Annotated in this window: 46 protein-coding genes (1 of these 46 running past the window's edge); 37 read left to right on the top strand and 9 right to left on the bottom strand. The window is 73.4% G+C overall.

Annotated features, from left to right (window positions below; genetic code table 11):
- Together ABTZ17_RS04480 and ABTZ17_RS04475 are read left to right on the top strand one after the other, a co-directional pair.
- Positions 1 to 107 carry the 3' portion of a sensor histidine kinase gene (locus ABTZ17_RS04480; protein ID WP_352193989.1) on the top strand. Its footprint begins 1,330 nt before the window's first position, so 107 of the gene's 1,437 nt are visible here — the last part of the coding sequence; its start codon lies beyond the left edge, outside the window; it ends in the stop codon at positions 105 to 107.
- Between the two features lie 49 nt (positions 108 to 156).
- Complete coding sequence (locus ABTZ17_RS04475; RefSeq protein WP_352193988.1) at positions 157 to 1,152, top strand: ROK family protein; 996 nt, start codon at positions 157 to 159, stop codon at positions 1,150 to 1,152.
- 114 nt (positions 1,153 to 1,266) lie between these two features.
- Here the strand turns inward: ABTZ17_RS04475 and ABTZ17_RS04470 are convergent, their stop codons facing one another.
- Complete coding sequence (locus tag ABTZ17_RS04470; protein ID WP_352193987.1) at positions 1,267 to 2,262, bottom strand: TAXI family TRAP transporter solute-binding subunit; 996 nt, start codon at positions 2,260 to 2,262, stop codon at positions 1,267 to 1,269.
- 126 nt (positions 2,263 to 2,388) lie between these two features.
- Here ABTZ17_RS04470 and miaB point away from each other — a divergent pair, with 126 nt between their 5' ends.
- Together miaB and ABTZ17_RS04460 are read left to right on the top strand one after the other, a co-directional pair.
- Positions 2,389 to 3,870, top strand: coding sequence for a tRNA (N6-isopentenyl adenosine(37)-C2)-methylthiotransferase MiaB (miaB, locus tag ABTZ17_RS04465; RefSeq protein ID WP_352193986.1), 1,482 nt, complete (start codon positions 2,389 to 2,391; stop codon positions 3,868 to 3,870).
- Positions 3,871 to 3,992: 122 nt separating this feature from the next.
- The gene (locus ABTZ17_RS04460) at positions 3,993 to 4,733 is read left to right on the top strand and encodes a class III extradiol ring-cleavage dioxygenase family protein (protein WP_352193985.1); all 741 of its coding nucleotides are present in this window, start codon (positions 3,993 to 3,995) and stop codon (positions 4,731 to 4,733) included.
- A 121-nt stretch (positions 4,734 to 4,854) separates the two neighbouring features.
- Here the strand turns inward: ABTZ17_RS04460 and ABTZ17_RS04455 are convergent, their stop codons facing one another.
- Positions 4,855 to 5,145, bottom strand: coding sequence for an antitoxin (locus tag ABTZ17_RS04455; protein ID WP_352193984.1), 291 nt, complete (start codon positions 5,143 to 5,145; stop codon positions 4,855 to 4,857).
- A 24-nt stretch (positions 5,146 to 5,169) separates the two neighbouring features.
- The gene (locus ABTZ17_RS04450) at positions 5,170 to 5,388 is read right to left on the bottom strand and encodes a gliding motility protein (RefSeq protein ID WP_352193983.1); all 219 of its coding nucleotides are present in this window, start codon (positions 5,386 to 5,388) and stop codon (positions 5,170 to 5,172) included.
- A gap of 163 nt (positions 5,389 to 5,551) precedes the next feature.
- Between ABTZ17_RS04450 and miaA the strand changes: the two genes are divergently transcribed.
- The 6 genes from miaA (at position 5,552) to hflX (ending at position 13,500) form a co-directional block, all read left to right on the top strand.
- Positions 5,552 to 6,490 carry a tRNA (adenosine(37)-N6)-dimethylallyltransferase MiaA gene (gene miaA / locus ABTZ17_RS04445; RefSeq protein ID WP_352193982.1) on the top strand — a complete coding sequence of 313 codons (939 nt, stop codon included), beginning with the start codon at positions 5,552 to 5,554 and terminating at the stop codon, positions 6,488 to 6,490.
- A 129-nt stretch (positions 6,491 to 6,619) separates the two neighbouring features.
- Positions 6,620 to 7,108 (top strand): hypothetical protein, encoded by a 489-nt coding sequence (locus ABTZ17_RS04440; protein ID WP_352194018.1) that lies wholly within the window; start codon positions 6,620 to 6,622, stop codon positions 7,106 to 7,108.
- Positions 7,109 to 7,172: 64 nt separating this feature from the next.
- Positions 7,173 to 8,048 (top strand): diaminopimelate epimerase, encoded by an 876-nt coding sequence (gene dapF / locus ABTZ17_RS04435; RefSeq protein WP_352193981.1) that lies wholly within the window; start codon positions 7,173 to 7,175, stop codon positions 8,046 to 8,048.
- Between the two features lie 140 nt (positions 8,049 to 8,188).
- Positions 8,189 to 10,300: a RelA/SpoT family protein gene (locus ABTZ17_RS04430; protein ID WP_352193980.1), complete on the top strand. Its 2,112-nt coding sequence runs from the start codon at positions 8,189 to 8,191 to the stop codon at positions 10,298 to 10,300.
- A gap of 104 nt (positions 10,301 to 10,404) precedes the next feature.
- Positions 10,405 to 11,847: a M1 family metallopeptidase gene (locus tag ABTZ17_RS04425; protein WP_352193979.1), complete on the top strand. Its 1,443-nt coding sequence runs from the start codon at positions 10,405 to 10,407 to the stop codon at positions 11,845 to 11,847.
- 165 nt (positions 11,848 to 12,012) lie between these two features.
- The gene (gene hflX, locus ABTZ17_RS04420; protein ID WP_352193978.1) at positions 12,013 to 13,500 is read left to right on the top strand and encodes a GTPase HflX; all 1,488 of its coding nucleotides are present in this window, start codon (positions 12,013 to 12,015) and stop codon (positions 13,498 to 13,500) included.
- A 135-nt stretch (positions 13,501 to 13,635) separates the two neighbouring features.
- Here hflX and ABTZ17_RS04415 read toward each other — a convergent pair whose 3' ends face one another.
- Positions 13,636 to 14,856, bottom strand: coding sequence for a trypsin-like serine peptidase (locus ABTZ17_RS04415; RefSeq protein ID WP_352193977.1), 1,221 nt, complete (start codon positions 14,854 to 14,856; stop codon positions 13,636 to 13,638).
- Between the two features lie 214 nt (positions 14,857 to 15,070).
- Between ABTZ17_RS04415 and ABTZ17_RS04410 the strand changes: the two genes are divergently transcribed.
- The 4 genes from ABTZ17_RS04410 (at position 15,071) to ABTZ17_RS04395 (ending at position 21,585) form a co-directional block, all read left to right on the top strand.
- Entirely contained in the window at positions 15,071 to 16,717 is a 1,647-nt protein-coding gene (locus ABTZ17_RS04410; protein ID WP_502994592.1) for an aminotransferase class III-fold pyridoxal phosphate-dependent enzyme, read from the top strand.
- A 45-nt stretch (positions 16,718 to 16,762) separates the two neighbouring features.
- Positions 16,763 to 18,640 (top strand): IucA/IucC family protein, encoded by a 1,878-nt coding sequence (locus ABTZ17_RS04405; protein ID WP_352193976.1) that lies wholly within the window; start codon positions 16,763 to 16,765, stop codon positions 18,638 to 18,640.
- Between the two features lie 13 nt (positions 18,641 to 18,653).
- Positions 18,654 to 19,430, top strand: coding sequence for a GNAT family N-acetyltransferase (locus tag ABTZ17_RS04400; protein WP_352193975.1), 777 nt, complete (start codon positions 18,654 to 18,656; stop codon positions 19,428 to 19,430).
- Between the two features lie 184 nt (positions 19,431 to 19,614).
- The gene (locus ABTZ17_RS04395) at positions 19,615 to 21,585 is read left to right on the top strand and encodes an ATP-dependent DNA helicase (protein ID WP_352193974.1); all 1,971 of its coding nucleotides are present in this window, start codon (positions 19,615 to 19,617) and stop codon (positions 21,583 to 21,585) included.
- 104 nt (positions 21,586 to 21,689) lie between these two features.
- Here ABTZ17_RS04395 and lexA read toward each other — a convergent pair whose 3' ends face one another.
- Positions 21,690 to 22,481: a transcriptional repressor LexA gene (gene lexA / locus ABTZ17_RS04390; protein ID WP_352193973.1), complete on the bottom strand. Its 792-nt coding sequence runs from the start codon at positions 22,479 to 22,481 to the stop codon at positions 21,690 to 21,692.
- Between the two features lie 488 nt (positions 22,482 to 22,969).
- Between lexA and nrdR the strand changes: the two genes are divergently transcribed.
- The 8 genes from nrdR (at position 22,970) to ABTZ17_RS04350 (ending at position 31,634) form a co-directional block, all read left to right on the top strand.
- Entirely contained in the window at positions 22,970 to 23,485 is a 516-nt protein-coding gene (nrdR, locus tag ABTZ17_RS04385) for a transcriptional regulator NrdR (RefSeq protein ID WP_352193972.1), read from the top strand.
- Positions 23,486 to 23,655: 170 nt separating this feature from the next.
- Complete coding sequence (locus ABTZ17_RS04380) at positions 23,656 to 26,550, top strand: vitamin B12-dependent ribonucleotide reductase (protein WP_352193971.1); 2,895 nt, start codon at positions 23,656 to 23,658, stop codon at positions 26,548 to 26,550.
- Positions 26,551 to 26,750: 200 nt separating this feature from the next.
- Positions 26,751 to 27,560 (top strand): arylamine N-acetyltransferase family protein, encoded by an 810-nt coding sequence (locus tag ABTZ17_RS04375; protein ID WP_352193970.1) that lies wholly within the window; start codon positions 26,751 to 26,753, stop codon positions 27,558 to 27,560.
- Between the two features lie 45 nt (positions 27,561 to 27,605).
- A complete protein-coding gene (locus ABTZ17_RS04370) occupies positions 27,606 to 28,211 on the top strand; it encodes a YdbC family protein (RefSeq protein ID WP_352193969.1) in 606 nt (201 codons plus the stop codon).
- A 141-nt stretch (positions 28,212 to 28,352) separates the two neighbouring features.
- On the top strand, positions 28,353 to 29,012 hold the full coding sequence (locus ABTZ17_RS04365; RefSeq protein WP_352193968.1) for a histidine phosphatase family protein: 660 nt from the start codon (positions 28,353 to 28,355) through the stop codon (positions 29,010 to 29,012).
- 10 nt (positions 29,013 to 29,022) lie between these two features.
- A complete protein-coding gene (locus tag ABTZ17_RS04360; protein WP_352193967.1) occupies positions 29,023 to 29,931 on the top strand; it encodes an ADP-ribosylglycohydrolase family protein in 909 nt (302 codons plus the stop codon).
- Positions 29,932 to 30,289: 358 nt separating this feature from the next.
- The gene (gene rnhB / locus ABTZ17_RS04355; protein ID WP_352193966.1) at positions 30,290 to 30,991 is read left to right on the top strand and encodes a ribonuclease HII; all 702 of its coding nucleotides are present in this window, start codon (positions 30,290 to 30,292) and stop codon (positions 30,989 to 30,991) included.
- Between the two features lie 55 nt (positions 30,992 to 31,046).
- Entirely contained in the window at positions 31,047 to 31,634 is a 588-nt protein-coding gene (locus tag ABTZ17_RS04350; RefSeq protein WP_352193965.1) for a hypothetical protein, read from the top strand.
- A gap of 58 nt (positions 31,635 to 31,692) precedes the next feature.
- On the opposite strand, the gene ABTZ17_RS04345 is transcribed toward ABTZ17_RS04350, so the two are convergent.
- Both ABTZ17_RS04345 and ABTZ17_RS04340 read right to left on the bottom strand, forming a co-directional pair.
- A complete protein-coding gene (locus tag ABTZ17_RS04345; protein ID WP_352193964.1) occupies positions 31,693 to 32,331 on the bottom strand; it encodes a hypothetical protein in 639 nt (212 codons plus the stop codon).
- Between the two features lie 217 nt (positions 32,332 to 32,548).
- Positions 32,549 to 34,708, bottom strand: coding sequence for a RecQ family ATP-dependent DNA helicase (locus tag ABTZ17_RS04340; RefSeq protein WP_352193963.1), 2,160 nt, complete (start codon positions 34,706 to 34,708; stop codon positions 32,549 to 32,551).
- Positions 34,709 to 34,819: 111 nt separating this feature from the next.
- Between ABTZ17_RS04340 and ABTZ17_RS04335 the strand changes: the two genes are divergently transcribed.
- The 13 genes from ABTZ17_RS04335 (at position 34,820) to qcrB (ending at position 52,094) form a co-directional block, all read left to right on the top strand.
- The gene (locus ABTZ17_RS04335) at positions 34,820 to 36,145 is read left to right on the top strand and encodes a DUF4192 domain-containing protein (protein WP_352193962.1); all 1,326 of its coding nucleotides are present in this window, start codon (positions 34,820 to 34,822) and stop codon (positions 36,143 to 36,145) included.
- Between the two features lie 102 nt (positions 36,146 to 36,247).
- On the top strand, positions 36,248 to 36,541 hold the full coding sequence (locus tag ABTZ17_RS04330) for a hypothetical protein (RefSeq protein WP_352193961.1): 294 nt from the start codon (positions 36,248 to 36,250) through the stop codon (positions 36,539 to 36,541).
- An 11-nt stretch (positions 36,542 to 36,552) separates the two neighbouring features.
- Positions 36,553 to 37,500: a UbiA family prenyltransferase gene (locus ABTZ17_RS04325; protein ID WP_352193960.1), complete on the top strand. Its 948-nt coding sequence runs from the start codon at positions 36,553 to 36,555 to the stop codon at positions 37,498 to 37,500.
- Between the two features lie 28 nt (positions 37,501 to 37,528).
- On the top strand, positions 37,529 to 39,145 hold the full coding sequence (locus ABTZ17_RS04320; RefSeq protein WP_352193959.1) for a class I adenylate-forming enzyme family protein: 1,617 nt from the start codon (positions 37,529 to 37,531) through the stop codon (positions 39,143 to 39,145).
- A gap of 71 nt (positions 39,146 to 39,216) precedes the next feature.
- Positions 39,217 to 40,479, top strand: a complete 1,263-nt coding sequence (locus tag ABTZ17_RS04315) for a nucleotide sugar dehydrogenase (RefSeq protein WP_352193958.1) — start codon at positions 39,217 to 39,219, stop codon at positions 40,477 to 40,479.
- The gene (locus tag ABTZ17_RS04310) at positions 40,476 to 41,462 is read left to right on the top strand and encodes an NAD-dependent epimerase/dehydratase family protein (protein ID WP_352193957.1); all 987 of its coding nucleotides are present in this window, start codon (positions 40,476 to 40,478) and stop codon (positions 41,460 to 41,462) included. Before ABTZ17_RS04315 ends, ABTZ17_RS04310 begins: the two co-directional genes overlap by 4 nt.
- Complete coding sequence (locus ABTZ17_RS04305; RefSeq protein ID WP_352193956.1) at positions 41,459 to 43,057, top strand: NAD(P)/FAD-dependent oxidoreductase; 1,599 nt, start codon at positions 41,459 to 41,461, stop codon at positions 43,055 to 43,057. The genes ABTZ17_RS04310 and ABTZ17_RS04305 overlap by 4 nt, the downstream gene beginning before the upstream one ends.
- Positions 43,054 to 44,055, top strand: coding sequence for an alpha/beta hydrolase (locus ABTZ17_RS04300; RefSeq protein ID WP_352193955.1), 1,002 nt, complete (start codon positions 43,054 to 43,056; stop codon positions 44,053 to 44,055). The genes ABTZ17_RS04305 and ABTZ17_RS04300 overlap by 4 nt, the downstream gene beginning before the upstream one ends.
- Before the next feature lie 102 nt (positions 44,056 to 44,157).
- The gene (locus tag ABTZ17_RS04295; protein ID WP_352193954.1) at positions 44,158 to 46,326 is read left to right on the top strand and encodes an MMPL family transporter; all 2,169 of its coding nucleotides are present in this window, start codon (positions 44,158 to 44,160) and stop codon (positions 46,324 to 46,326) included.
- Positions 46,327 to 46,428: 102 nt separating this feature from the next.
- A complete protein-coding gene (locus tag ABTZ17_RS04290; protein ID WP_352193953.1) occupies positions 46,429 to 48,048 on the top strand; it encodes a class I adenylate-forming enzyme family protein in 1,620 nt (539 codons plus the stop codon).
- Positions 48,049 to 48,109: 61 nt separating this feature from the next.
- Complete coding sequence (locus ABTZ17_RS04285) at positions 48,110 to 49,552, top strand: FAD-dependent oxidoreductase (protein ID WP_352193952.1); 1,443 nt, start codon at positions 48,110 to 48,112, stop codon at positions 49,550 to 49,552.
- Positions 49,553 to 49,800: 248 nt separating this feature from the next.
- On the top strand, positions 49,801 to 50,421 hold the full coding sequence (locus ABTZ17_RS04280) for a TetR-like C-terminal domain-containing protein (RefSeq protein ID WP_352193951.1): 621 nt from the start codon (positions 49,801 to 49,803) through the stop codon (positions 50,419 to 50,421).
- On the top strand, positions 50,421 to 52,094 hold the full coding sequence (gene qcrB, locus ABTZ17_RS04275) for a cytochrome bc1 complex cytochrome b subunit (RefSeq protein WP_352193950.1): 1,674 nt from the start codon (positions 50,421 to 50,423) through the stop codon (positions 52,092 to 52,094). The genes ABTZ17_RS04280 and qcrB overlap by 1 nt, the downstream gene beginning before the upstream one ends.
- A gap of 227 nt (positions 52,095 to 52,321) precedes the next feature.
- Here the strand turns inward: qcrB and ABTZ17_RS04270 are convergent, their stop codons facing one another.
- Together ABTZ17_RS04270 and ABTZ17_RS04265 are read right to left on the bottom strand one after the other, a co-directional pair.
- On the bottom strand, positions 52,322 to 53,773 hold the full coding sequence (locus ABTZ17_RS04270) for a nitrosuccinate lyase (protein ID WP_352193949.1): 1,452 nt from the start codon (positions 53,771 to 53,773) through the stop codon (positions 52,322 to 52,324).
- Entirely contained in the window at positions 53,773 to 55,734 is a 1,962-nt protein-coding gene (locus tag ABTZ17_RS04265; protein WP_352193948.1) for an FAD/NAD(P)-binding protein, read from the bottom strand. Before ABTZ17_RS04265 ends, ABTZ17_RS04270 begins: the two co-directional genes overlap by 1 nt.
- Before the next feature lie 336 nt (positions 55,735 to 56,070).
- On the opposite strand from ABTZ17_RS04265, the gene ABTZ17_RS04260 reads away from it, so the two are divergent.
- Positions 56,071 to 56,319 carry a DUF6059 family protein gene (locus tag ABTZ17_RS04260; RefSeq protein WP_352193947.1) on the top strand — a complete coding sequence of 83 codons (249 nt, stop codon included), beginning with the start codon at positions 56,071 to 56,073 and terminating at the stop codon, positions 56,317 to 56,319.
- Between the two features lie 195 nt (positions 56,320 to 56,514).
- Positions 56,515 to 57,671, top strand: a 1,157-nt coding sequence (metK, locus tag ABTZ17_RS04255; protein WP_352193946.1) for a methionine adenosyltransferase, incomplete at its 3' end; no start/stop codon positions are given.

Genomic DNA, 57,671 nt, shown 5'->3' with positions numbered 1-57,671 from the left:
GCTCCATCCGCTACGAGGCGAACCCGCCGCACGGACTGCGGGTCACCGTGGCCGTCCCGCGCTCGTGCCCGGGGACCTCCGGGGCCCGGGGCGACCGCCGGCCCTGACCGGGACGGCGCGCATACTGAACCACGACCGTCCCGTCAGGAGAGCCCCGTGACCACGCGCGCCACCCCCGTACCCGTTCCCGTGCCCCGTACGGCCGCCGGCCCCACGGAGGTCACCGCGGCCGTGGACATCGGCGGTACGAAGATCGCCGGTGCGCTGGTGCGGCCCGACGGGACGATGACGGCGGCCACCCGCCGCCCCACCCCGGCGGGCGCCGACGCCGAGACGGTCATGGCCGCGGTGGCCGAGGTCGTCGCCGACCTCGCCGCCGACCCGCTGTGGGAGCGGGTCCGCGCCTGCGGCATCGGCAGCGCGGGCCCGGTGGACACCGCACGCGGCACCGTCAGCCCCGTCAACATCACCGCGTGGCGCGACTTCCCCGTCCTGGACCGCACCCGCGAACTGCTGGCCGGCCACGGCGCCCCCGTGCCGGCCGTCCTCGCGGGAGACGGGGTGGCCGTCGCCGCCGCCGAGCACTGGCTGGGCGCCGCCCGCGGCCATTCCGACGCCCTGTGCATGGTCGTCTCCACCGGGGTCGGCGGCGGCCTCATCCTGAACGACCGGCTCCACACGGGCCCCACCGGCAACGCCGGTCACATCGGACACATCTCGGTGGCCTACGACGGGGACCCCTGCGCCTGCGGCGGCCACGGCTGCGTGGAATCCCTCGCCTCCGGCACCGCCATCGCCCGCTGGGCCCGGGACCAGGGCTGGACCGGCCCCGACCCCACCGCCGCCGGGGTGGCCGAGGCCGCCCGCGCCGGGGACCCCGTCGCCCTGGCGGCCTTCGACCGGGCGGGCCGCGCGCTGGCCGCGGCGATCGCGGGCACCGCCACGCTGGTCGAGGTCGACATCGCCGTCATCGGGGGCGGGGTGGCCGCGGCGGGAGAGGTCCTCTTCGGGCCCGTCCGCGAGCACCTGGCCCGCTACGCCGTGCTCTCGTTCGCGCGGGACGTGCGCGTGGTGCCGGCCGCTCTCGGCTCCGCCGCGGGGCTCATCGGGGCGGCCGCCGCCACCACCCACCTCCTGGAACCGACCGCCTGAGCCCGGGGGTCCGGCCCCCGACCCGCGACGGGGTCGGCCGCGATGCCGATCCGGCCCCGATCCACCGACGCGCCCGATCGCCGCGCGGGCCCTACCACGGCCGGGCCCCGCGGGTCAGGGCTTGGCCGAGCGGTAGTAGCGGGCCGCGCCCTCGTGGAGTTCCAGCGGGTCCGTGTAGATCGCCGTCCGCAGGTCCACCAGCTGCGCCGCGTGCACCTCGTGCCCGATCCGGTCCCGGTTGCCGATCACGGTCCGGGTCAGGGCCTCGGTCAGGCCGGGCTCGGTCCGGTCCGTGGTGACGAGCAGGTTCGGTACGGCGAGCGTGGCCACCGGAAGACCATTGCGGGCCCGCGGATACGTCTCCACCGGCATCACCGCCGCCCGGTAGTACCGGGCCGGGGTCCCGCTCCGCTGGAGCTCCGGGATGATGTCGCCGAGCGGCAGCAGCCGGATGTCCATGCGCTCGGACAGCGAGCGCACCGCGCTCGTGGGCAGGCCGCCGGACCAGAAGAACGCGTCGATCCGGCCCGCCTCCAGTTCCGCGGGCATCCGGTCGATGCCGATGGACACCGGAACGATGTCGGTGGCCGGGTCCAGCCGGGCCGCGATCAGCAGCCGCTCCGCGATCAGGCGCACCCCCGAACCGGGCTGCCCGATCGCCACCCGCATGCCCTTGAGGTCCTTCGTGGACTCCAGGCGCGACCGGTCCGGCACCACCAGCTGCACGTAGTCGTCGTACAGCCGGGCGATGCCGCGCAGCCGGTCCGCCTCGGGCAGGCCGTCCTGCCGGTACTTCGAGACCGCGTCGGCCGTCGCGAGGGTGAAGTCCGCCTCGCCCTTCGCCACCCGCGAGAGGTTCTGCTGCGAGCCCTCGCTGGCCTTCAGGGTGACGTCCAACTCCGGCAGGTCCCGGGCCAGCGCCTCCCGCAACAGCTCGCCGTACCGCTGGTAGACCCCGGTGCGCACGCCCGTGCTGAACGTGACCCGCCCGGCGGGCTCCGTGGAGCCCAGCGGCAGTGCCCACCACAGCAGCCCGAGCACGCAGAGACCGGCCAGCGCCGCGATCAGGCGGCGCCGGCCCGTCCGGAAAAGGGCGGTGGCGCGGGACATGTCCGCGATCCTGCCGGCTCGCCCCCCGTCCCGGCCAGGGGCGCCGGTGCAGGTCACACCCGGTGGCCCGGCCCCGGGGCGCCACGGGCGGCACGAGCCGCCGCGCGCCCCCTTTACCCTGGACAGGTGAAGACGTACGAGGTGCGCACCTACGGGTGTCAGATGAATGTGCACGACTCCGAGCGGCTCTCCGGCCTCCTGGAGGACGCCGGCTACGTCCGCGCGCCCGAGGGCACCGCCGAGGGCGACGCCGACGTCGTCGTCTTCAACACCTGCGCGGTGCGGGAGAACGCCGACAACAAGCTCTACGGCAACCTCGGCCGCCTCGCACCGATGAAGACCAAGCGCCCCGGCATGCAGATCGCCGTCGGCGGCTGCCTGGCCCAGAAGGACCGCGAGACCATCGTCTCCCGCGCCCCCTGGGTGGACGTCGTCTTCGGCACGCACAACATCGGCAAGCTCCCCGTGCTGCTGGAGCGGGCCCGCGTGCAGGAGGAGGCGCAGGTCGAGATCGCCGAATCGCTGGAGGCGTTCCCGTCCACGCTGCCGACCCGCCGCGAGTCCGCGTACGCCGCCTGGGTGTCGATCTCGGTCGGCTGCAACAACACCTGCACCTTCTGCATCGTGCCCGCCCTCCGAGGCAAGGAGGAGGACCGCCGGCCCGGCGACATCCTCGCCGAGATCGAGGCCCTGGTCGCCGAGGGCGTCTCCGAGATCACCCTGCTCGGCCAGAACGTCAACGCCTACGGTTCCGACCTGGGCGACCGCGAGGCCTTCTCCAAGCTGCTGCGCGCCTGCGGCGCCATCGAGGGGCTGGAGCGGGTCCGCTTCACCTCCCCGCACCCCCGTGACTTCACCGACGACGTCATCGCCGCGATGGCCGAGACCCCGAACGTCATGCCGCAGCTGCACATGCCGCTCCAGTCCGGCTCCGACGCCGTCCTGCGGGCCATGCGCCGGTCCTACCGGCAGGAGCGGTTCCTCGGGATCATCGAGAAGGTCCGTGCCGCGATCCCGCACGCCGCCATCTCCACCGACATCATCGTGGGCTTCCCCGGCGAGACCGAGGAGGACTTCGAGCAGACCATGCACACGGTCCGCGAGGCCCGCTTCGCCAACGCCTTCACCTTCCAGTACTCCAAGCGGCCCGGCACCCCCGCCGCCGACATGGACGGGCAGATCCCCAAGGAAGTGGTCCAGGAGCGGTACATGCGCCTGGTCGCGCTCCAGGAGGAGATCTCCTGGGAGGAGAACAAGAAGCAGGTCGGCCGGACCCTGGAGGTCATGGTCGCCGAGGGCGAGGGCCGCAAGGACGGTGCCACCGCCCGCCTCTCCGGCCGCGCCCCCGACAATCGCCTCGTGCACTTCACCAAGCCCGAGGTCGAGGTCCGACCCGGCGACGTGGTCACCGTGGAGATCACCTACGCGGCCCCGCACCACCTGCTCGCCGAGGGCCCGACCACCGAGGTCCGCCGGACCCGCGCCGGCGACGCCTGGGAGAAGCGCAACGCCGCCCCCGCGCAGCCCTCCGGGGTCCTGCTCGGTCTGCCCGGCATCGGCGTGCCCGCGCCGCTGCCCGTCGCCACGGGCGGCTGCTCGGCCCGCTGAGTCCCGTGACCGGCCGGGGGCGACCCCGGCCGGTCGGGGCACGCCCGTCGCCGCCGGCGGCCGTGCCCGTCCCGTCACCGCCCCGTCCCCGGTCCGGTGCGCTCCGGGGATAGGCTGCGATCATGCTCGTAGCCGCCGCCGTATGCCCCTGCCCGCCGCTGCTCGTGCCCGAGGTCGCGGCCGGGGCCGCCGGGGAACTCGCCGACGCGCGCACCGCCTGCACCGACGCCCTGGCCGTGCTCGCCGCCTCCCGCCCCGACCTCCTCGTGGTCGTGGGCCCCGCCGCCGGTGCCGCCGAGGAGGGCCCGTACCCGCAGGGCAGCCGCGGCTCCTTCCACGGCTTCGGGGTGGCCACCGAGGTCCGGCTCGGCCGCGCCGGCGACCCCGCGGTCGCGGGCGTCGCCCCCGCCGACCCGGAGTCCCCCCTCCCCGCCTCGCTGGCCGTGGCCGCCTGGCTGCTGGAGCGCACCGACTGGGCCGCGTCCCCCGTGACCGCACTGGCCGTCGGAGCCGACCGCGACCCCGAGAGCTGCCTCGCCGGCGGCCGGACGCTGGCGGAGACCGCCGAACGGGTCGCGATGCTCGTGATGGGCGACGGCAGCGCCTGCCGCACCCTGAAGGCCCCCGGCTACCTCGACGAACGCGCCGCCGGCTTCGACGCGGCCGCCGCCCGCGCGCTGGGCGCCGCCGACACGGCCGCCTTGGCTGCCCTCGACCCGGCCCTGGCCCGGGAGCTCCAGGCCGCGGGCCGGGCCCCCTGGCAGTTCCTCGCCGGCGCCGCCGAGGGCGCGGGGCTGGCGGGCCGGCTGCTCTACGAGGACGCCCCCTACGGGGTCGGCTACTTCACCGCCGCCTGGTCCTGAACACGGGCCGGAACCCGGGCGCACCGGGTCCGGACGCGCCGGAGGGGCGCGGAGCGTGCTCCGCGCCCCTCCGGGCACCACCACACCGTCACCGCACCCCGCGGGGCCGGTCAGGACCGGGTCAGGAAGCGGCGGGACCGGTCGGACCGGTCGGACCGGCGGGGCCGGTCGTGCCCGCGGGGCCCGCCGGGCCCTCGCCGCCGTCCTTGTGAGCGATCTTGCCCAGGGCGTCCTTGGCCTTGTCCGCACCCGAGGAGATCTGGCCGCTGTACTTGCCCTTGGTCTTCGAGTCCACGGTCTTCGCGACCTTGTCGAGACCCTCGCCGATCTTCCCCTCGTGCTGCTGCGCGAGTTCGACGGCCTTGTCCTTGGCCGGCGCGAGCTTGGCCTTGAGATTGTCCAGCAGGCCCATGGGTCACCTTCTCCTGGCTCGTACCTACGTACGGGCGCCCTCTCCGGTCCCGCTGGGGGCCGGCTCGGCGGACTGCTGCTTCGGGATCTCCACACCCTCCGCCGCCCCGCCCGCCACCGTCGTGACCCCGGCCTCCCCGGCGGCCTCCGGCTCCGTCACCGGAGCGGGGACCCGCGGGGCCTCCTCGGCCACTGCCTCCACCGCATCCTTGGCCTTGCGGCGAAACCGTGAAAATACGCCCATGTCTGTACTCCCCTAACGTTACGCGTGCGGGTGGAGTTCCGCGTGGCCCGGGACGGATCCACCGAAGGGCCCCCGGCGGCACCCCGCCAGGGCAACGACCCCGCCCGAGGGGCGTCACGTCGCCCGTTCGGGGAGGACCCGCCGGGTTTGCGAGACTGGTGCGGTGAGAAGTGCAGCCCCCGCCCCGCGGGTCATCGCCGTCGTCGGTCCCACTGCGGCCGGAAAGTCCGATCTGGGCGTCGCCCTCGCCCGGTATTTCGACGGCGAGGTCGTCAACGCCGACTCCATGCAGCTCTACCGCGGGATGGACATCGGCACCGCGAAACTGACGCCGGAGGAGCGCGGCGGGGTCCCGCACCACCTCCTGGACGTCTGGGAGGTCACCGAGACCGCCAGCGTCGCCGAATACCAGCGCCTGGCCCGTGCCGAGATCGACCGGCTGCTCGCCGCGGGCCGCACCCCCGTCCTCGTCGGCGGCTCCGGACTGTACGTGCGCGGTGCCGTCGACGCCCTGGAGTTCCCCGGCACCGACCCCGAGATCCGGGCCCGGCTGGAGGAGGAACTGACCCTGCGCGGCCCCGGCGCCCTGCACGCCCGCCTCGCCGCCGCCGACCCCGCCGCCGGCCGGGCCATCCTCCCCAGCAACGGCCGCCGCATCGTGCGCGCCCTGGAGGTCATCGAGATCACCGGCCGCCCCTTCACCGCCAACCTGCCCGGCCCCGACTCCGTCTACGACTGCGTGCAGATCGGCGTGGACGTGGCCCGCCCCGAACTCGACGAGCGCATCGCCCGCCGGGTGGACCGGATGTGGGAGGACGGGCTCGTCGAGGAGGTCCGGGCCCTGGAGGCCGCCGGGCTCCGCGAGGGCGTCACCGCCTCCCGCGCCCTCGGCTACCAACAGGTGCTCGCCGCCCTCGCCGGAGCGTGCACCGAGGACGAGGCCCGCGCCGAAACGGTCCGCGCCACCAAGCGCTTCGCCCGCCGGCAGGACTCCTGGTTCCGCCGCGACCCGCGCGTCCACTGGCTCAGCGGAGCCGTCGCCGACCGGGGGGAACTCCCCGGACTCGCGCAGTCGTTGGTCGAACGAGCGGTTACAGCCTGATCACGTGATGGCATCGGGACGCTCAGGAGGCCATCGGCGGGCCGGCCGCCGTGCCATCATCAAACTCCGGCCGGTGTGACACCGGCAGCGCGCACGCGAACGACGTCCTAGTGGGGAGGGCACGTGGCGATGGAGGCCGGCCCTCGGGACACCGGGCGGGAGGACACCGGACGGGACCCCGTCCGGTCCGCCGCCGAGCCCGTGGTCCCCGTCGTGCTGGGACTTCCCGCGGAACCGGACCGGTTGACCCCGGACGGCCCCGAGACCGAGGAGCCCGTCCCCGAGGTCGAGGTGGAGCTCCGGCCTCAGCGCCGGCTCCGCATCTGGCAGCTCGCCCCCATCGTGATGCTCGCCGCCGCCGGGTCCCTCATGTTCGCCTTCCCCCTCGCCTTCGAGTTCGGGGACGGCGGCGCCGTGGTCGCCATGCTCGGCCTGCTCATCAGCTGCTGCGCCGGCGGCTGGGGCATGATGGCCGCCCGCCGGGTGGGCTACAGCTGGCCCGGACTGCCCGCCCGCGGCTCCGGCGAGCGCCCCGACTGGCGGATCGCCGCCCTGTACGCCGTGGTCGCCCTCGCCGCCGTGGCCCTCGCCGTGCTCCGCGTGGCCCGGCTGCGCTGACCGGCCGGAGCCCCACACCCGGCCCCACCAGGGGCGTGCCGCTCCCGCACCGTACGATGGCGGGGTGACGACGAACCGCCTCAGCTTCCTCAAGGGTCACGGCACCGAGAACGACTTCGTGATCATCCCCGACCCGGACAACGCCGTGGACCTGCCCCCGGCCGCCGTCGCCCGGCTGTGCGACCGGCGGGCCGGCATCGGCGCCGACGGCGTGCTGCACGTGGTCCGCTCCGCGGCCCACCCCGAGGCCCGCGCCATGGCGGACGAGGCCGAGTGGTTCATGGACTACCGCAACAGCGACGGCACCGTCGCCGAGATGTGCGGCAACGGCGTCCGCGTCTTCGCCCGCTATCTCCACCACGCCGGCCTCGTCGAGCCCGGGGACCTCGCGATCGCCACCCGCGGCGGCGTCAAGCGCGCCCACCTCGACAAGACCGGCGACGTCACCGTCGGCATGGGCCGCGCCCTGCTGCCCGAGGGGGAGGTCACCGTCTCCGTCGGCGAGCGCACCTGGCCCGCCCGCAACGTGAACATGGGCAACCCGCACGCCGTGGCCTTCGTCGCCGACCTCGCCGAGGCCGGGACCCTGCACGAGGCCCCGCCGTTCAGCCCCGCCGCGGCCTACCCCACCGGGGTCAACGTCGAGTTCGTCGCCGACCGCGGCACCCGCCACGTGGCCATGCGCGTCCACGAACGCGGCTCCGGCGAGACCCGCTCCTGCGGCACCGGCGCCTGCGCCGTGGCGGTGGCCACCGCCCGCCGCGACGGCCTCGACCCCGCCGTCACCGGAGCCCCCGTCACCTACACCGTGGACGTGCTCGGCGGCACCCTCGTCATCACCGAACACCCCGACGGCTCCGTGGAGATGACCGGCCCCGCCGTCATCGTGGCCGAAGGCGAGATCGACCCCACGTGGCTGACCGAAACGGCTTTCGCCTGAAGCTTCCCTCGAATGGGTGATCCGTTTCACGCTGAGCGAGAGGCGGACTGCGCCACGTGGTGGGGTCGGTAACATCAGACACCGGCCCTGAGGGCTCACCCCATGCCCACCCCCGCCGGTCCACGCCGCCGGAGGTGCCCATGAGTGCAGAGGCCACGAACCCCGAAACGGGCCCCGAGCTCCGTCTGACCGGCCCCGTCCTGCGCAGACGGGGCCGCACCCGGCTCGATCTGCGCCGGCTCGGCCGCGCCGCCATGGCGGGCACCACCGCCCGCGACCGGTTGCCCGACGCCATCGGCCACGTGGCCGAAGCGCACCGGGCCCACCATCCCGACGCCGACCTCTCCGTACTGCGGCGCGCGTACCTCCTCGCGGAGACCTCCCACCGCGGCCAGATGCGCAAGAGCGGCGAACCGTACATCACGCACCCCTTGGCCGTCACCCTCATCCTCGCCGAACTCGGCGCGGAGACGACCACCCTGACGGCCTCCCTGCTCCACGACACCGTCGAGGACACCGAGGTGACCCTCGATCAGGTGCGCGCCGAGTTCGGCACCGAAGTGGGCTTCATCGTCGACGGCGTCACCAAACTGGAGAAGGTGGACTACGGGGCAGCCGCCGAGCCCGAGACCTTCCGCAAGATGCTCGTCGCCACCGGCAACGACGTCCGCGTCATGTCCATCAAACTCGCCGACCGGCTCCACAACATGCGCACCCTCGGCGTGATGCGCCCCGAGAAACAGGCCAGGATCGCCAAGGTCACCCGGGACGTCCTGATCCCCCTCGCCGAACGCCTCGGCGTCCAGGCCCTCAAGACCGAACTCGAAGACCTCGTCTTCGCCATCCTGCACCCCACCGAGTACGAGTCCACCCGCGCCCTGATCGCCTCCCACGCCGGGGAGCGGGACCCGCTGCCCGCCATCGCCGACAGCGTGCGGGCCGTGCTCCGCGAATCCGGGATCCCCGCCCGCGTCCAGGTCCGGCCCCGCCACTTCGTCTCCGTGCACCGGGTCTCCCGCAAACGCGGGGAACTGCGCGGCACCGACTTCGGGCGGCTGCTCGTCCTGGTGGCCGAGGACGCCGACTGCTACGGGGTCCTCGGTGAACTGCACACCTGCTTCACCCCGGTGATCTCGGAGTTCAAGGACTTCATCGCCGCCCCCAAGTTCAACCTCTACCAGTCGCTGCACACCGCCGTCGCCACCCCCGACGGGGCGGTCGCCGAGGTCCTCATCCGCACCCACCGCATGCACCGCGTCGCCGAGGCCGGGGTCGTCGCCCTCGGCAACCCCTACGTGACGGAGGCCGCGGGTCGCGCCCCCGCCGACACCGGCCCGACCCCCGGCGGCGAGCGGGCCGACCCGACGCGGCCCGGCTGGCTCTCCCGACTGCTCGACTGGCAGCAGGCCACCCCCGACCCCGACACCTTCTGGACCTCCCTGCGCGCCGAACTCGCCCAGGACCGGGAGATCACCGTCTTCCTCGCCGGGGGGGAGGGCCCCGCCACCATCAGCCTGCCCGCCGGGGCCAGCTGCGTGGACGCCGCCTACGCCGCGCACGGCGAGGACGCCCATCGCTGTGTCGGCGCCCGCGTCAACGGCCGCATCGCAGCCCTCGGCACCCGGCTGTCCGACGGCGACACCGTGCAGCCGCTGCTCGCCCAGGACACCGGTTCCGGGCCCGCCCCCGGCTGGCTGGACCACGCCCGCACCCCCGCCGCCCGCATCGCCATCAGCGGCTGGCTGCGCAACCACCCCGACGCCCACCTGCCCGAGCCCGCCCCCCGGCCCCCGCTGCCGAACACCTCCATGCGCAGCGGCGGCGGGAACGCCGTGGCCGAGCTCCCCGGAGCCCCGGTGCGCCTCGCCGGCTGCTGCACCCCCGTACCGCCCGACAAGGTGGCGGCCTTCGTGGTCCGGGGCGGTGCCGTGACGGTGCACCGCACCCGATGTCCCGCCGCCGAGCGGATGCGCTCCCTGGGGCGCACGCCCGTGGCCGTGCACTGGCGCGACACCGCCGACTGCATGGTGACCCTGATCGCCGAATCGTTCGGCCGCCCGCACCTGCTGGCCGATCTCACCGAGGCGATGTCCCGCGAGGGCGCCTCCATCATCTCCGCCACCGTCGAGCCCCCCACCGAACAGCGGGTCCGGCACACCTACACCGTCCAGCTCCCCGACTCCGCCGGACTGGCCGCCCTGATGCGGGCCATGCGGGAGGTCCCGGGCGTGTACGACGTCAGCCGGGTCTGAGCGGCCCGCCCGCGCGGCCCGCCCGCGCGGCGCCGTCTCCCCGTTCGGGTGGGGCCGGCGCGCGTCGCCCGCCCGGGGACCGCGGGCGCTGGTAGCCGTGGTGCATGCAGCTCACCTCCCGCCTGCGCGCCGCACTGCTCACGGCGGCCTCCCTGACCCTGGTCGCCGCCGTGCTGCCGCCGCCGAAGGCCCTCGGGATCGGGGACCCGCTCTTCCCCGAGCTCGGCAACCCGGGGTACGACGTCCTCTCCTACGACCTCTCCTTCACCTACCGGGCCAATGACCGGCCCCTGGACGCGGTCACCGTGATCAAGGCCCGGGCCCTGGCGGACCTGGACCGCGTCAACCTCGACTTCACCCACGGCAAGGTGTCCTCCGCGCAGGTCAACGGGGCCGCGGCCGAGTTCGGGACGGTCTCCGAGGACCTGGTCCTCACCCCGCGCGAGCCCGTGCACCAGGGCTCCACCATCAAGATCACCATCCGGCACACCAGCGACCCCCGGGGCGCCGGCGACGGCGGCTGGGTCCCCACCGACGACGGCCTCGCCATGGCCAACCAGGCCGACGCCGCCCACCGGGTCTTCCCCTGCAACGACCACCCGGCGGACAAGGCCCTCTTCACCCTGCGGATCACCACCCCGCCGGGGCTGACCGCCGTGGCCAACGGCATCCCCGAGAGCAGGGTCCGGACGGCCCCCGGCGCCCCCACCACCTGGACCTACCGCACCCTGCACCCCATGGCCACGGAGCTGGCGCAGGTCTCCATCGGCAAGTCCACCGTCGTGCACCGCACCGGCCCCGGCGGGCTGCCCATCCGCGACGTGGTCCCCACCGCGGACGCCGAACGCTTCGAGCCCTGGCTCGCCAAGACCCCCGGCCAGGTGGCCTGGCTGGAGAAGCGCCTCGGCCGCTACCCCTTCGAGAACTACGGGGTGCTGATCGCCCGCGCCCGCACCGGCTTCGAGCTGGAGACCCAGACCCTCTCCCTCTTCGAGAGCGTCCTCTTCACCGACCCCGGCTACCCCGCCTGGTACGTGGAGTCCGTGATGGTCCACGAGCTGGCCCACCAGTGGTTCGGGGACAGCGTCACCCCCCGCACCTGGTCCGACCTGTGGCTCAACGAGGGCCACGCCACCTGGTACGAGGCCCTGTACGCCGACGGGCTCGGGAAGTACGCGCTGGAGCGCCGCATGCGCGAGGCGTACCAGCGCTCCGACCAGTGGCGGGCCGCCGGCGGACCCCCCGCCGCCCCCAAGCCCGCCCCGCCCGGCCAGAAGATCGGCCTGTTCCGCCCCGTGGTCTACGACGGCTCCGCCCTGGTCCTGTACGCCCTCCGGCAGCGGATCGGCACCTCCGCCTTCGAGCGTCTGGAACGCGAGTGGGTGGCCACCCACAAGGACGGCACCGCGGGCACCGCCGACTTCGTCCGGCTGGCCTCCGAGGTCTCCGGCCAGGATCTGACCGGCTTCTTCAAGGAGTGGCTGTACGGGGCGAAGACCCCGGCCATGCCCGGTCACCCCGAGTGGTCCGGCGGGAAAAGGGTGTGACGTCCGGGGAACGGGCATGTCAATATCGACGGGCCGGTGAGCGCGCGGGCCGCGGACGGTGACCCCGCCCGGTCCCCTCCCCTCGGGGACGGACCGCCCGGGAATCTTCCCCGGGCCTCCCGCGTTGTAGCCGACGCAACGATTCGTATCGACGTGAAGGATCCAATGACCTCCTCTTCTTCCCCTTCCCAGGACGCGCGGGACGCGCAGAGCTTCACCGAGAGCCTTCGGGCCGATGCCCTGATGGAAGAGGACGTCGCCTGGAGCCACGAGATCGACGGGGAGCGGGACGGCGAGCAGTTCGACCGCTCCGAGCGCGCGGCCCTGCGCCGCGTCGCCGGCCTCTCCACCGAGCTCGAAGACGTCACCGAGGTCGAGTACCGGCAGCTCCGTCTGGAGCGGGTCGTGCTCGTCGGCGTGTGGACCTCCGGCACGGTCGGGGACGCGGAGAACTCCCTCGCGGAGCTCGCCGCGCTCGCCGAGACCGCCGGTGCCCTCGTCCTCGACGGCGTGATCCAGCGCCGGGACAAGCCGGACCCGGCCACCTTCATCGGCTCGGGCAAGGCCCGTGAGCTGCGCGACATCGTCGTGGAGAGCGGTGCGGACACCGTGGTCTGCGACGGCGAGCTCAGCCCCGGCCAGCTCATCGCCCTCGAAGACGTGGTCAAGGTCAAGGTCGTCGACCGGACCGCCCTGATCCTCGACATCTTCGCCCAGCACGCCAAGTCCCGAGAGGGCAAGGCGCAGGTCGCGCTCGCGCAGATGCAGTACATGCTGCCGCGCCTGCGCGGTTGGGGTCAGTCGCTGTCCCGGCAGATGGGTGGCGGCGGCGGTGGCGGCATGGCCACCCGAGGCCCCGGTGAGACCAAGATCGAGACGGACCGGCGCCGGATCCGCGAGAAGATGGCGAAGATGCGCCGGGAGATCGCGGAGATGAAGACCGGCCGTGACATCAAGCGGCAGGAGCGGCGGCGGAACAAGATCCCGTCGGTCGCGATCGCCGGTTACACCAACGCCGGGAAGTCCTCCCTGCTCAACCGCCTCACCGGGGCGGGCGTGCTCGTGGAGAACTCCCTGTTCGCCACCCTCGACCCGACCGTCCGTCGGGCCGAGACCCCGACGGGCCGGATCTACACCCTCGCCGACACCGTCGGATTCGTCCGGCACCTGCCCCACCACCTGGTCGAGGCCTTCCGCTCCACCATGGAGGAGGTCGGCGAGTCCGACCTCATCCTGCACGTGGTGGACGGCTCGCACCCGGCCCCCGAGGAGCAGCTGGCGGCGGTCCGCGAGGTCATCCGCGAGGTCGGGGCCGTGGACGTGCCCGAGATCGTGGTGATCAACAAGGCGGACGCGGCGGACCCGCTGGTCCTCCAGCGGCTGCTGCGGATCGAGCGGCGCTCCATCGCCGTCTCGGCCCGCTCCGGCATGGGCATCGAGGAGCTGCTCGCGCTCATCGACTCCGAGCTGCCCCGCCCCTCCGTCGAGGTGGAGGTGCTGGTGCCCTACACCCGGGGGTCCCTGGTCGCCCGCGCCCACGCCGAGGGCGAGGTGATCTCCGAGGAGCACACGCCGGAGGGCACCCTCCTCAAGGCGCGGGTCAACGAGGAACTGGCCGCGGACCTGGCTCCGTACGTCCCCGCCAAGAACTGAGCCGGAGGGGGCGGGGCGCGCCGGCGCACCGCCCCCGGTAGGCGGAAGGGCTCCGGCCCCAGGTGATCGCCTGGGGCCGGAGCCCTTCTCCGTTCCGCCCGCCCGCCGGGGTCCGCGCCCCGGCGGCGGGACCCCTCAGCGGCGGAACTTGCCGCTGACCGCCGTGAACACCGCCTTGGCCTCGTCGCCGAGCCGGGGACCGGCCAGCCAGCCCGCCGAGGCCGGGCCGATCGAGGTGTTGGAGACCAGGGCCGGCTTGCCGTCCCGGCCGGTGGCCACCCAGCCGCCGCCGGAGGACCCGCCCGTCATCGTGCAGCCGATCCGGTACATCACCGGGTCCGTCCCGTTCAGCGACAGCCGGCCCGGCCGGTCGGCGCACTGGAACGCCCGCTGCCCGTCGAAGGGCGCCGCCGCCGGGTAGCCGGTGGCCGTGATCTTCGCGATCTTCCCGACGGAGGGGGCCGCGAACTCCACCGGCAGCGCCCCGCCGACGGTCTCCTCCAGGGACTTCCCGGCGCCGCCCTCCGGGGTCACGTGCAGGACCGCGAAGTCGAAGGGGGCACCGGCCCCACCGGTCGGACCGCCCTGCGCGATCCACTGGTCGGAGGTCTGCGCCCAGTCGCTCCACCACACCCCGTACGGGGCGACCTGCTCGCGGGTGGCCTCCTTCAGCTCGGCGGAGGAGCGGCCCGCGTCGTTGTACGAGGGCACGAAGGCGATGTTGCGGTACCAGCCGCCCTTCTTGCCCGCGTGCACGCAGTGCCCCGCCGTCCAGACCATGTTGGAGCGGCCCGGGTTCGCCGGGTCCGCGACCACCGTGGCCGAGCAGACCATGGAGCCCTCGGGGCCGTCGAAGAACACCTTGCCCGCCTCGGGGACGGACTCGTGGTAGCGGGGCGCCACGGCGCTCGCGCGCACCGGCGTCGGGGCCGGGTCGGTGACCCCCTGGTCCTGCCCGAGGTCGGGGTCCGCCACCGGCTGGTCGGGCTGCTCGGCCCGGCGCATCCGGTCCGGGTCCCACAGGTCCTCGATGATCGGGTTGACGAAGTCCTCGGCCTCGCGCAGCCAGTCGTCCTTCTTCCAGTCCCGCCAGGCACCGTCCTTCCACTTGTCCAGGTCGATGCCGTGTTCCTTGAGCTTGTCCTTCCAGTCCCCGGGGATCTTGATCCCGCCCGGACCGGCCGCCGGGGAGCTCGCGGCGGTCGACGGCTTCCCGGCGCCCTCGTCCCCGCCGGGCCCGCAGCCCGCGACGGTCAGCGCGAGGGCCGCGCACAGTCCGGTGGCCGCCACCGCCCGGGACACGCGGCGGGAACGCCCTCCGTTCGAGGTGGCGGGAGCCGGTCGGATCGGTCGCATGGTCGTGAATCCCCTTGCTGCTTCGAGACGTGGAGTGCAACCCCCCACTATGCCGCTGCCGTTGGTGACGGCACAGCAGGGGCCCACGGTTCCCCGGCCGCAACGATCATCCGGACCACCCGTGTTCCCCCGCCGCCCCCGTCGTTGGTACGGACGGGGGACGCACGGGCAGCGCCCTTGTTCGAGGAGCAATCATCCGGGAGGACGGAGAACCGTGGCCGTGACCGAACAGGCCGCCGCGAGGGGCGCGGGGAACGGGGCCGCGGAGGACGGGGGCACGCGGAGCGGGGCGAGCGGGGGCGGCGCGCCCGCGGCGGTCCCGCAGCCGCGCCGGCGGACCCCCCGCGAGACCGCCGCCCGCACCTACGCCCGGTCGCTCCCGGTGGTGCCGGTCCGGGCCCGGGGCCTGACCATCGAAGCGGCGGACGGCCGCCGCTACCTGGACTGCCTCTCCGGCGCGGGCACCCTGGCCCTGGGCCACAACCACCCCGTGGTCCTGGAGGCCATCCGGAGGGTGATCGACTCCGGGGCCCCCTTGGACGCCCTCGGCCTGGACACCCCCGTCCGGGAGGCCTTCACCGCCGAGCTGCTGGCCTGCCTCCCCGCGCCCCTGGCCCGGGACGGCCGGATCCGCTTCTGCGGACCGGCCGGCGCCGACGCGGTGGCCGAGGCCGTCGCCCTGGCCCGCCGCGCCTCGGGGCGTCCGGACCTGATCGTCCACGGCGCCCCCGCCTACCCGGGCGCCGGGGACGGCCCGCCGGTCACGGGCCCGGACGGACCGGCGCGGGCCCAGGGCCCGCGGGCGGGCGAGCCGACCGGGGGACGCACCCTCCGGCTCCCGCACCCCCGGGAGGTCCGCTGCGCCTTCGGGACCGGCGGCCCCCGGGGCGCCGGACTCGCCGCCCGCTGGACCGAGGAGGTGCTCGACGGCCGGGCGGGCCCCGCCACCGCGCCCGCCGCGGTGCTCCTCGAACCGGTCCGCTGCGAGGCCGGGGTGCACCCGGCCCCGGACCCGTGGACGCGCCGGCTGCGCGAGCTCACCCGGGCCCGGGGCATCGCCCTCATCGCCGACGAGACACGGACAGGAGTGGGCCGGACCGGAGCCTTCTGGGGAGTGGACCACGCGGGCGTGGTCCCCGACGTGATGGTGCTGTCCCGGGCGCTCGGCGGCAGCCTCCCCCTGTCGGTGGTCGTGCACCACGCCGACCTGGACCCCGGACCGGAGACCGGGGCGCCCGCCGGCTTCCCCGGCAACCAGCTGGCCATGGCCGCCGGCACCGCCACCCTCGCCCACGTCCGGACCCACCGGCTCGCCGAACGCGCCGCCGCCCTCGGCGCCCGGATGCTCGAAGAGATCCGCGGGCTCGCCGCCCGCCACACCTGTGTCGGAGAGGTCCGCGGCCGCGGACTCATGATCGGCCTGGAGATCGTCGACCCGGAACGCGCCGCCGGTGAGCCGGAGCACCCGACCACGGCCGGGACCCCCGCCGTGCCGCGCCCCGCCGCACCGGGGGACCGACCCGCGAGGACCGTCCCGCAGTCGCCCCCGGACCGGGCGCACGTCTCGGACCGGGCGCGCGACGCCGGGCCCGCCCGGCCGCCGTGGCCCTTCACCGCCCCCGGGCCGGCGCCGTCCCGACGGATCGCCCCGGCCGCTCCCGCGCTGGCCGCCGAGATCCGGAGCGCCTGCCTGGACAGGGGGCTGATCCTCGGCCTCGGCGGCCCCCACGGCGAGGTCGTACGGCTGCTGCCGCCGCTCACCCTCACCGACGGGCAGGCCGACGCCGTCCTGGAACGCCTCGCCGACGCCGTGGCCGCCGCCGAACGGAACCGGCTCCACCGGCCGCGCACCCCGCGCTGAGCCGCGCATCCGCGCCGCACCGGAACCCACCCGCGAAGGAACCCCGTGAACCCCAGCCCCGCACCCGAGCCGCCCGCCTCCGAAGGCCCCGCACAGCGGGCCCGGCCCGGCGCGGCACCCGCCCTGCTGCCGCGCCAGCAGGACGCGGCCGCCCGGCGCCCGCTGGGCACTCTGGTCCCCGACGCCGACGGCACCCCCGAGGGCCCTCCGGACCCCTTGGACCACCCCGACCCGGCCGTCGCCGCCGAGGCCGCCGGCACCGAGAACCTGCTCCGCTGCTGGGCCCGCGAGAACGACCTGCCCCGGCCCGAGGGCGGCCTCCTGCGGATCCCGCTGCCCGCCTCCGGAACGGCCCTCCTGGCCCCCGTCCGCTACTGGTCCGCCACCGGCTGGCACCGCTTCGGGGCACCCCGGCTCGAAGGCGCCCCGCCGCAGGCCCCCGCCGTGGACCCCGTGACCCTCGCCGCGCTGCTCCTCCGCGAGGAAGGCGGCCGCGGCGGCCCCGAACTCCTCGGCCGCGTCGCCGACTCCGTGCGCCGCACCACCGCCCTCCTCACCGAGCGCCGCGAACGCCCCGCGCCCCCGGCCGTCACGGACCCCTTCCTCACCGCCGAACAATCCCTCCTCCTCGGCCACCCCCTCCACCCCGCCCCCAAGAGCCGGGAAGGGTTCTCCGAGAGCGAGGCCCGGCACTACTCGCCCGAGACCCGCGGCTCCTTCCCCCTCCACTGGACCGCCGTGGACCGCTCCCTCCTGGCCACCGACTCGGCCTGGACCGAAGGCGGCAGGCCCGTCCCCGCCGAACGGCTCCTCGCCCGCCTCGCCCCCGGCCTCACCCCGCCCGCCGGCACCGTCGCCCTGCCCCTGCACCCCTGGCAGGCCCGCGAACTGCGGCTGCGCCCCGCCGTCGCCGCCCTCCACGAGGCCGGACTCCTCCGGGACCTCGGCCCCCACGGCGAGCCCTGGCACCCCACCTCCTCGGTCCGCACCGTCCACCGACCCGGCGCCCCGGCCATGCTCAAGCTCTCCCTCGGCCTGGCCATCACCAACTCCCGCCGGGAGAACCTCCGCAAGGAACTCCACCGCGGGGTGGAGGTACACCGCCTCCTCCGCTCCGGCCTGGCCGAGGAGTGGCAGTTCGCCCACCCCGGCTTCGACATCGTCCGCGACCCCGCCTGGGTGGCCGTGGACGACCCGGACGGCAGCCCCGTACCCGGCCTCGACGCCCTGCTGCGCCACAACCCCTTCGGCCCCCGCGACGAGGCCGTCTGCGTGGCCGCCCTCACCTCCCCCCACCCCCGACCGGGCCGCGCCGGACTCCGCTCCCGGCTCGCCGGAACCGTGCACCGGCTCGCCGCGACCACCGGCCGCCCCGCCTCCGCCGTGGCCACCGAGTGGTTCCTGCGCTACCTGGACCACGTGGTCCTGCCCGTCCTCGCCCTCGACGCCCTCGCGGGCATCGCCCTCGAAGCCCACCAGCAGAACACCCTGGTCCTCCTCGACCCGGCCGGCTGGCCGATCGGCGGGCGCTACCGCGACAACCAGGGCTACTACTTCCGGGAATCGCACCGCGAGGCGCTGGACCGCCGGCTCCCCGGCATCGGCTGCCGCAGCGACACCTTCGTCCCCGACGCCGTCACCGACGAGCGCTTCGCCTACTACCTCGGCATCAACAACGCCCTCGGCCTGATCGGCGCCTTCGGCTCCCAACAGCTCGCCGACGAGCGCGTCCTCCTCGCCGCCCTGCGCCGCTTCCTCGGCAAGGCGGCCGGACTGGGACCCCTGCCCGCCCTGCTGCTGGACTCGCCCGTCCTGCGCTGCAAGGCCAACCTCCGCACCCGCGTCCACGGCCTCGACGAACTCGTCGGCCCCGTCGACACCCAGTCCGTCTACACCACCCTCACCAACCCCCTCCACGCCTGAAGCAGGGAAGCCGATGCCCTCCACCACCGACACGGGAACCGCTCCCGCCCCCCACACCGGGACCTCCTGCGAGGACACCCTGGAACTACGGCTGCCGCCGGGCTTCCCCGACCTCCTCGGCGAGGAGGGCCCCGGCCTGCCCGCCGAACCAGCTGCGGACTGTTTCCGCTTCGGCCGGGCCCCCGACGCCCGCGCCGACCTGCCCCGGCTCGCCGAGGCCGAACTCCTCGACTCACCGGCCGCCTGGGACCCGGTCCGGACCCCGGACGGCCTCTTCACCCTGACCCCGGTCCGCCCGGAACACGACCTCGACCTCGTCACGCGCTGGATGAACGATCCCGCCGTGGCCGCCTTCTGGGAGCTCGCCGGCCCCGCCGCGACCACCGCGGCCCACCTCGCCGCCCAACTCGACGGCGACGGACGCAGCATCCCCTGTCTCGGACTCCTCGACGGCCGACCCATGAGCTACTGGGAGGTCTACCGCGCCGACCTGGACCCGCTGGCCCGCCACTACCCGGCGCGTCCCCACGACACCGGACTCCACCTTCTCATCGGAGAGCCCGGCGACCGCGACCGCGGCCTCGGCGGCCGGCTGCTGCGCGCCGTCGCCGACCTCGTCCTCGACCACCGGCCCCGCTGCGCGCGTGTCGTGGCCGAACCGGACCTCCGCAACACCCCCTCCGTGGCGGCCTTCCTCCACGCCGGCTTCCGCTTCTCCGCGGAGATCGCGCTGCCCGACAAGCGGGCCGCCCTCATGATCCGCGACCGAGCCCTGCGCACCCTGCTGTGACCGCCGCCGGCCCGCACCCGGTGCGCCCCGCCGGCCGGGCCCCCGCCCCCGGCGGGCCCGTGCCACCCGCTGCGGCGCCCGCCGACCGGCCCCCGCCCGCCCGAGCCGGCCGCCCCCGGCGGGGCCGGTCACGCTCCCGGACCGTCCTCCACTGTCCGAGGACCCGCGTAGGGTTGGCGGTGCTATGACGAAGCCCCCTCTCTCCGACCTGCTGCACGCCGCCGTCACCGCCGTCGGCGGTACGGAGCGCCCCGGCCAGGTGGCCATGGCCGAAGCCGTCGCGGAAGCCATCGACGACAACTCCCACCGCCTGGTGCAGGCCGGCACCGGCACCGGAAAGTCCCTGGGCTATCTGGTCCCCGCCCTGGCGCACGGCGAGCGGGTGGTCGTCGCCACCGCCACCCTCGCCCTCCAGCGCCAGCTGGTCGAGCGGGACCTGCCGCGGACCGTGGAGGCCCTGCACCCGCTGCTCCGCCGCCGCCCGCAGTACGCCATGCTCAAGGGCCGCTCCAACTACCTCTGCCTGCACCGCCTCCACGAGGGCGCCCCGCAGGACGAGGAGGAGGGCCTCTTCGACCAGTTCGAGGCGGCCGCCCCCACCAGCAAGCTCGGCAAGGACCTGCTCCGGATGCGGGACTGGGCCGACGAGACCGAGACCGGCGACCGCGACGACCTGACCCCCGGGGTCTCCGACCGCGCCTGGTCCCAGGTCTCCGTCTCCTCCCGCGAATGCCTGGGCGCCACCAAGTGCGCCTACGGGGCCGAGTGCTTCGCCGAGGCGGCCCGGGAGCGCGCCAAGCTCGCCGACGTGGTCGTCACCAACCACGCCCTGCTCGCCATCGACGCCATCGAGGGCGCCCCGGTGCTCCCGCAGCACGAGGTGCTGATCGTCGACGAGGCCCACGAGCTGGTCTCCCGGGTCACCGGGGTGGCCACCGGGGAGCTGACCCCCGGGCAGGTCAACCGCGCCGTGAAGCGGGCCGCGAAACTGGTCGACGAGAAGACCGCGGACTCCCTCCAGACCGCGGCCGAGGGCTTCGAACGCCTCATGGAGCTGGCCCTGCCCGGCCGCCTGGAGGAGATCCCCGAGGACCTCGGCTACGCCCTGATGGCCCTGCGCGATGCCGCGCGGAACGTCATCTCGGCGATCGGGGCCACCCGCGACAAGTCCGTGCAGGACGAGGACGCCGTCCGCAAGCAGGCCCTGGCCTCCGTGGAGTCCGTCCACGACGTGGCCGAGCGGATCACCCAGGGCTCCGAGTACGACGTGGTCTGGTACGAGCGCCACGACCGTTTCGGGGCCACCCTCCGGGTCGCCCCGATGTCGGTCTCCGGGCTGCTGCGCGAGAAGCTGTTCGCGGAGCGCTCGGTGGTGCTGACCTCGGCCACCCTCAAGCTGGGCGGGGACTTCAACGGCGTCGGCGCCTCCCTGGGCCTCGCCCCCGAGGGTGTGACGGGCGAGGACCTGCCGGAGTGGAAGGGCCTGGACGTCGGCTCCCCCTTCGACTACCCGAAGCAGGGCATCCTCTACGTGGCCAAGCACCTGGCCACCCCCGGCCGGGAGGGCTCCCGCGGGGACATGCTCGACGAGCTGGCGGAGCTGATCCAGGCGGCCGGCGGCCGCACCCTCGGGCTCTTCTCCTCGATGCGCGGGGCCCAGGCCGCCGCGGAGGAGCTGCGGACCCGGCTGGACCAGCCGATCCTCCTCCAGGGCGAGGAGACCCTCGGCGAGCTGATCAAGAACTTCGCGGCGGACCCGGCCACCTGTCTGTTCGGCACCCTCTCCCTGTGGCAGGGCGTGGACGTGCCCGGTGCGAGCTGCCAGCTCGTGGTCATGGACCGGATCCCCTTCCCCCGGCCGGACGACCCGCTGATGAGCGCCCGGCAGAAGGCGGTGGAGGAGGCCGGCGGCAACGGCTTCATGGCGGTGGCGGCCACGCACGCCGCCCTGCTCATGGCCCAGGGCGCCGGTCGGCTGGTGCGGGCCTCGGGCGACCGCGGGGTGGTGGCCGTGCTCGACCCGCGACTGGCCACGGCCCGCTACGGCAGCTTCCTGAAGTCCTCGCTGCCCGACTTCTGGTACACCACGGACCGCAACCAGGTCCGCCGCTCCCTGGCGGCCATCGACGCGGCGGCCGTGGCGAACGGAGCGTAGGCACGCCTTCGGGCCCGGGGCTTCCCGCCCCGGGCCCGTAAGCGGACACGGCAGGACCCCGGGACCGGCGCAGTGGTACCCGGGGTCCGGACTGGGGGCGGGGATCAGACCCGCCGCAGCACCGCCACGACCTTGCCGAGGATGGTGGCCTCGTCGCCGGGGATCGGCTGGTAGGCGGCGTTGTGGGGGAGCAGCCAGACGTGCCCGTCCTCGCGCTTGAAGCGCTTCACGGTGGCCTCGCCGTCCAGCATGGCGGCCACGATGTCGCCGTTCTCCGCGACCGGCTGGCGGCGGACGGTGACCCAGTCCCCGTCACAGATGGCCGCCTCGATCATGGAGTCGCCGACGACCTTCAGGACGAACAGCTCGCCGTCACCGACCAGCTGCCGGGGGAGCGGGAAGACGTCCTCCACGGACTCCTCGGCGAGGATCGGGCCACCGGCCGCGATCCGGCCGACCAGCGGCACGTAGGAGGCGGCGGGCTTGCCCGTGGTGTCGGTGGGCTGGGTGCTGGGCTGGTCCGAGCCGCGGACCTCGTACGCCCGGGGGCGGTGCGGGTCGCGGCGGAGGAAGCCCTTGCGCTCCAGGGCCATCAGCTGGTGGGCCACGGAGGAGGTGCTCGACAGGCCGACGGCCTGGCCGATCTCCCGCATCGACGGCGGGTACCCGCGGCGCTGCACGGAGTCGCGGATGACCTCGATCACCCGGCGCTGGCGGTCCGTGAGGCCCGAACTGTCCGCCCTGATGCCTGGGGGCCTGCCGGGCAGGGAGCGGGCGGGGCGTACGCCCTCGCCCTCCGGGATCATGGCTGCTTCATTCATGGCGTGCACCGGCTCGAGTCGGCTCTGGGAGCGGTTCTGCGCAGTGATGGTGGCACTGTCTGCGGTGGTGGTCACGTCGGCCCCTCTCGGCTTGTTCTCCCTGGCTGGACAACGCTAGTGGCTTTCGAAAGGTTGCGCCAAACACACGTTCGAGTGAAAAAACGCAGTTCACCTGACGTGATCACAAGCGCAAGGTGTATGGGCGTTCGGTGACCCGCTCCGGCCGAACGCGGGTTCGGTGCCGGAACCGCTGCCTACGGTACTCTTCCGGGTCGGGTGGGGGTCGGTCCCGGTACGGCGCGGCGAGCCGCGTTCCCGCCCCGGCGCCGCGATCCCAAGGGCGTTTCCCGGCCGGCGCGGCGCGCGACACGCGGAAGAGTCGCTTTCCGGCAGAACCCAAGATCTAGTGGTTGTATGGCTCCGGCCGCCCACAAGTTGTGGTCCGGGGTGAACCGGAGCGTTCGACATCGCCTATGCTGGTGTCTGCTTCGAGAGCCTGGTGGACTGCTTCCCGGGTGGTGCCGAAGCCGCTCAGTCGTGCCGTGAGGAAGGGTTTTCAAGCCATGCACTGCCCCTTCTGCAGGCACCCCGACAGCCGCGTGGTGGACAGTCGCACCACCGACGACGGCACGTCGATCCGCAGACGCCGCCAGTGCCCGGACTGCTCCCGCCGCTTCACCACGGTGGAGACCGCGTCACTGATGGTGATCAAGCGGAGCGGGGTCACCGAGCCCTTCAGCCGGACCAAGGTCATCTCGGGCGTCCGCAAGGCGTGCCAGGGGCGACCGGTCACGGAGGACGCCCTCGCCAAGCTCGGCCAGCGCGTCGAGGAGGCGGTACGGGCCACCGGCAGTGCCGAGCTGACCACCCACGACGTGGGCCTGGCCATCCTCGGCCCCCTCCAGGAGCTCGACCTCGTCGCCTACCTGCGCTTCGCGTCGGTGTACAAGGCGTTCGACACCCTTGAGGACTTCGAGGCCGCCATCGGCGAGCTGCGCGAGCGGCGGCCCGCGCACGAGGAGTGCGAGCACGGCGGGACCGGTGCCCCGGTCCCCGTGCCCGCCTCCGCCACCGACTGACCCGACGGCCGCACCGCGGCCCGGGCCGGATCGGTCCTCCCGGCGGGAGCCGGGACCACAGACCTGTCCTCGGGGCACTGCCCCGTGGGCCACCAGCCAGACAGACAGACACCGTGCCACGGAATTTCGTCGGCACATCAGGGCGTTTTTGCCCGTATATGGGAGGCGGCATGACAGAGACGGCGAGCGGTCCGGCACGTGGTTCCCGCGCCAAGGGGACCAAGGCGGCGAGCAAGGGCCTGCGCATCGAACGCATCCACACCACTCCCGGCGTGCACCCGTACGACGAGGTGGCCTGGGAGCGTCGTGACGTCGTCATGACCAACTGGCGCGACGGCTCGGTCAACTTCGAGCAGCGCGGCGTCGAGTTCCCCGACTTCTGGTCGGTGAACGCGGTCAACATCGTCACCAGCAAGTACTTCCGGGGCGCCGTGGGCACCCCGCAGCGCGAGACCGGTCTGAAGCAGCTGATCGACCGGATCGTGAAGACCTACACGAAGGCGGGCGAGGAGCACGGCTACTTCGCCTCCCCGGCCGACTCGGAGATCTTCGAGCACGAGCTGACGTACGCGCTCCTGCACCAGATCTTCAGCTTCAACTCGCCGGTCTGGTTCAACGTCGGCACGCCCCAGCCGCAGCAGGTCTCCGCCTGCTTCATCCTGGCCGTCGACGACTCCATGGAGTCGATCCTCGACTGGTACAAGGAAGAGGGCATGATCTTCAAGGGCGGCTCCGGCGCCGGCCTGAACCTCTCCCGCATCCGCTCCTCCAAGGAGCTGCTGTCCTCCGGCGGCAACGCCTCCGGCCCCGTCTCCTTCATGCGCGGCGCCGACGCCTCCGCCGGCACCATCAAGTCGGGCGGCGCCACCCGCCGCGCGGCCAAGATGGTCGTCCTGGACGTGGACCACCCGGACGTCGAGGACTTCATCGCCACCAAGGTCAAGGAAGAGGAGAAGATCCGCGCCCTCCGTGACGCGGGCTTCGACATGGACCTCGGCGGTGACGACATCACCTCCGTGCAGTACCAGAACGCCAACAACTCCGTCCGCGTGAACGACGAGTTCATGCAGGCCGTGGAGAACGGAACCGAGTTCGGTCTGCGCGCCCGCATGACCGGCGAGGTCATCGAGAAGGTCGACGCCAAGGCGCTCTTCCGCAAGCTCGCCGAGGCCGCGTGGGCCTGCGCCGACCCGGGCATCCAGTACGACGGCGTGATCAACCGCTGGCACACCTGCCCGGAGTCCGGCCGCATCACCGCGTCCAACCCGTGCAGCGAGTACATGCACCTGGACAACACGTCCTGCAACCTCGCCTCGCTGAACCTGATGAAGTTCCTCAAGGACGACGGCAAGGGCCGGCAGTCCTTCGACGTCGACCGCTTCTCCCGGGTCGTCGAGCTGGTCATCACCGCGATGGACATCTCCATCTGCTTCGCGGACTTCCCGACGCAGAAGATCGGCGAGAACACCCGCGCCTTCCGCCAGCTCGGCATCGGCTACGCCAACCTCGGCGCCCTGCTGATGGCGACCGGCCACGCGTACGACTCCGACGGCGGCCGCACCCTCGCCGCCTCGATCACCTCGCTGATGACCGGCACCGCCTACAAGCGCTCCGCCGAGCTGGCCGCGGTCGTCGGCGCGTACGACGGCTACGCCCGCAACGCCGAGCCGCACCAGCGCGTCATGAAGCAGCACGCCGACGCCAACGCCGTCGCCCCCCGCGGCGACGACCTGGACACCCCGATCTGGGCCGCGGCCACCGAGGCCTGGCAGGACGTGGTGCGCCTCGGCGCGAAGAACGGCTTCCGCAACGCCCAGGCCTCCGTGCTGGCGCCCACCGGCACCATCGGCCTGGCGATGTCCTGCGACACCACCGGTGTCGAGCCGGACCTGGCCCTGGTCAAGTTCAAGAAGCTCGTCGGCGGCGGCTCCATGCAGATCGTCAACGGCACCGTCCCGCAGGCCCTGCGCCGCCTGGGTTACCAGGAGGAGCAGATCGAGGCGATCGTCGCCCACATCGCCGAGCACGGCAACGTGGTCGACGCCCCCGGCCTGAAGACCGAGCACTACGAGGTCTTCGACTGCGCCATGGGCGAGCGTTCCATCTCCGCGATGGGCCACGTCCGCATGATGGCCGCGATCCAGCCGTGGATCTCCGGCGCGATCTCCAAGACGGTCAACATGCCGGAGACGGCCACCGTCGAGGAGGTCGAGGAGATCTACTTCGAGGCCTGGAAGCTCGGCGTCAAGGCCCTCGCGATCTACCGCGACAACTGCAAGGTCGGCCAGCCGCTCTCCGCGAAGAAGAAGGAGGACGAGAAGGCCGAGGTCACCGCCAAGACGGAGGAGACCCTCCGCGCCGCGGTCGAGAAGGTCATCGAGTACCGCCCCGTCCGCAAGCGCCTCCCCAAGGGCCGCCCGGGCATCACCACCTCCTTCACCGTGGGTGGCGCCGAGGGCTACATGACGGCCAACTCCTACCCGGACGACGGCCTGGGCGAGGTCTTCCTGAAGATGTCCAAGCAGGGCTCGACCCTCGCGGGCATGATGGACGCCTTCTCCATCGCCGTCTCCGTCGGCCTGCAGTACGGCGTCCCGCTGGAGACCTACGTCTCCAAGTTCACCAACATGCGCTTCGAGCCGGCCGGCATGACGGACGACCCGGACGTGCGGATGGCCCAGTCGATCGTCGACTACATCTTCCGCCGCCTGGCGCTCGACTTCCTGCCCTTCGAGACCCGCTCGGCCCTCGGCATCCACACCGCCGAGGAGCGCCAGCGGCACCTGGACACCGGCTCCTACGAGCCGCTGGACGAGGAGCTGGACACCGAGGCGCTCGCCCAGTCGGCGCCCGTGGCGGTGGCCGCGGTCGTGGCCGTGCCCAAGCCGGTGGCCGTCGCCGAGGCGCCCGCCCCCAAGCAGGCGCACAGCAACGCCGAGCTCGTCGAGATGCAGCTCGGCGTGAGCGCCGACGCCCCGCTGTGCTTCTCCTGCGGCACCAAGATGCAGCGCGCCGGCTCCTGCTACATCTGCGAGGGCTGCGGCTCCACCAGCGGCTGCAGCTGACCGCGGGCGGCCCCCCGGCCGCACGCGTGACGCGTCCGACGGTCCCGGAAGGGGCCGGCCACACCGTGGCCGGCCCCTTCCGGCCGTTCCCGGGGGTCTCGGGGGGCGGACAGGGGTTGGCGGGGCGGGGCGGCGCCCCGATCATGAGGGGCGGGCGCCCGGCCGGGCCGCCCGCAGCGCCTTCCCCGGGGACGGAACGCATGTGGCAGGGTGACCGGCTCGACCTCGACGCCTATCTCCGGCGGACCGGCTGCACCGGGGAGCTCCGCCCGGACCTGGCCACGCTCACCCGGATCGTCCGCGCCCACACCGAGGCCATCCCCTTCGAGAGCCTGGACGTGCTGCTGGGCCACCCCGTCGCACTGGACGTGAAGAGCCTGGAGGACAAGCTCGTGCGCGGCCGGCGGGGCGGCTACTGCTACGAACAGAACTCGCTGCTGGCCGCCGTCCTGGAGCGGATCGGCTTCGAGGTGGCGGGCCGGGGCGCCCGCAACCGCACCCGCGGGGACCTCCTGCTCCCGGTCACCCACGCCCTCCTCGTGGTCACGCTGGACGGCGCCGAGTGGCTGTGCGACGCGGGCTTCGGGCACCAGAGCCCCCGCGAACCGGTCCCGCTGGCCCGGCCCGGCACCGAGCACCGCCAGGGCGAGTGGCGCTACCTGGTCCGGGAGGGCGCCGAGGGGGAGCGGACCCTGTGCCTCCGGCGCGGCGACACCTGGCGGGAGCTGTACTCCTTCTCCCCGCAGCGGCACCATCCCGTGGACTACGTCCTCATGAACCACTACAGCTCCTCGCACCCCCGCTCGGCCTTCCTCGGCCGGGTGATCGCCCAGCGGTCCGCCGACGGGCCCCGGACCGCCCTGGTCGGGAACGAGTTCTCCCGCGTCCACCCCGACGGCCGGGAGGAGAAGCGCACCGTCCCGGCCGGGGAGCTCATCGGACTGCTCGACCGGGAGTTCGGGATCCGACTGTCCGAGACGGACGCCGCGCAACTGCTGCGCACCTACTGACGCGGACACCGGTCGGGGGCCCGGTGATCCCCGTACGATGGCGCGGTGCTGGTCAAGTGGATTCGCTGCACGGTGGTGGACCGCCGGGGGTTCGAGCGCGGGCAGCGGAAGTGGGCGGGGCTCCCCGGTGAGCCGGGTTTCCGGGGACAGGGCGGCGGCTGGAGCCGGGCCCGCCCCGGAGTGGCGCACGTCTTCGCCTTCTGGGAGAGCCGGTCCTTCTACGACTCCTTCATGGCGCGCTCCCACGACCGGCTGGCCGCCTCCCAGGCCGGGACCTTCAAGAACGCCCGGGTCACGCTCTTCGACCACCGCTTCGACGTGAAGACCGGCTTCAGCCCGCAGTTCTCCGACGCGGACCTGCTGCGGGTGGCGCACTGCCGGGTCCGCGAGGGGCGGCTGGAGCACTTCGCCCTGATGCAGGAGAAGGTGTGGAACCCGGCCATGGCCGGGTCCCCCGGAATGCTGCGCGGGCTCTTCGGCGAGGCCCCCGGGCGCGAGTTCATGGTGCTCTCCATGTGGAACTCCGCGGCCGAGCACGGCAAGTACCGGCAGGAACGGATCGAGCGGCTCTCCCTGCGGGCCCACACCGAAGCCGACGTGGAAGCCCTCGCCGGGGACGTCATCGACCTGGAGCGGTCCTGGACCGTCTGAGGACCCGGCCCGGCGCGTCCGGACCGGACCGGCCCGACCCCGTGCCCGGACACCCCGACCGGGCGGCCCCCGCCCCCCTGGTTTGATCCGATCGGCCCCGTGCGTCCGCTCGAACGGCTCCGCCCGATCTAGGGTCGTGGAATGGTACGACCGCGGCGCATCGTCCTCGTCCGGCACGGGGAATCGGAGGGGAACGCAGACGACACCGTCTACGAACGGGAGCCCGACCACGCCCTCCGCCTGACCCCCACCGGCCGGGAGCAGGCCCTCGCCGCCGGGGAGCGGCTGCGCGCCCTCTTCGGCGAGGAGGGCGTCAGCGCGTACGTCTCGCCCTACCGGCGGACCCTGGAGACCTTCCGGGCGCTCAAGCTGGACCCCTCCCGGGTCCGGGTCCGCGAGGAGCCCCGGCTGCGCGAGCAGGACTGGGGGAACTGGCAGGACCGCGACGACGTACGGCTCCAGAAGGCGTACCGGGACGCCTACGGGCACTTCTTCTACCGCTTCGCCCAGGGCGAGTCGGGAGCCGACGTCTACGACCGGGTGGGTGCCTTCCTGGAGAGCCTCTACCGCAGCTTCGAGGCCCCCGACCACCCCCCGAACGTCCTGCTGGTGACGCACGGGCTCACCATGCGGCTGTTCTGCATGCGCTGGTTCCACTGGTCGGTGGCCGAGTTCGAGTGCCTCTCCAACCCCGGCAACGGCGAGTACCGGGTCCTGGTGCTGGGCGAGGACGGCCGCTACCGGCTCGACCGGCCCTTCGAGCGGTGGACCGTACCCGAGCCTTATGACCTGGACGGCTAGAGTGACCGCGATGATCCCCGACTCTTCTCCCGGCGGGCGCCTCGGACGCGCCCTGGCCAGCCTCCGGGGGCTGGCCGTGGGTGACGCCCTGGGCTCCCAGTTCTTCGTCCCCGCACACCTCGGCCTGCTCCGGCGGCGCGAGCTGCCCCCCGGTCCCTGGCAGTGGACCGACGACACCGAGATGGCCTGCTCCGTCCTCGCGGTCCTGGCCGCGCACGACCGGATCGACCAGGACGCCCTGGCCCGGTCCTTCGCCGAGCACCACGACTTCGACCGCGGCTACGGGCCGGCCGTCAACCGCATGCTGCGCCTGGTCCGCGAGGGCGGGGACTGGCGTGAGCTGTCCGCCGCCCTCTTCAACGGTCAGGGCTCCTGGGGCAACGGCGCCGCCATGCGGATCGCGCCGCTCGGGGCCTGGTACGCCGACGACCCGGAGCAGGCCACCCACCAGGCCGAGATCTCCGCGTACCCGACCCACCAGCACCGGGAAGCCGTGTGCGGGGCGATGGCCGTGGCCGCCGCGGCGGCGCTGGTGGCCGCTCCGGACGGCCCGCCCGCCCCGGCCGACCTCCTCGACTCGGTCATCGCGCTGGTGCCGCGCAGCGCCGTCGGCGCCGGGCTGCGACGGGCCCGGGACATGCTGGACTACGCGGACGCGACCACCGTGGCCGCCGTGCTGGGCTGCGGTCGCCGCACCTCGGCCCACGACACGGTGCCCTTCGCCCTGTGGTCGGCCGCCCGGAGCCTCGGCGACTTCGAGGGGGCCTTCTGGACCACCGCACGGGTCGGCGGGGACGTGGACACCACCTGCGCCATCGTGGGCGGGATCCTGGGCGGCCGGGGCGTGGACACGGTTCCCGCGACCTGGCGGGAGCGGACCGAGGAACTGCCCGCCTGGGTGCTCGCGACGGTGTCCTGAGGGACGCCGGAGCGGCCGTGGCCGGTGGCGGCCACGGTGGAGCCGGACAGGTGTGACGAAGTCGGCACCTTCCGGAACCGGCCGCCGGGCGGAGAGCCCGGGCCGCGAGATCGTTCGCTCCCGCTACGGCCCGGCCGGGGGAGTGGCGTGGAATCGCTCCCGAATCCTCGTGCGAGAAGGGGTCGGAGTGTGCCGTGTCCGCCCCGATCGGCCTTCGTGGGCCTGTGCGGTAGGGAACGTCACCTCCGGCGAGTAACGGAGTACGCGGGTCCGGGACGGGCCGGTCGGCCCGCTCCGTGAGAGGGGGGCCGCCCGGGGTGTCGCGGTCGCCACCGAGCGGCGTACCCTTGCTGGCGCCATGCCGTACGAAGCACCCACTCACACCGTCGAGCGCTCCCTCCGCGCAACCACCGGCGCCAAGGTCATCGCCGGGGTCGACGAGGTCGGGCGAGGGGCCTGGGCCGGTCCCGTGACCGTATGCGCGGCGGTCACCGGCCTCCGCAAGCCGCCCGAAGGACTGACCGACTCCAAACTGCTCACCGTCCGCAAGCGCGACGCGCTCGCCGAGGTGCTGGAACGGTGGGTGACGAGCTACGCCCTCGGCGAGTCCTCCCCCGAGGAGATCGACGCCCTCGGCATGACCGCCGCCCTGCGGCTGGCCGCGGTGCGCGCCCTGGAGGCCCTCCCGGTCCGGCCCGACGCGGTCATCCTCGACGGCAAACACGACTACCTCGGCGCCCCCTGGCTGGTCCGCACGGTGATCAAGGGCGATCAGTCCTGCGTGGCCGTCGCGGCCGCCTCGGTGATCGCCAAGGTCCGGCGCGACCGGCAGATGGCCGAACTGGGCGCCGGACACGAAGACTTCGCCTTCGCGGACAACGCCGGCTATCCCTCGCCGGTACACCGCGCGGCGCTGGAGGAGCGGGGCCCGACCCCGTACCACCGGCTCTCCTGGTCGTACCTCGACGGGCTGCCGCGCTGGCAGCACCTGAAGAAGACCCGCAGGAGCGAGGAAGCGCTCGCACTGGAAAACGGAGGCCAACTCGGCTTCGATTTCTGAGCGCACGCAAGCCCCGCCGGTCCGCACCGCACCGGCATTCGATGGACACCCACCCATGCCTCTCAGCCCCGAGGAGCCTCAGATTCACGAGAGTGCCCAGGGTCCCCGCGTCGCCCCGGCCCCCGGCCGCGTCGCGCAGACCCCCCGCCCCGTACCCGGTCCGCGTCCCGCCCCCCGGCCCGCGCCGCCCGCGCCGCGTCCGGTGGCGGCCGCGCCCCGTCCCGCCCCCTCCACCCCGTCGGTCTCCACCGCCGTCCCGCAGGTCCAGCTGATCCCGGCCTCGGCCGAGGGCGCCCTGGACGCGGCCGAGGAGGCCGTGGACCTGCTGCTCGAAACGGGCCGCGCGCCCGGCGACATCCTGGTGCTGACCAGCGGCGAGGCCCACCCGTGGGCCGCCCACGAGCTGAGCTTCGGCGAAGCCGCCTACTGGGCCCAGCACGACGCCGCGGACGACGTGTTCTACGCCGACGCCACCCAGGCCGGCCGGGCCGCCCGCCGCCCCGTGGTGGTGTTCGCCGCCAACGGCGGAACCGCCGAGGGCATCGAGGGCATCCTTTCGGTCGCCCTCGGCCGCGCCGCCGCACTGCTGATCGTCTGCGGAGACCCCGCGCAGATCAACTCCGTGCTGGGCGCGGGCGTCTGACGCCCTGTGGTCCCGCCGCGCCGTCGGCGGCGGGACCGCCCGGTCCGCCGGGCACCGCTCAGCGGGCCACCGTGCGGCGCAGCAGGTCCACGGCGCCGCCCCCCGTGCGCGGGGTCAGCGGGGCCCCCAGGCTCTCCGGATCGCCCAGGTCCACCGGTCCGCGACCGGTGCTGGGACGCCGTCCGCCGCGGCCCTCACCGAGCACCTGCCAGCCCTCGTCGGTCAGCGTGATGTACGCGCCGCAGCGCAGCCCGTGCAGGGTGCAGGCGTCCCGCAGGCCCCACATCCAGGCCCCGTCCTCCTCGGTCCAGTGCCCCTCGCCCTCGCGGCAGTACAGCAGCACCGCCGTCCGCACCGGGGTCCGGCGTCGCAGGTCGTGCGGGATCACCCGACGCAGCTGCGACAGCAGGGCGTTGCGGTACTCCCAGCCGTCCGCGGAACGGGACCGCTGGGTGAAGGAGGCACTGGCGACCAGGCGTTCCTCCGGGCCCAGGACGGCCACCACGGCCGTGGCCGTGCCCGGCCGGTGACGGGCGTACAACCCGCTGACCATCTCGCGGGGATTGGTGAGGAGCGGAACGTTCGCCGAGGCCCATTCGGAGGGCTCCAGGAGCCTTCCGTGCGGGCTGACGGAAGCGGTTCCGGCGAGGGACCGAGAAGACGGAGCGGCTGCGGACGGCGCGAATCCGAAGGACACGGTTCTCCCTTCGGCTGCACGCCCGGGGCGACGGGCTGGGCTGGGTGACGGCGCGCCACAGCGCGGCCCTGTGACAGTGCCGACGAGCCGTGCGGGAGCCCTCCAATTCTTGCGTGGCCCGTCAGGGCGCGGCAACGAGCAATTGGCGCCGCCGACCGGATTCAGGCGGTATGCCGTTCATATCCTTGCCCAGTGCCGCCGCCCCTGACGCGCGCGATCACGACTGGACCGCGAGGACCAGCGGAAACACCTCCCCGGCTCCGGCCCGCCGGAGCAGCCGGGCGGCCACGGCGAGCGTCCATCCTGTCTCGGACCGATCGTCGACCAGCAGCACCGGACCCGCAGCGGCGGCCAGGGACTCCGCGAGCTCGCCCGGTACGGAGAGCAGTTCGTGCAGCGCCCGCACGCGCTGGGCGCTGTTGGAGGAGGACAGCCCGTACGGCGGGGTCTGCGCCGCGTACTCCAGCGAGCCCAGGAGGGGCATCCGACCCACCTCCGCGATGCGTGCGGCCAGCGATCCGATCAGGGCGGGTCGGGTCCGCGAGGCCATCGCCACCACGCCCACCGGGCGCGGCGGGGCGTCCGGAGACCCCGAGGCCCAGCCGCCCGGCCCCCGCGCCCAGTCCGCCAGCACCTCCACCACCGCCGCCGCCACGTCCTCGGGAACGGGGGCGTCGGCGGCGCGGTCGGCGAGCAGGGGCCGCAGCCGGTTGCCCCAGCCGATGTCGGAGAGCCGGCCCAGGCCGCGGCCCGTCGCCGCCTGCTCCCCGGCCGGGATCCGCCCCTTGAGGTCCACGCCGACCGCCACCAGGCCGGTGGGCCACATCCGGCGGGGCTCCAACTCCACGCCGGGACGGCTCAGCTCACCGCGGGCCTCGCCCAGCGCCGTATCGGAGACGTCCGCCGTGTAGCGGGGACCCGCGCAGTTGTCACAGCGGCCGCAGGGCGCCGCCTCCTCGTCGTCGAGCTGCCGCCGCAGGAACTCCATGCGGCAGCCCGTGGCGGCCGCGTAGTCCCGCATGGCCTGCTGCTCGGCCGCTCGCTGCCGGGCCACCCAGGCGTACCGCTCGGCGTCGTACACCCAGGGCTCGCCCGTCGCCGTCCAGCCGCCCTTCACGCGGTGCACGGCCCCGTCCACGTCGAGGACCTTCAGCATGCTCTCCAGACGGGTCCGCCGGAGGTCGACCAGCGGCTCCAGGGCGGGCAGCGACATCGGTCGGCCGGCCTGCGCGAGCACGTCCAGGGTGCGGCGGACCTGCTCCTCGGGCGGGAAGGCGACGGAGGCGAAGTACTGCCAGATCGCCTCGTCCTCGCGCCCCGGCAGCAGCAGCACCTCCGCGTGCTCGACCCCGCGCCCCGCGCGACCGACCTGCTGGTAGTAGGCGATGGGGGAGGAGGGCGAACCCAGGTGGACCACGAAGCCCAGGTCGGGCTTGTCGAAGCCCATGCCCAGGGCGGAGGTGGCGATGAGGGCCTTGACCCGGTTCGCCTGGAGGTCCTCCTCCGCCTGCTGGCGGTCGGCGTTCTCGGTGCGGCCCGTGTAGGAGGCGACGGTGTGCCCGCGGTGGCGGAGGTAGGCCGTCACCTCCTCCGCCGCGGCGACCGTCAGGGTGTACACGATCCCCGACCCGGGGAGCTCGTCGAGGTGGTCGGCCAGCCAACCCAGCCGGTGCGCCGCGTCCGGCAGGCCCAGCACCCCGAGGCTCAGGCTCTCCCGGTCCAACGGGCCGCGCAGCACCAGCGCGTCGGTGCCCGCGCCCGTGCCCAACTGCTCGGCCACGTCGGCGGTGACCCGGGCGTTGGCCGTGGCCGTCGTGGCCAGCACCGGCACCCCGGGCGGCAGGTCCGCCAGCATCGTGCGCAGCCGTCGGTAGTCGGGGCGGAAGTCGTGCCCCCAGTCGGAGATGCAGTGCGCCTCGTCCACCACGAGCAGGCCCGTGGCCGCGGCCAGCTTGGGCAGCACCTGGTCCCGGAACTCGGGGTTGTTCAGCCGCTCCGGGCTGACCAACAGGACGTCCACCTCGCCGGCGGCCACCTCGGCCTGGACGCCCTCCCACTCCTCGGGGTTGGAGGAGTTGATCGTCCGGGCCCGGATGCCGGCCCGGGCCGCCGCGTCGACCTGGTTGCGCATGAGGGCCAGCAGGGGGGACACGATCACCGTGGGCCCGCCGCCCGCGGCGCGCAGCAGGGACGTCGCCACGAAGTACACCGCGGACTTGCCCCAGCCGGTGCGCTGCACGACCAACGCCCGCCGCTTGTGCGCGACCAGGGCCTCGATCGCGCGCCACTGGTCCTCGCGCAGCCGGGCCGCGCCCGTGGGGTCCCCCACGAGGCGGGCGAGTACGGAATCGGCGGAAGCCCTGAGTTCTGCGTTCATGCCCCCATGCAACCCGATGGCTCGGACATCGCGCGAACGCCCCCGCCGGCCTGTGGACAACTTTATCCACAGGGGTTTCGCGGTCCGGCCGGTCCGGGGGATCTTCGGGCCATGACGCACCGTGACGAAACGGCGGGCCTCGGCGCCGCCCACGAGATCACCCTCCGCAGCCCCGGCGAGCTCGCCGACGCGCTGCCCTACATGGTGGGCTTCCACCCCCACGACGCCATCGTGATGGTGGCCGTCCACGGCTCCCGCGGCCGCTTCGGCGGCCGGGTGCGGGTGGGCATCCCCCGCGCCTCCGCGGACTGGGAGGAGCTGGCGGGTCACCTCGCCGACGCCCTGGTCCGGGGTGCGGAACGGCGCGGCGGACCGCGCCCCGACGGCATCGTCCTCTACCTGTGCCGGGAGCCGGCCGAGGGGGAGCCCGCCCGCCTGGTCCGGGACCGGCTACGGCCCCTGGCCCAGGCGCTCCGGCTGGCCTGCGGGGCCCTCGACGTGCCCGTGATGGAGGCCCTGTGCGTCTCCGGGGGCCGGTACTGGAGCTATGTCTGCCCCGAACCGGCCTGCTGCCCCCCGGAGGGGACGCCCCTCGCGCTGTCCGGCACCTCGGTGATGGCCGCGCGTGCCACCTACGCGGGCATCCGGGTCCGCGGCACCCAGCGCGAGCTGGAGACCCGCCTGAAGCCCCTCCGGGGGCCCTCCGCGGTGGCCCAGAGCCAGGTCCTGGACCAGGAGGCGGCCGCCCTCACCCCCGCGCTCCTCGACCCCGCGGCGCGAGCGGGCACCGGCCGCGCCACCGTCGCCCTGGCCGCCGCCCTGCTCCGGCGCTTCGCCCAGGCCCCGCCCGCCGACACCGGCCCGGCCTCCGACGACTGGGACGACGCCCTCCTGGACCACCACGAGGCCGCCCGACTCATCATCGGCCTCCAGGACCGCGAGACCCGGGACGTGGCCGCCGAATGGATGGAGGGCCCGGAGGCGGCCCCCGCCCTGCGGCTGTGGCGGGCCCTGGCCCGGCGCTGCGTGGCCGGGTACGCCGAGCACGCCGCCGCCCCGCTCAGCCTGGTCGGCTGGGTGGCCTGGTCCACGGGCGACGAACCGTACGCCCGGATCGCCCTGTCCCTGGCCCTGCGGGCGGACCCCCGCTACCGCTTCGCCGAGCTGCTCCACCACGCCTGCAACGAACAGCTCGACCCCGAGAGCCTGCGGGAATGCCTGCGCGAGGAGCGCCGTCGCCGGGAGGCGGCCGAGCGCGCCGCGTCCGCCGACGGGCCCGGCGCGCCCCCGGGCCCCGCCCGGCACCGGGCCCGGCGCGGTGCCCCGAGGACCGGGCCCGGCGGGCGGGTGCGTCCGCCCGGGACCGGGCCGTCCGCGCTCCGCGGGGCCCGCCCCGTCCGGCGGCCCCGCAAGCGGACCGGTGGAGCGGCCTCGTGACCCGCCGTCAGGTCGCCCGGCCCCGGGCCGTGACCCGGCCCGCCGCCGACGCGTTCAGCTCTGTGGTGCAGGGGGCACTGCCGCGCCGCCGGATACGGGCTCATGCGGGAGAACGGCCACGACCCGCGCGGCGGCCACGTCGACCACGAACTCGTCCGCGCCACCGAGCTGGAGGACGTGCGCGCCGAGGGCCGGGTCGTCATGGTCCGCGGCGGTTCCGCCCAGGCCCGCCACTACCAGCTGTGGCTGGAGTTCATGGCCCCCCGGATCGTCGCCGGGGGACTCGTCACCCAGGAGCGCATCGACGAGGCCCTGGCCCAGATGGCCGACCCCGCCCACCACTGGCTCAGCCAGGTCCAGATCTCCACCACCGGCCGCAAGCCGCTCGGCTCCTGAACCGGCGAGGCATGAGCATGACCGACACCCTGGCACCCCCGCGGATGACCCGTCCGCGCGCCTACGCACAGCTGGCCAAGCTGCGGTTCTTCGACTACTACCTGGCCGCGTTCGTCGTGTGGACGATGCTTCCGCCGGACCTCCGGCTCGACGCGCGGGTCCTGGTGACACTGGTCGTGCTCAGCCTCGGCTGGGTCGGGGTCTGCGCCGCCGCGGTCGCCTTCGACGACGTCTCCGGCTTCCGCGACGGCAGCGACCTGGTCAACTACGACCCCGCCCAACAGCAGCTCCGCAACCGCGACCTCAAACCCCTGCTCGACGGCCACCTGACGGTCCGCCAGGCCCTCGGGTTCGGCTACGCCGCCCTGCTCTTCGGCATCGCCTGCGTGGCCGTCGGCACCCTGATCGCACCCGACCGCCCCTGGTGGGCACTGGCCCTCCTGCCCGTCCTCGTCGGCGGCAGCGTCCAGTACTCCTACGGGCTGCGGCTCAGCCACCACTACGGCCAGGAGATCGTGCTGGTCCTCAGCACCGGCCTGGTCGCACTGATCCCCTTCGGGCTGGTCCACGGCGAGATGACCGGCCTGGCCCTGCTGGAGTCCCTGCTCATAGGGCTGTGGAGCCTGCTCGTCTCGCTCTACTCCAACATCAACGACCGCGAGGGCGACATCGCCTCCGGCCGCAAGAACCTCGCCACCGTGCTCCGGCCGCCCGTCTACCGCGTGGTGATCCTCGCGATCAGCCTCGCCGAGACCGCCGCGATCGTCTGGGCCTGCGCCGTCGGCGCCGTGCCCTGGTGGTTCCTGCTCGCCCTCGCACCCGTCATCGCCCTGCGCGCCCACCAACTGCGCACCGGTCTCCTCCGGGGCCAGGTCCTCGTCGCCCGCAAGCTCGGCGGCCAGGCCCACCGGCTCGGCGTGGTCCTGCTCCTCGCCGCCAATCTGCTCGCCGTCCGCTGACCCGACTTCCAGGAAGACACCACTGGATATGAAGAAGAACCTGCGACCCAAGAACCTGGGCGCGCTGTTCGAGGCGTACGCCGACGCGGACGTGCCGGCCTGGCACCTCGACCGGCCCTTCGACATCGCCCCCGGAGCCGGCCGTCAGTACACCGTGGCCCGCATGGCCGAGCTCGTCGCCGACATGTCCGGCCGCCTCGCCCTCGCCGGGCTGCGCCGCGGCGACCGCCTGGCCATCGTCAAGGAGAACCACCACGACGTGGTCCTCCTCGCCGCGGCCGCCGCCCGCATCGGCGCCCTGCCCGCCATGATCTCGGCGACCAACGCGCCCGACGTCCTCGCCAAGATGATGGAGCGGTTCGCCCCCCGCGTCCTGATCGCCTCCGACTCGGTGCTCGCCGCCGCCGTCAAGGCGGGCGTGCTGCTCACCGGCCCCGACACCCAGGTCGTCGCCATCGAGGGCGACACCTCCCTGGCTCCCGACGCCGTCGGCCTCGCCGACCTGGCCGGCGCCGACGTGCCCGCGATGAGCCTGCGGCCCAACGACGAGCCGATGATCTGCACCCACACCTCGGGGACCACCGGCATCCCCAAGCTCGTGGTGCACTCCCCGAACACCCTGCTCGGTGTCCTCACCAAGCTGGAGACCATGCCCATCCCGGGCCTCGCCGTCCGCCCGGACGACGTGTTCGCCTCCTGCATCGCCTTCGTCCACGGCCGCGCCATCACCTGGACCTTCGCTCAGCTGGCCCGCCCCCCGCAGAAGGTCGTCGTCCTCGGCGGCTCCGAGCCCGAGACGGCCGCCGAGCTCCTCGCCGAGCACCGGCCCACCATCCTCGAAGCCTGCCCGAACATCTACCAGCGCTGGGAGCCGCTCACCGAGTCCCACCCGGGCGCCTTCCGCCGGGTCCGCGCCTTCCTCAACACCTTCGACGCGATCCACCCGCCCACCGTGCGCAAGTTCATGGAGGCCAGCCACGTCAAGCGTCCCGTATGGGGCCAGGTGTGGGGACAGAGCGAGACCGGCCCGGTCGCCATGGCCATCTACTCCCGCGACAAGATCCGCAAGAACCAGGGCGCCCTCGACCCGGTCACCAACGTCGTCGGCCGCCCCGTCCCCTTCGTCACCCAGGTCCGCGTCGTCGACCCCACCACCCGCAAGCCCGTCCCCGCCGGACAGCAGGGCGTCGTCCTCGTCCGCACCAAGGGCCGCTGCCTCACCTACCTCGGCGAGGACGACCGGCACCGCGAGAAGGACTGGAACGGCTGGTGGAACACCGGTGACATGGGCGTCCGCTCCCGCACCGGCAACCTCCGCATCGTCGACCGCGAAGTCGACCTGATACCCGGCATCAGCGGCATCGAGCTGGAGTCGATCCTGCTGGAGCGCCTGGACCGGGTCACCGAGGTCATCGTCCTCGGCAACCCCTCCGGCCTGCCCGTCCCGGTCATCAGCCTCGCCGGACCCGACCTCACCGACCAGGAATGGGCCGCCGCCACCCGCGGACTGCCCGAACTCGCCGCGCCGCACGTCATCGCCTGGGAGGACTTCCCGCGCACCGGCACCTGGAAGGTCCGCCGCCACGACCTGCGCCAGCGGGTCCTCCAGTCCCAGGAGACCTTCGGCACCGGTCGCTGGACCTGACCGACCGACCCACACCCACCCTCAGCGGCCGCCCCACGGCGGTCACGGCCACCTAAGGAACGGACAGGACGATGGCAAAGATCGTCATCATGGGTCAGGGCTACGTCGGCCTTCCCCTTGCCATGCTCGCCGCCGAGGCGGGTCACACGGTCGTCGGCTTCGACGTCAGCGAAGAGCGCGTCAAGCGCCTCGCGGCGGGCGAGTCCTTCGTCGAGGACGTCGCCCCCGAGCGACTCCTCGGCGTCCTCGACTCCGGGGCGTACAAGCCCACCACCGAGGAGCGCGAGATCGGCGGCTTCGACGTCGCCGTGATCAGCGTGCCCACCCCGCTGCGCGAGGGCATCCCCGACCTCAGCCACATCGAGTCGGCCGCCCGCATCCTGGGCCGCTTCCTGCGCCAGGGCTCCACCGTGATCCTGGAGTCGACCACCTACCCGGGCACCACCGAGGAACTCGTCGCCCCGCTGCTGGAGGAGTACTCCGGCCTCACCGCGGGCGCCGACTTCCATCTCGGCTACAGCCCCGAGCGCATCGACCCGGGCAACCGCACCTGGACCCTGGAGCGCACCCCCAAGGTGGTCTCCGGCGTCGACGAGAACTCCCTCAAGTCCATCGACGCCTTCTACTCCGGGCTGATCGAGACCACCGTCCCGGTCGGCTCCCCGAAGGTCGCCGAGCTCACCAAGCTGGTCGAGAACACCTTCCGGCACGTCAACATCGCCCTGGTCAACGAACTCGCGATGTACGCCCACACCCTCGGCATCGACGTGTGGGAGGCCATCGACGCGGCCGCCTCCAAGCCCTTCGGCTTCATGAAGTTCACCCCCGGCCCCGGCGTCGGCGGCCACTGCCTCCCCGTCGACCCCGTCTACCTGTCCTGGCAGGTCGAACGGAAGGTCGGCCGCCTCTTCCGCTTCGTCGAGCTCGCCAACCACATCAACGACCACATGCCCGGATACGTGGTCCAGCGCCTCATCTACGGCTTCAACGAGCGCGGCCGGGCCCTCAAGGGCGCCCGCGTCCTCCTCCTCGGCCTCGCCTACAAGCCCGACACCGGCGACGCCCGCGAATCGCCCGCCACCCGCGTGGTCGAGGGCCTGCTCCGACTCGGCGCCGAAGTCCGCGCCGTCGACCCGCACGTCGTCGAGGACCACACCGTGGACCCCCGCCTCACCCGGGTCGAGCTCACCGAGCAGGAACTCACCTCCGCCGACGCCGTCGTCCTCCTCACCGACCACTCGGCCTTCGACTTCGGCCTGGTCGAGCAGCACGCCTCGTACGTCCTGGACTGCCGGCGGCGGCTGCCCGCCGGCGCGACGGTCGAGCACCTGTGAGCGCCCCTCGGCAGCGGGTCCTGGTCACCGGCGCCACCGGCTTCGTCGGCGGCGCGGTCACCCGCGCCCTCCTCGCGGCCGGACGCCAGGTGACCGCACTGGTCCGCGACCCGGCCGCGGCGGCCGCCGCGGACCTGGCCGCCGCCGGGGTGAGGGTGCACACCGCGGACATGCTGCGCCCCGAGACGTACACCGGGCTCGCGGCCTCCCACGACGCGGTCGTGCACGCGGCCCAACTGCGGACCACCGGGCGGCTCTCCGCCGCCCGGCTGGCCCGGATGCGCACCGCGGACCGGGTCATGACCACGACCCTGGCCGAGGACTGCCTGCGCCACGGCACCCGACTGCTCTACACCGGCGGCGCCTTCGTCTACGGGGACCACGGACGGGACTGGATCGACGAGGACACCCCGCACACCCCGGCCCCGCTCGGCGTCGGTCACGCCGCCGGCGCCGCCCTCCTCAAGACCCTGGGAGCCCGGGGCCTGGACGCCGTCACCCTCTACGCCGGATTCGCCTACGGCCCCGGCGGCAACTTCAAGACCGCCTTCCTCGACCAGGCCGCCACCGGCCGGATCCGCTACCCCGGCGACGGCCGGGCGTACTGGAGCTGCGTCCACGTGGACGACCTGGCCGCCGGCTACCTGGCCGCCCTCGACCGCGCCCCGGCCGGCGGCGCCTACAACCTCGTCGACGACGAGCCGCTCACCCTGGGCCGGTTCGCCGCCCAGGTCGGCTACGCCACCGGCGTCCGCAAGGTCTCCGGGATCCCCCGACCCCTGGCCGCGCTCGCCCTCGGCGGGGCCGTGGCCACCTCGCTCACCACCTCGTACCGGGTCTCCAACCGTCGCGCCCGCCTGGAGCTCGGCTGGGTCCCCGCCCGGCCCACCGTCGCCGACGGTCTGCCCTCGGTCCTCGGGGACCTCGCGGTCCGACCGTCCGCCCGGGCCGCCACCACGCACTCAGGAGGGAGTCACCGATGAGCCCGAACCACCCGATCGCTTCCCCGGCCGACACCGGTGAGGGTCACGCCGTCGTCATCGGGTCCAGCCTCGCCGGGCTCACCGCCGCCGCGGCCCTGGTCCGGCACATGGACCGGGTCACCGTCATCGAGAAGGACCGGCTCCCCCGCGGCCCGCGCTGGCGCCCCGGCGTCGCCCAGTCCCGGCACGCCCACAACCTGATGCAGGCCGGACACGAGGGCCTGGAGCGGCTCTTCCCCGGCATCGGCCGCGAACTCCTCGCCGCGGGCATGGTCAAGGTCCGCATGCCCGAGGACATCCTGCTGATGGCCCCCGGCGGCTGGATCCCCCGCTTCTCCACCGGCATGTCGATGATGACCGGCACCCGCGACGTCATCGACGCCGTGGTCCGCGACCGCCTGCGCGGCGACCCGAAGGTCACCTTCCTCCAGGAACACGAGGTCACCGGTCTCCAGGGCGGCCGTGACGACACCGTCACCGGCGTCTGGGTCCGCGCCAAGGACACCGAGGCCGCCTCCGGTTGGAGCCCGCGCCGGCTCATACCGGCCGAGTTCACCGTGGACGCCTCCGGCCGCAAGTCCCGCGCCCCGGAGTGGCTGACCGAGCTCGGCTACCAGGCCCCCGAGGAGACCGTGGTCGACGCCAAGACGGCGTACGCCACCAGCGTCTTCGCACCCCCCGTCGGCCACGTCGCCGACTGGAAGTGCATGCTCCTGATGGCCACCCCCGACAACCCCCGCCAGGGCATCCTCAACCCCATCGAGGGCGGCAAGTGGATGGTCTCGGTCTCCGCCAGCGGCGGCAGCCGGCCCCCCACCACCCACGAGGGCTTCCTCCAGGCCGTCAAGACCCTCCGCGACCCGGTGCTCTTCGATGCCATCGAACGCGCCACCCCGCTGGGCCGCGTCTACGGCTCCGGACGCACCGAGAACCGCTGGCGGCACTACGAGAAGCTGCGCCGCCTGCCCGACCAGTTCCTCGTCATCGGCGACGGCATGGCCGCCTTCAACCCCTCCTACGGGCAGGGCATGTCCGCCGCGGTCAAGAGCGCTCTGGTCCTGGAGGCCATGCTGCGCAGCCACGGCACCGTGGTCGGCCTCGCCCGCCGGCTCCGCAAGGCCCTCGCCAAGGAGGTCGCCGGCGCCTGGCAGATCGCCACCACCTCGGACCTCAAGTACCCGTGGGCCGCCGAGGTCACCCCGCCGGACCTGGAGACCCGCATCGGCCAGTGGTACGTGGACAAGGTGGCCGCCGTCGCCCCCGTCAACCGGGCCGCCGCCACCGTCATCCTCGAACTCGGCCAGCTCCTCGTCGACCCCACCGCGGCCTTCCGCCCCAAGGTCCTCGCCGCCGCCCTCCGCGGCCCGCGCGGCCCCCTCCCCACCGCCCCGCCGAGCACCACCCACGGCGCGGCCGCCAAGCGGCGCAAGCCCGCCGCGGTGGCCGGACCCGCCGTCGGCGTGTTCAGCAGCTCCTCCCGGAGCACCGCCCCCGGGACCTCCGCGGAGTGGCCCCAGGCGGCCCCCGCGGCCGAGGAGCAGCCGACGACGGCCGAGGTCCACCCGATCCACGGCAACTCAAGGAGAACGCGATGACCACCACCCCTGTCCACCCCGCGGACCTCGACCCGGCCGGTGCCGAAGACGACGGCCGGATCCGCGAGGACCTCACCTTCCGGGTGCGGCCCGCCTCCGCCCCGGACACCGAGTGGCAGATCCGCGGCGAACTCCTCGTCCCCGCCCAGGGCGCCGACACCGTGCAGGTCCTGCTGCCCGGCCTCACCTACGACCGCCGCTACTGGACTGTCCCCGGCCGGTACGACTACGCCGGGCACATGCTCCGCGCCGGCTACGCGGTCCTCCTCATCGACCGCCTCGGCACCGGCGCCAGCAGCCGCCCCGCCGCCACCGACGTCACCGTGGACAGCAACGTCGAGACCATCCACCACGTCATACAGGAGCTCCGCTCGGGCACCCCCGGCGGCCACTCCTTCGACAAGGTGGTCTCCGTCGGCCACTCCTTCGGCTCCGGCCTGGCCATCGTCGAGGCCGCCCGCCACGCCGACGTGGACGCCCTGGTCGTCACCGGGATGCTGCACACCATGGCCCCGCTCTACGACGAGGTCATCAACTTCTTCCACCCCGGCTCCGAGGACCCGGTCATCTCCGACCCGGACCTGCCCCAGTGGTACATGACCCAGCGCCCCGGCCTGCGCGCCCGGATGCTGGAGCACGCCGAGGGCATCGACCCCGAGCTGTCCGCGCACAACGAGCTGATCAAGGCCACCGCCACCCTCGGTGAGGGCGAGAGCCTCCCCCAGACCTACCTGGCCGAGTACTCCCAAGCGGTCAAGGTTCCCGTCCTGCTCGTCGTCGGCGAACACGACGCGCTGTTCAGCAGCGCCGACGTGGCCTTCGCCGCCGACAGCGAGTCCGTGCACGCCTTCGAGCAGAGCTTCTACGCCCCCGAGGCGGAGCTGGAGACCCACGTCATCGCGGGCACCGGCCACTCGCTCACCGTGCACCGCACCGCTCCCGAGAGCTACGCGCTCACCGAGCGCTGGCTGAACCGAAAGCTCTCCGCGTCGGCATGACCGCGGAGTTACGCACCGAAAAAGGGGATTACCGTGTTTGAAAAATTGTCACGACTTCTGCTCAACTCGCCACGAAAAGTAGTGATTTGGACGTTGGTCGTCGTGTTCCTCGCCGGAGGCGCTGCGGGCGGACTGCAGAAGCGCCTCACCATGGGCGGGTACGAGTACACCGGTACGGAGTCGTACAAGGCCGCCGCCGAGCTCGACAAGACCTTCAAACAGGGTGAACCGAACCTGCTTCTCCTGGTGAAGGACGACCGGGGCGTCGACGACCCGGCCGTCGCCGTCGCCGGCGCCGACCTCACCGCCAAGATCACCGCGGAAGAGGGCGTCACCGGCGTCTTCTCCTACTGGACCGCGGGCAAGCCGAAGTCCCTGCGCGACGAGTCCGGAGACCAGGCCCTGGTCCTCGGGCGCATCGCCGGAGACTTCGACGACGTCCTCGACACGGTCAAGGCCCTCGACAAGGAATACAGCGGCAAGGTCGACGGCCTGGAGATCAAGACCGGTGGCTCGGCCATGATGTGGCTGGAGAACACCACCAAGTCCGCCGAGGACGCCACCAAGGCCGACGGCATGGTCTTCCCGCTGGTCCTGGTCGTCCTCGTGATCATCTTCGGTAGCGCCATCGCCGCGCTGCTGCCGCTCGCGGTCTCCGTCAGCGCCATGTTCCTCTCCATGGGCGTGCTGTTCGTCATCACGCTCTTCAGCGAGACCTCCAGCATGGTGGTCAACACCACCACCTTCCTCGGCCTCGGTCTCGGCATCGACTACAGCCTCCTGTTCGTCAGCCGCTACCGAGAGGAACTCGGCCGCGGCAGGGGAATCGACGAAGCCATCTCGATCACCCTGCGCACCGCCGGCCGCACCGTGCTCTTCTCGGCCCTGACCGTGGCCGTCGCCTTCGTCGGCGTCTTCGCCCTGCCGTTCACCATGCTCCGCTCCATGGCCATCGGCTGCATCGCCACCTCGCTGCTCGCCGCCTTCTCCACCGTCATCCTGGCCCCGGCCCTGCTGAAGTGGATCGGCCCGCGCATCGACAAGTGGAAGATCATCAAGAAGAAGGCGAACCCGGCCAAGGACGGCGGCGGCTTCTGGCACAGCCTGTCCACCAACGTCATGCGCCGCCCGGTGCTCGTCACCGTGCTCGTGCTCGCCTTCGTCACCGTCCTGGCCCTCCCGGCCTTCAAGCTGGACGCCCGCCTGCCCGACGAGAGCGTCCTCGCCAAGGACGCCAAGTCCGCCCAGGTCGCCGCGGTCCTCAAGACCGACTTCGACTCGCGCGAGCAGCAGCCCGTCCAGATCGTCGCCAAGGAGAGCGGCGACCCCCAGGCCAAGGCCACCGAGATCGCGGCCTACGCCCAGCAGCTGTCCACCCTCGAGAACGTCACCCGCGTCGACGCCCTCACCGGCTCCTACGCCAACGGCAAGGAGGTCGCCCCGGCCGGCCCGGCCAGCGCCCGCTTCGCCACCCAGGACAGCACCTACCTCACCGTCATCCCGGCCGTGGACCCCTACGCCACCGACGGCGAGCAGCTCGTCCGCGACGTCCGCGACGCCAAGGCCCCCTTCGACGTCAAGGTCGGCGGCCCCGCGGCCGTCAGCGTGGACACCTTCGACACCCTCAAGGACCGCCTGCCGGTGGCCGGCCTCATCCTCTTCATCGGCATGTTCGTCCTGCTGTTCCTGCTCACCGGCAGCGTCCTGCTGCCCATCAAGGCGATGCTGCTCACCGCGCTCAGCCTCACGGCCACCTTCGGCGCGCTGGTCTTCATCTTCCAGGAGGGCAACCTCACCTGGCTGGTCGGCGACTTCATCGTCACCGGCGGCATCACGTGGACCGTGCCGATCATGCTCTTCGTGATCGCCTTCGCACTGTCCATGGACTACGAGGTCTTCATGCTCTCCCGCATCAAGGAGGAGTACGACCTCACCGGCGACAACGAGCAGTCCGTCGCCGCCGGTCTGGAGCGCGTCGGCAAGGTCGTCAGCTACGCGGCCCTGCTGCTCTCCCTCGTGTTCATCGTCCTCATCACCTCCGGCATCAGCTACATGAAGGCGATCGGTCTCGGCCTCGCGCTGACGATCATCATGGACGCGACGCTCATCCGCGGCGCCCTGCTCCCCGCCTCCATGAAGCTCATGGGCCGTGCCAACTGGTGGGCCCCCGGCCCGCTGCGCAAGCTGCACGACCGCTTCGGCATCAGTGAGAGCGACGAGCCCGGACCGACCGCGGGCCAGTCCAGCCCCTCGCTGGCGGCCAAGCGCTGAGGTGACCCCGACGGGCGCCCGCCCCTCCCGCCCCGGGCGGGGCGGGCGCCCGGCACTCCGCGCACGCCCCCACTCCCTCCCCCTCACGGAACGGACCCCCCGATGGGAAAGACAGCACGCCCCAAGGCCCTGGGGGCGCTCTTCGACCACTACGCCGGAGTGCCGGGCGCGGAATGGCATCTGGACCGGCCCTTCGACATCGCCCCGCAGGGCGGCCGCGCGTACGACTCCACCTCGCTGGCCCGCCTCGTCGCGGACATGTCGGGGCGGCTCTACGCGGCCGGGCTGCGGCGCGGTGACCGCCTGGCCATCGTCAAGGAGAACCACCTCGACACGATCCTGCTGGCGGCCGCCGCGGGCCGGATCGGCGCCCTCCCCGCGATGATCACCTCGACCTTCAACGCGGCCACCCTGGCCAAGATGATGCCGCGTCTGGAGCCCAAGATCCTCATCGCCTCGCACTCGGTCCTCGCGGCCGCGCAGCGCGACGGCATCAGCATCACCGGACCGGACACCCGGGTCATAGCCATCGACGGCGACGCCGAGGAGATACCCGGCGCGGTGTCGCTGTCCGAGTTCGCGGGCGCCGACGTGCCCGTACCGAACCTGCGCCCGCACAGCGACCCGATGCTCTGCACCCACACCTCCGGCACCACCGGCGTGCCCAAGTTCGTGGTGCACTCCCCGAACACCCTCATCGGGGTGCTCTCCAAGCTGGAGACGATGCGCATCCCGTTCCTGTCCACGCGACCGGACGACGTCATCGCCTCCTGCATCGCCTTCGTCCACTCCCGCGCCGTGACCTGGACCTTCGCCCAGTTCGCGCTGCCGCCCAAGAAGGCGGTCATCCTCGGCGGCTCCGACCCCGACACGGTCGTGGAGACGCTCTCCCGGCACCGGCCCACCACCCTGGAGGCCTGCCCCAACATCTTCCAGCGCTGGGAGCGGCTGCCCAGCCTGCACCCCGAGCTGTTCACGAACGTCCGCGCCTACCTCAGCACCTTCGACGCCATCCACCCCAGCACCATCCGCACCTTCATGGCGGCCACCAACCGCCGTGCCCCGGTGTGGGGACAGAGCTGGGGGCAGAGCGAGGTGGGCCCGGCCACCCTGGCCGTGTACTCCAAGCGCACGGTGATGCGCCCCTCCGGCTCCAAGGACCCCTTCACCAACAGCGTGGGCCGCCCCATCCCGTTCGTCACCCAGATCCGGGTCGTGGACCCCGACACCCGCAAGCCGCTGCCCCGCGGCGAGCGCGGCCTGGTCCTGATCCGCACCAAGGGCCGCTGCCTGACCTACCTCGGCGAGCACGAGCGGCACCAGGAGAAGGACTGGGACGGCTGGTGGAACACCGGCGACATCGGCATCCACACCCGCACCGGCAACCTGCACGTCCTCGACCGCGAGGTCGACGTCATCCCCGGCACCAGCGGCATCGAGCTGGAGAGCCTGCTGCTGGAGCGCCTCGACGACGTCACCGAGGCCATCGTCCTGGGCAACCCGGGCGGCCTGCCCGTCCCCGTGCTCAGCACCCACGACGGCAAGCCCCTCGACCCGGCCGTCTGGGCGCGCGCCACCGCCGACCTGCCCGCCCTCGAAGAGCCCCGGGTCATCCCCTGGGAGGACTTCCCGCGGACCGGCACCTGGAAGGTCCGCCGCTTCGACCTGCGGGCCCAGATGCTCGAAACGCAGGAGACGTACGGAAGCGGCCGGTGGACCTGACCGGACCGCCCGCGGCCGCCGCCACACCCGACCAAGTACGCACAGCGGAGAGGAAGCACACATGACCGGCACCGATGCGGCGCGAGCAGGGACGCGGGGTGCCCGGGGGCACGCCGTGGTCGTCGGGGGCAGCCTGACCGGGCTCCTCTCGGCCTGGGTCCTGGCCGAGCACCTGGACGTCACCGTGGTGGAGCGCGACCCCGTCACCGAGGGGCCCGAGTTCCGCCCCGGCGTCCCCCAGGGCCGCCACGCGCACGCCCTGATGGAGGGCGGACAGCGCGCCCTGGAGAACCTGCTCCCCGGCATCCTCGACGAGTTGGTCGCCGCCGGGGCCACCCGCACCCCGCTGCCCACCCGACTGGCCTGGCTCGACCGCAACGGCTGGAACCGGATCGGCAACGAGGGCCGGGTCTCCTTCCTGACCTGCACCCGCCCCCTGCTGAACTGGACCATCCGGCAGCGGGTGGCCACGCACCCGCGGATCTCCTTCGTGCACGGCACCACCGTCACCGGGCTGGTCCACGAGGCCGGCGCGGTGTGCGGCATCGCCGTCCGCCCCAAGGGCGGGGAGCCCTCCGAGATCGCCGCCGAGCTGGTGGTCGACGCCAGCGGCCGCGGTTCGCTCACGCCCAAGTGGCTGGCCGAGCTGGGCTACCCGGAGCCCGAGGACGAGATCATCGACGCCGGACTGGCCTATGCCACCCGGCTGTTCAAGCGGACCCCGCGGGCCGCCGCGCAGAAGTTCAACGCGGTCACCGTGCAGCCCGTCCCGGAGAACCCCACCATGGGCCTGCTCGTCCCGGTGGAGAACGACCAGTGGCTCCTCGCCCTCGGCGGCATGCGCGGTCACGAGCCGCCCACCGACGTCGAGGCGTGGATGGACTTCGCGAAGAACCTGCGCACCCCCCTCATCCACGAACTGGTGTCCGAGGCCGAGCCGGTCACCCAGGTCTTCGGCTTCCGCAACACCCAGAACCGCCGCCGCCACTACGAGCGCACCGCCCGCCACCCCGAGGGCCTGCTCGTCCTCGGCGACGCCGCCTGCACCTTCAACCCGATCTACGGGCAGGGCATGACGGCCGCCAGCCGGGAGGCCGTCGGCCTGCGCGCACTCCTCGCCAAGCACGGCACCGGCCCCGGCCTCGCCCGCAAGGCGCAGAAGATGGTCTTCAAGACCACCGCCAACCCCTGGCTGATGGCCACCAGCGAGGACCGCAGCTACCCGACCACCGTCGGCGGCAAGAAGATCGGCCTCGCCGACAAGGTGCTCAGCTGGTACATCAGCCGCCTCAACTCCGAGGGCCTGGTCAACCCGAAGATCGGCGCGAACTTCTTCGCGGTGGTCTCCCTGGCCGACCCGCCGGCCGCGTTGTTCAAGCCCGCGATGATCCTCGCGGCCCTGCGGCGCCCGTACTCCCGGCGCGGCGGCGCGGTCCCGGCCCCCGTGCTGGCCCCCGCCCTCCAGGCCGTCCGGGACCAGGCGGTCCGGGAGGGCGTGAGGTAATCCACGGTCCTCCCGGCCGCCCCCGCGCGGCGGCCGGACGGCCGAAACGGAAGGCCCCCTCGGTCCACCGCCGAGGGGGCCTCCGGCATTCCGGGCGCAGCTCGCGGCCGGTGCGTCCCGGCCCGAGCGCATACCGCCGGGAGCCCCCGCGGAACGGCCCGAAAACGCCCTGTCATTTCATGTATGACAGGTTCTTGCCATGGGCGGATCGCCCCTGCGTGGCAAGGGTGCAACCTACGATTCTTGTTATGCCAAGTCTGGAGCAGTCCACCGCTGCAGGGGTAGATCCACAGGCTCAGGAAGCGGTCTTCGCAGCCGTCCTGCAGCTGTGCGCGGAACGTTCGTACCGGGAGTTCGACCTCGGTGACATAGCCGTCCGCGCAGACGTCGACGAGCAGGTGATACGCGGCCGCTGGCCCGCGAAGAGCTTCGTCGTGGTGGAGGCCCTCCTGCGAACCGTCGCACCCCATATGGTCTTCCCCCGCACCGGGGACATCACGGCCGACCTGAAGGCGCAGCTCGCCGCCACGGTCGACCTGTTCGCCAGCCCGTCCATCGGCCCGCACCTGGCGGCCCTGGCCGCCGACGCGAACACCGACCCGCGGCTGCACGCCCTCTTCCTCAAGCACGTGTTCGGACCGAACCGGGCCGTGGCCCGCGCCCGCTTCGAACTCGCCCAGGAGCAGGGCCAGATCCGCCCCGGCATCGACCTCGACACCGCGGTCGACCTCGTCTTCGGCCCGATCTGGTTCCGGCTGCTGCTGGGTACCGGCCCGCTCGACGCCGACCTCGCCGGGCACATCACCGACTGCGCGCTCGCCGGCCTCGCCCCGCAGCCGCAGCTCGCCACGGCAGGAGGTGAACGCTGATGGCGGTCGACACCCGCACCCCGGCCCCCGCCGAAAGCGGCAACAAGGTCGCCAACTACGTGGACGCCCGCTTCGGGATCTACAAGACCCGGGCCCTGGTCCGGAAGATCTTCCCCGAGCACTGGTCCTTCATGTTCGGCGAGATGGCGCTTTACAGCTTCGTCATCCTGCTGCTCACCGGCATCTGGCTCACCCTGTTCTTCAAGCCGAGCATGACCGAAGTCGTCTACGACGGCTCCTACGAGCCGCTCAAGGGCATCCTGATGTCGGAGGCGTACGCCTCCACGCTCAACATCAGCTTCGACGTCCGCGGCGGCCTGTTCATCCGTCAGGTGCACCACTGGGCGGCGCTCACCATGGTGGCCGCCACCTGCCTGCACATGATGCGCCACTTCTTCACCGGCTCCTTCCGCAAGCCGCGCGAGATCAACTGGCTCTTCGGGTTCGTCCTGCTGATCCTGATCATCCTGGAGGGCTTCGCCGGGTACTCGCTCCCCGACGACCTGCTCTCCGGAGTCGGCCTGCGCATCGCCCAGGGCATCATGCTGGCGGTCCCGCTGGTCGGAACGTACGTCAGCATGTTCGTCTTCGGTGGGGAGTTCCCCGGCCACGACTTCATCTCCCGGCTGTACGGCATCCACATCCTGCTGGTGCCCGGCATCATGGCCGCCCTGATCGTGGTGCACGTCCTGATGGTCGGCGTCCACAAGCACACCCAGTTCCCCGGAGCGGGCAAGACCAACGAGAACGTCGTCGGCCAGCCCCTCTTCCCGAACTACACCGCCAAGGCCGGCGGCTTCTTCTTCGCCGTCTTCGGCGTCCTCGCCTTCATGGGCGGTGTGGCCCAGATCAACCCGGTCTGGAACTACGGCCCCTACCGCACCGACCAGGTCTCCCAGGGATCCCAACCCGACTGGTACATGGGCTTCCTCGAAGGCGCCCTGCGCGCGATGCCGGCCTGGGAGTTCACGCTCGGCGGCTACACCGTCAACATGGCGGTGATCCTGCCCGCGGTGGTCCTGCCGGGCCTGATGGCCACGGCCATCGCCGCCTGGCCCTTCCTGGAGGCGTGGGTCACCAAGGACACCCGGGAGCACCACCTCCTGGACCGGCCCCGCGACCGGCCCACCCGGACCGGCTTCGGCGCCGCGTTCATCTCGCTCTACCTGGTGCTGTTCTTCGGCGGCGCGAACGACGTCCTCGCGGAGAAGTTCCACCTGTCGATGAACACCATCACCTGGATGGTCCGCATCGGGATCTTCCTGGTGCCGCTGATCACCTTCTTCGTCACCAAGCGGATCTGCCTGGGCCTCCAGCGCCGCGACCGCGACAAGGTGCTCCACGGCCGCGAGACCGGCGTCATCGTCCGGCTCCCGCACGGCGAGTTCGTCGAGGTCCACGAACCGCTGCCGGCCGCCAAGCGGCACGTCCTCGTCAACCGGAACGTGTACGAGCCGGTCGAGGCGCCCCCCGAGGAGATCGACGGGGTCCGCAACCCGAACCTGCGCAAGAAGCGGCTGCACTACCGCCTGAGCCGGTGGTTCTACGGACAGCAGATCAAGCCGCCCACCCGCGAGGAGTACCAGGAAGCCCTGGAGCACCACGCGCACGGGCACGCCGAGCTGACCGAAGGAAACCAGGAGAAGGCGGAGGCCGGGTCCACGTCACACTGACCCGGTCACCCGACCCGGAGCCCGGACGCGAGGCGGCGTCCGGGCTCCGTCTTACCCCTGTGCGGGGGCTCCGCCCCCACACCCCCGCGCCTCGAACGCCGGCGGGGCCGGTATCCGGCTCCGGTGGGTCGTCGGGTGCGGGACACGGGCGACGCCCCGCCGGGGGGACGGGGCGTACGAGGAGGGGGGCCACCCGCGCGGGCGGCCCCCCTTCGGGATTCCGGCACCTACCAGGCGCCCACCCGCCCCAGCTCCCGGTGCCGCGCCAACACCCGGTCCACCAGCGCCCCCGCGGCCCCGGTATACCCGGCGGGATCCGCGAACGCGTCCAGCTCCGCCCGGGAGAAGGCCGCCGAGATCTCCGGCACCTCCGCCAGCAGCTCGCCCAGCGGCCGCCCTCCGTCCACGGAGGCCAGCGAGGCCCGGGTCACCACCGCCTTGGCCGCGGCCTTACCCAGCACCGGCGCCAGCACCGCCGCCAGCCGCTCCGCCACGATCAGCGGGCCGGTCAGCCGCAGGTTCTCCAGCATCCGCTGCGGATGCACCCGCAGCCCCGCCGCCAGCTCCGCCGCCGTGTGCGCGGCCCCGCCCACCAGCCGCAGGCACTCCCGCAGGGGCAGCCACTCCGCGTGCCAGGCCCCGGCCGGCCGCTCGTCCTCCGAGACCAGCTGCTGCGCCACGCCCGCCGCGAGCAGCGGCACCTGCGCCGCCGCCGACCGGATCAGCGTGGCCAGCACCGGGTTGACCTTCTGCGGCATCGCCGAGGAGGCCCCGCGGCCGGGGGCCGCCGGCTCGGCGACCTCCCCGACCTCCGTGCGGGACAGCGACTGCACGTCCACCGCGAACTTCCCGAGGACGCCCGCCGTCAGCGACAGCACCCCCGCCAGGTCCGCCAGCGGGGTCCGCGCGGTGTGCCAGGGCGCCACCGGCACCGCCAGGCCCAGCTCGTCCGCGTACGCCCGGAACAGCTCCGCCACGTACCGGTCGGGATCGCCGGCGGCCCCCTCGGGCGCGTCGATGCGCGCGTACTCCAGGTACCCGGCCAGGGTCCCGGCCGCGCCGCCCAACTCCACGGGCAGCCCGCCGCGCTCCAGGCCCCGCAGCCGCTCCAGCGCGTCCAGCACGCCCTGCAGCCAGTTCGCCGCCTTCAGTCCGAAGGTGGTCGGCACGGCGTGCTGGGTCAGGGTCCGACCCGCCGCCGGGGTGTCCCGGTGCGCGGCCGCCAGCTCCGCCAACGCGTCCGCCGTCCGCTCCAGATCGGCGGTGATCACCGCGAGGGCCCGGGCCGCCACCAGCATGGTGGCCGTGTCCAGCACGTCCTGGCTGGTGGAGCCCCGGTGCACGTAGTCGGCCGCCGCCGGGGCGGCCGCCGCGACCGCGGTCGTCAGCGCGGAGACCACGCCCACCACCGGGTTGGCGGCCATCCGGGCCGCCTCCGCGAGCGCCCGCAGGTCGAACTCCTCGGCCCGCGCCGTCTCCGTGATGACCGCGGCCGCGGCCGCGGGCACCAGACCCATCCGGGCCTGGGCTCGCGCCAGCGCCGCCTCCGCGTCCAGCATGGCCTGGAGCCACGCGGTGTCCCCGGTGACCGCCTCCACGGGCGTACCCGCCCGCACCGGGGACAGCAGCCCCGCGTCGGCGTCCGCGAACACTCCGGTGCCCTCGACCACGGCCGTCATCAGGCCACCTCGGTCCGCGCCGCGGGAACCGTCTCCACCGAAGCCCCCGCCAGGCCGAGCACGGCCCGCGCGATGGCGTCGGAGTCCCCGAGGGTCACCGAGTTCACCCCCGGCCGGATGCCCGCCGCCGTCACCCAGTGCACCGACTCCGTCGGCACCCCGAAGGCGAACCGGCGCGGGTGCGCCTCGCCCTCACCGTCGATCAGGTGGTACGGCCGCTGCGTCACCGCCAGACCCCCGGTCTGGTACGACTCCTGACCCGGCCCCTCGACCACGTGGTACGAGCACTGACCGGTGGCCTTCAGGTGCAGCAGCAGCGGATCGGCGGTGCGCCGCAGGTCGATGTCCGGCAGCCGGGCCTCGATCAGCACCGTCGCGTCCACCGAGGAACCGGGCACCCGACCCGAGGAACCGGTGAACACGCGCCGCTCCCGGTCCAGCTCCACCCGCATGTCCGGCCCGATCACGTCCAGCACCCCGGCCTCGATCAGCGCGATCATCTCCTGGATGCGCCGGGTCGGCGGACCGATGGACAGGAAGGCGTTCAGCGGGGTGTACCAGCGGTCGAGGTCGTCGCGGTGCGAGGCCGCCGTCAGCCCGTTGTGGTCCACCAGCAGACGTATCTCGTTCCGCAGGTCGCGCAGGGCGTCCAGCGCTGACTTCAGCGGACCGGTGACGTTGCCCTCCAGGGCGTCCGACACGTCCTGCCGCAGCAGCCTCAGCAGCCACTCCCGGTAGTCCGTCGTCCCGGTGAACTCCCGCCCGCGGTGCGGCTGCGCCAGCCGCTCCCAGTCCCAGCGGTCCTCCTCCGCGACCTTGAACTCGTCCAGCAGCCGCGACTCCGCCTCACTGCCGCGCGCCGTCTCCAGCAGCAGCTCCTGGAACGCCTCCACCACCGGGCTCGGGTGCTCCTTCGCCAGCAGCGCCGTGTAGTAGACGGCCTCCGCCTCCCGGGCCACCAGCGGCCAGATCTCCCGACGGAAGTCCAGCCCGCCCTGCACCTGGGAACGGTGCCGCAGCTCCTTCACCTTCGCGTCGGTCAGCAGCAGCGGCACGTGCCGCCCGTACGCGCCCTTCTCGTTCTCACCGCGCGCGTGGTACGGGATCCCGCGCCGGGAGCTCGCGTACAGCCGCGGCTCCAGACCCGAGGCCCGGTACACCAGCCGCTCCCCGTCCGCCCCGTCCTCCTCGAAGACCCCGCCGCGACCGTGCGTGAACAGGGCCATGTAGTCGAAGAAGTTCAGGCCGAGACCGCGCAGCAGCACCGCCTCCCCGGCACCGATCCCCGACAGGTCCGTGTCCGCCGGGTTCACCGGCAGCTGGTGGTTCAGCCCCAGCGCCGTGGCCTCCTCGTGCAGCCGCCGCAGCGACTCCGGCTCCTCCGCCGGCACGTGCCCGAGCGACAGGACCACCGCGTCCAGGTGCTCCAGGACGGTCCCGTCCTCCAGCCGCACCGTCTGCGGGCCGTCCTTCGTCGGCCCGCCGTCGTCCAGGGCCACCGCCCGGCTCTTGTGGAACACCACCTGCACGTGCGCCGGCGCCAGGGCCACCACGTGCTGGAACACCCACTCCAGGTACCGGCCGTAGAACCCGCGCGTCGGGTACGTGTTGGGGCCGAGACGACGGGCCTCCGCGAGGAACTCCTCGTCCAGCCCCTCCCCGGGCTCCAGCGGCGTCATCAGCTGCGCCCACTCGTACAGGCTCGGACCGGCCGCCAGCGGCCCCGACATCTCCACCGTGTCATCGGTGAACAGGGTGACCTGCGAGGCGACGGTGTTCATCAGCAGCTGCCGGGACTGGCTCCCGCGCCACACCCGGCCCGGCCCTGGCCGCTCCGGGTCGACCACATGCACGGTCACCTCCACCTCGGGGAACTGAGCGGCGTTCGCGCATACGCGCTCCAGCGCGGACAACCCGCGGGGCCCGTTGCCGACGACGCACATGACGAGTTGCTTGCCCATCTGCTGCTCCTGATTGGCGTGAGTGAAAAGAAGGCGGGAATGCGCATCCCGTCGTGGAGCGCACGCATGAAAGCGATCAGATCCGCCACCCCGAAAGCCGGTCAACGAAAGGCCCCCGGGCACCCCGAAATACCGGCCGGAGACCGGAATTCATGCCGAGATCCTGTCGCTGCCGGAACCCCGCCGACCCGTTCAGCCCGGGGCCCGCCACGCCCGCCGATGCCCTTTGCCATGGCCTTGCCATCCACCGCGACCGGACCGGTTAAGCACCCCGCAAGCCCCCGCGGGCACCCTCACGGTGGAGGACTGTCGAGCCGGACGGCCGAAGGGGGCAGGATGCGGAACCGGATGTGGTGGACGCTGATCGTCGGCCTGGGCGCGGTCGGCCGCGTCTGGGTGCCCACCCCGCACGTGGAGCCGCCGCCCCCGGAACCGCCACGACGCGCCGAGGGCGGGCCGGACCCCGGCCCCCTCGTCCTGCCCCGCCGCCCCATCGGCGGCCCGCCCCCCGGACATCCCGAGAAATGGGACGCCCTCCACGAATTGACCGACGAGGAAATCGAGATGTGGCGCCGGCTCGTCTGAACCGGTGGCGCCGCCCCGTCCGAACCGGTGAACCGGTGAACCACTGAACCGGCGGCAATTCCGGCGTTCCGTCCGCGCAAGCGGCCCTTAAGCCGCCGTCCACAGACTCGGCGCCGGCGGGCTCGCCGTCCCGAGTCCGCCCGAGCGCGCATCGCCCCCGCTCTCGTCAGTCCACCGACTCGCACTGGGAGTGCCGTGTCCCGCCGTCTCTTCACCTCGGAATCCGTCACCGAGGGCCACCCCGACAAGATCGCCGACCAGATCAGCGACACCATCCTCGACGCGCTCCTGCGCGAGGACCCGAGCTCCCGCGTCGCCGTGGAGACCCTCATCACCACCGGCCAGGTCCACATCGCCGGCGAGGTGACCACCACGGCCTACGCCCCGATCGCCTCCCTCGTCCGGGAGAAGATCCTGGAGATCGGCTACGACTCCTCCAAGAAGGGCTTCGACGGCGCCTCCTGCGGGGTCTCCGTCTCCATCGGCGCCCAGTCCCCGGACATCGCCCAGGGCGTCGACACCGCCTACGAGAGCCGCGTGGACGGCGAGGAGGACGAGCTCGACAAGCAGGGCGCCGGCGACCAGGGCCTCATGTTCGGATACGCCACCGACGAGACCCCCGAGCTGATGCCCCTGCCCATCCACCTCGCGCACCGCCTCTCCAAGCGCCTCACCGACGTGCGCAAGGAAGGCGTCCTGCCCTACCTGCGCCCCGACGGCAAGACGCAGGTCACCATCGAGTACGACGGCCCCAAGCCGGTCCGCCTCGACACCGTCGTGGTCTCCTCTCAGCACGCCGCGGACATCGACCTCGACGCCCTCCTCGCCCCCGACGTCCGCGAACACGTGGTCGAGCACGTGCTCCAGGAGCTGGCCGCCGAGGGCATCAAGCTCGACACCGAGGGCTACCGCCTGCTGGTCAACCCGACCGGACGCTTCGAGATCGGCGGCCCGATGGGCGACGCCGGCCTCACCGGCCGCAAGATCATCATCGACACCTACGGCGGCATGGCCCGCCACGGCGGCGGCGCCTTCTCCGGCAAGGACCCGTCGAAGGTCGACCGCTCCGCCGCCTACGCCACCCGCTGGGTCGCCAAGAACGTCGTCGCCGCCGGGCTCGCCGCCCGCTGCGAGGTCCAGGTCGCCTACGCCATCGGCAAGGCCGAGCCCGTCGGCCTCTTCGTCGAGACCTTCGGCACCGCCACCGTCGACACCGCGAAGATCGAGGACGCCATCACGGCCGTCTTCGACCTCCGCCCGGCCGCGATCATCCGCGACCTCGACCTGCTCCGCCCGATCTACGCCCAGACCGCCGCCTACGGCCACTTCGGCCGCGAGCTGCCGGACTTCAC

Origin of the sequence: Streptomyces sp. NPDC097619 (assembly GCF_040302735.1) — a bacterium.
Taxonomy (GTDB): Bacteria; Actinomycetota; Actinomycetes; order Streptomycetales; family Streptomycetaceae; genus Streptomyces.
Note: the sequence above shows the minus strand (reverse complement) of the source record. Positions and strands in the feature narration are given on the sequence as shown.

Bases quoted from the DNA above. Each gene is read 5' to 3' on its own strand.
- ABTZ17_RS04470 (WP_352193987.1), bottom strand. From the start codon at position 2,262: ATGTCCCGCGCCACCGCCCTTTTCCGGACGGGCCGGCGCCGCCTGATC.
- ABTZ17_RS04460 (WP_352193985.1), top strand. From the start codon at position 3,993: ATGCTCGTAGCCGCCGCCGTATGCCCCTGCCCGCCGCTGCTCGTGCCC.
- ABTZ17_RS04455 (WP_352193984.1), bottom strand. From the start codon at position 5,145: ATGGGCCTGCTGGACAATCTCAAGGCCAAGCTCGCGCCGGCCAAGGAC.
- ABTZ17_RS04450 (WP_352193983.1), bottom strand. From the start codon at position 5,388: ATGGGCGTATTTTCACGGTTTCGCCGCAAGGCCAAGGATGCGGTGGAG.
- ABTZ17_RS04440 (WP_352194018.1), top strand. From the start codon at position 6,620: ATGGAGGCCGGCCCTCGGGACACCGGGCGGGAGGACACCGGACGGGAC.
- ABTZ17_RS04430 (WP_352193980.1), top strand. From the start codon at position 8,189: ATGAGTGCAGAGGCCACGAACCCCGAAACGGGCCCCGAGCTCCGTCTG.
- ABTZ17_RS04425 (WP_352193979.1), top strand. From the start codon at position 10,405: ATGCAGCTCACCTCCCGCCTGCGCGCCGCACTGCTCACGGCGGCCTCC.
- hflX (WP_352193978.1), top strand. From the start codon at position 12,013: ATGACCTCCTCTTCTTCCCCTTCCCAGGACGCGCGGGACGCGCAGAGC.
- ABTZ17_RS04415 (WP_352193977.1), bottom strand. From the start codon at position 14,856: ATGCGACCGATCCGACCGGCTCCCGCCACCTCGAACGGAGGGCGTTCC.
- ABTZ17_RS04400 (WP_352193975.1), top strand. From the start codon at position 18,654: ATGCCCTCCACCACCGACACGGGAACCGCTCCCGCCCCCCACACCGGG.
- ABTZ17_RS04395 (WP_352193974.1), top strand. From the start codon at position 19,615: ATGACGAAGCCCCCTCTCTCCGACCTGCTGCACGCCGCCGTCACCGCC.
- nrdR (WP_352193972.1), top strand. From the start codon at position 22,970: ATGCACTGCCCCTTCTGCAGGCACCCCGACAGCCGCGTGGTGGACAGT.
- ABTZ17_RS04380 (WP_352193971.1), top strand. From the start codon at position 23,656: ATGACAGAGACGGCGAGCGGTCCGGCACGTGGTTCCCGCGCCAAGGGG.
- ABTZ17_RS04375 (WP_352193970.1), top strand. From the start codon at position 26,751: ATGTGGCAGGGTGACCGGCTCGACCTCGACGCCTATCTCCGGCGGACC.
- ABTZ17_RS04365 (WP_352193968.1), top strand. From the start codon at position 28,353: ATGGTACGACCGCGGCGCATCGTCCTCGTCCGGCACGGGGAATCGGAG.
- ABTZ17_RS04360 (WP_352193967.1), top strand. From the start codon at position 29,023: ATGATCCCCGACTCTTCTCCCGGCGGGCGCCTCGGACGCGCCCTGGCC.
- rnhB (WP_352193966.1), top strand. From the start codon at position 30,290: ATGCCGTACGAAGCACCCACTCACACCGTCGAGCGCTCCCTCCGCGCA.
- ABTZ17_RS04350 (WP_352193965.1), top strand. From the start codon at position 31,047: ATGCCTCTCAGCCCCGAGGAGCCTCAGATTCACGAGAGTGCCCAGGGT.
- ABTZ17_RS04340 (WP_352193963.1), bottom strand. From the start codon at position 34,708: ATGAACGCAGAACTCAGGGCTTCCGCCGATTCCGTACTCGCCCGCCTC.
- ABTZ17_RS04335 (WP_352193962.1), top strand. From the start codon at position 34,820: ATGACGCACCGTGACGAAACGGCGGGCCTCGGCGCCGCCCACGAGATC.
- ABTZ17_RS04330 (WP_352193961.1), top strand. From the start codon at position 36,248: ATGCGGGAGAACGGCCACGACCCGCGCGGCGGCCACGTCGACCACGAA.
- ABTZ17_RS04325 (WP_352193960.1), top strand. From the start codon at position 36,553: ATGAGCATGACCGACACCCTGGCACCCCCGCGGATGACCCGTCCGCGC.
- ABTZ17_RS04320 (WP_352193959.1), top strand. From the start codon at position 37,529: ATGAAGAAGAACCTGCGACCCAAGAACCTGGGCGCGCTGTTCGAGGCG.
- ABTZ17_RS04315 (WP_352193958.1), top strand. From the start codon at position 39,217: ATGGCAAAGATCGTCATCATGGGTCAGGGCTACGTCGGCCTTCCCCTT.
- ABTZ17_RS04305 (WP_352193956.1), top strand. From the start codon at position 41,459: ATGAGCCCGAACCACCCGATCGCTTCCCCGGCCGACACCGGTGAGGGT.
- ABTZ17_RS04300 (WP_352193955.1), top strand. From the start codon at position 43,054: ATGACCACCACCCCTGTCCACCCCGCGGACCTCGACCCGGCCGGTGCC.
- ABTZ17_RS04290 (WP_352193953.1), top strand. From the start codon at position 46,429: ATGGGAAAGACAGCACGCCCCAAGGCCCTGGGGGCGCTCTTCGACCAC.
- ABTZ17_RS04285 (WP_352193952.1), top strand. From the start codon at position 48,110: ATGACCGGCACCGATGCGGCGCGAGCAGGGACGCGGGGTGCCCGGGGG.
- ABTZ17_RS04280 (WP_352193951.1), top strand. From the start codon at position 49,801: ATGCCAAGTCTGGAGCAGTCCACCGCTGCAGGGGTAGATCCACAGGCT.
- qcrB (WP_352193950.1), top strand. From the start codon at position 50,421: ATGGCGGTCGACACCCGCACCCCGGCCCCCGCCGAAAGCGGCAACAAG.
- ABTZ17_RS04270 (WP_352193949.1), bottom strand. From the start codon at position 53,773: ATGACGGCCGTGGTCGAGGGCACCGGAGTGTTCGCGGACGCCGACGCG.
- ABTZ17_RS04265 (WP_352193948.1), bottom strand. From the start codon at position 55,734: ATGGGCAAGCAACTCGTCATGTGCGTCGTCGGCAACGGGCCCCGCGGG.
- ABTZ17_RS04260 (WP_352193947.1), top strand. From the start codon at position 56,071: ATGCGGAACCGGATGTGGTGGACGCTGATCGTCGGCCTGGGCGCGGTC.